The 55,590-nt window shown below is 67.0% G+C and carries 57 protein-coding genes and 1 tRNA gene; 39 read left to right on the forward strand and 19 right to left on the reverse strand.

Translation table 11 applies throughout. The features are described 5' to 3' along the window. Positions 1-182 precede the first annotated feature (182 nt). The 8 genes from ACK41U_RS09610 to doeB are packed head-to-tail and all read left to right on the forward strand — an operon-like array spanning position 183 to position 7,315. Positions 183-776, forward strand: a complete 594-nt coding sequence (locus ACK41U_RS09610) for a TRAP transporter small permease (RefSeq protein ID WP_409679157.1) — start codon at positions 183-185, stop codon at positions 774-776. Between the two features lie 3 nt (positions 777-779). Beyond that, positions 780-2,066, forward strand: coding sequence for a TRAP transporter large permease (locus ACK41U_RS09615; protein WP_409678989.1), 1,287 nt, complete (start codon positions 780-782; stop codon positions 2,064-2,066). Between the two features lie 4 nt (positions 2,067-2,070). After that, positions 2,071-2,511, forward strand: a complete 441-nt coding sequence (locus ACK41U_RS09620; protein ID WP_409678991.1) for a universal stress protein — start codon at positions 2,071-2,073, stop codon at positions 2,509-2,511. Positions 2,512-2,520: 9 nt separating this feature from the next. Beyond that, positions 2,521-3,228, forward strand: a complete 708-nt coding sequence (locus ACK41U_RS09625; protein WP_409678993.1) for an ectoine utilization protein EutA — start codon at positions 2,521-2,523, stop codon at positions 3,226-3,228. Next, on the forward strand, positions 3,222-4,169 hold the full coding sequence (eutB, locus tag ACK41U_RS09630; RefSeq protein ID WP_409678996.1) for a hydroxyectoine utilization dehydratase EutB: 948 nt from the start codon (positions 3,222-3,224) through the stop codon (positions 4,167-4,169). The genes ACK41U_RS09625 and eutB overlap by 7 nt, the downstream gene beginning before the upstream one ends. Then, positions 4,166-5,134 carry a cyclodeaminase gene (locus tag ACK41U_RS09635; RefSeq protein ID WP_409678999.1) on the forward strand — a complete coding sequence of 323 codons (969 nt, stop codon included), beginning with the start codon at positions 4,166-4,168 and terminating at the stop codon, positions 5,132-5,134. The genes eutB and ACK41U_RS09635 overlap by 4 nt, the downstream gene beginning before the upstream one ends. After that, positions 5,127-6,323: an ectoine hydrolase DoeA gene (gene doeA, locus ACK41U_RS09640; protein WP_409679002.1), complete on the forward strand. Its 1,197-nt coding sequence runs from the start codon at positions 5,127-5,129 to the stop codon at positions 6,321-6,323. The genes ACK41U_RS09635 and doeA overlap by 8 nt, the downstream gene beginning before the upstream one ends. Next, entirely contained in the window at positions 6,320-7,315 is a 996-nt protein-coding gene (gene doeB, locus ACK41U_RS09645) for a N(2)-acetyl-L-2,4-diaminobutanoate deacetylase DoeB (RefSeq protein WP_409679005.1), read from the forward strand. The genes doeA and doeB overlap by 4 nt, the downstream gene beginning before the upstream one ends. Here the strand turns inward: doeB and ACK41U_RS09650 are convergent. Continuing rightward, positions 7,312-7,968 carry an alpha/beta fold hydrolase gene (locus tag ACK41U_RS09650; RefSeq protein WP_409679007.1) on the reverse strand — a complete coding sequence of 219 codons (657 nt, stop codon included), beginning with the start codon at positions 7,966-7,968 and terminating at the stop codon, positions 7,312-7,314. The genes doeB and ACK41U_RS09650 overlap by 4 nt on opposite strands. A 75-nt stretch (positions 7,969-8,043) precedes the next feature. Between ACK41U_RS09650 and ACK41U_RS09655 the strand changes: the two genes are divergently transcribed. The 13 genes from ACK41U_RS09655 (at position 8,044) to ACK41U_RS09715 (ending at position 20,549) form a co-directional block, all read left to right on the forward strand. Continuing rightward, positions 8,044-8,931, forward strand: coding sequence for a LysR family transcriptional regulator (locus ACK41U_RS09655; RefSeq protein ID WP_409679010.1), 888 nt, complete (start codon positions 8,044-8,046; stop codon positions 8,929-8,931). A 79-nt stretch (positions 8,932-9,010) separates the two neighbouring features. Next, complete coding sequence (locus ACK41U_RS09660; RefSeq protein WP_409679013.1) at positions 9,011-9,481, forward strand: formate dehydrogenase subunit gamma; 471 nt, start codon at positions 9,011-9,013, stop codon at positions 9,479-9,481. After that, a complete protein-coding gene (locus tag ACK41U_RS09665; protein ID WP_409679016.1) occupies positions 9,478-10,995 on the forward strand; it encodes a formate dehydrogenase beta subunit in 1,518 nt (505 codons plus the stop codon). Before ACK41U_RS09660 ends, ACK41U_RS09665 begins: the two co-directional genes overlap by 4 nt. Beyond that, positions 10,992-11,219: a DUF4287 domain-containing protein gene (locus tag ACK41U_RS09670; protein WP_409679019.1), complete on the forward strand. Its 228-nt coding sequence runs from the start codon at positions 10,992-10,994 to the stop codon at positions 11,217-11,219. Before ACK41U_RS09665 ends, ACK41U_RS09670 begins: the two co-directional genes overlap by 4 nt. A 4-nt stretch (positions 11,220-11,223) precedes the next feature. After that, positions 11,224-14,178: a formate dehydrogenase subunit alpha gene (gene fdhF / locus ACK41U_RS09675; RefSeq protein ID WP_409679022.1), complete on the forward strand. Its 2,955-nt coding sequence runs from the start codon at positions 11,224-11,226 to the stop codon at positions 14,176-14,178. A gap of 21 nt (positions 14,179-14,199) precedes the next feature. Next, entirely contained in the window at positions 14,200-15,006 is an 807-nt protein-coding gene (fdhD, locus tag ACK41U_RS09680; protein ID WP_409679160.1) for a formate dehydrogenase accessory sulfurtransferase FdhD, read from the forward strand. Then, positions 14,996-15,196: a formate dehydrogenase subunit delta gene (locus ACK41U_RS09685; RefSeq protein WP_409679025.1), complete on the forward strand. Its 201-nt coding sequence runs from the start codon at positions 14,996-14,998 to the stop codon at positions 15,194-15,196. The genes fdhD and ACK41U_RS09685 overlap by 11 nt, the downstream gene beginning before the upstream one ends. A 91-nt stretch (positions 15,197-15,287) precedes the next feature. Further along, positions 15,288-16,232 carry a diacylglycerol/lipid kinase family protein gene (locus ACK41U_RS09690; protein WP_409679028.1) on the forward strand — a complete coding sequence of 315 codons (945 nt, stop codon included), beginning with the start codon at positions 15,288-15,290 and terminating at the stop codon, positions 16,230-16,232. Between the two features lie 2 nt (positions 16,233-16,234). After that, positions 16,235-17,029, forward strand: a complete 795-nt coding sequence (locus ACK41U_RS09695; protein WP_409679031.1) for a metallophosphoesterase family protein — start codon at positions 16,235-16,237, stop codon at positions 17,027-17,029. Between the two features lie 200 nt (positions 17,030-17,229). Next, a complete protein-coding gene (gene rpsA, locus ACK41U_RS09700; protein ID WP_409679034.1) occupies positions 17,230-18,909 on the forward strand; it encodes a 30S ribosomal protein S1 in 1,680 nt (559 codons plus the stop codon). 253 nt (positions 18,910-19,162) lie between these two features. Then, the gene (ihfB, locus tag ACK41U_RS09705) at positions 19,163-19,447 is read left to right on the forward strand and encodes an integration host factor subunit beta (protein WP_304615327.1); all 285 of its coding nucleotides are present in this window, start codon (positions 19,163-19,165) and stop codon (positions 19,445-19,447) included. Between the two features lie 60 nt (positions 19,448-19,507). Then, complete coding sequence (locus tag ACK41U_RS09710; protein WP_409679037.1) at positions 19,508-19,912, forward strand: lipopolysaccharide assembly LapA domain-containing protein; 405 nt, start codon at positions 19,508-19,510, stop codon at positions 19,910-19,912. 4 nt (positions 19,913-19,916) lie between these two features. Further along, a complete protein-coding gene (locus tag ACK41U_RS09715; RefSeq protein WP_409679040.1) occupies positions 19,917-20,549 on the forward strand; it encodes a phosphoribosylanthranilate isomerase in 633 nt (210 codons plus the stop codon). A gap of 6 nt (positions 20,550-20,555) precedes the next feature. Here ACK41U_RS09715 and ACK41U_RS09720 read toward each other — a convergent pair whose 3' ends face one another. Next, positions 20,556-21,992: a short-chain fatty acyl-CoA regulator family protein gene (locus tag ACK41U_RS09720; RefSeq protein WP_409679043.1), complete on the reverse strand. Its 1,437-nt coding sequence runs from the start codon at positions 21,990-21,992 to the stop codon at positions 20,556-20,558. 166 nt (positions 21,993-22,158) lie between these two features. Here ACK41U_RS09720 and ACK41U_RS09725 point away from each other — a divergent pair, with 166 nt between their 5' ends. Next, on the forward strand, positions 22,159-23,778 hold the full coding sequence (locus tag ACK41U_RS09725) for an isocitrate lyase (RefSeq protein WP_409679046.1): 1,620 nt from the start codon (positions 22,159-22,161) through the stop codon (positions 23,776-23,778). A gap of 72 nt (positions 23,779-23,850) precedes the next feature. Beyond that, entirely contained in the window at positions 23,851-24,081 is a 231-nt protein-coding gene (locus ACK41U_RS09730; RefSeq protein ID WP_409679048.1) for a hypothetical protein, read from the forward strand. An 83-nt stretch (positions 24,082-24,164) separates the two neighbouring features. Here the strand turns inward: ACK41U_RS09730 and ACK41U_RS09735 are convergent, their stop codons facing one another. From ACK41U_RS09735 to ACK41U_RS09750, 4 genes are all read right to left on the reverse strand, one after another. Next, positions 24,165-25,010, reverse strand: a complete 846-nt coding sequence (locus ACK41U_RS09735) for an SMP-30/gluconolactonase/LRE family protein (RefSeq protein WP_409679051.1) — start codon at positions 25,008-25,010, stop codon at positions 24,165-24,167. Then, entirely contained in the window at positions 25,007-25,624 is a 618-nt protein-coding gene (locus tag ACK41U_RS09740; RefSeq protein ID WP_409679054.1) for a 2-dehydro-3-deoxy-6-phosphogalactonate aldolase, read from the reverse strand. The genes ACK41U_RS09735 and ACK41U_RS09740 overlap by 4 nt, the downstream gene beginning before the upstream one ends. Continuing rightward, the gene (locus tag ACK41U_RS09745) at positions 25,621-26,505 is read right to left on the reverse strand and encodes a 2-dehydro-3-deoxygalactonokinase (protein WP_409679057.1); all 885 of its coding nucleotides are present in this window, start codon (positions 26,503-26,505) and stop codon (positions 25,621-25,623) included. The genes ACK41U_RS09740 and ACK41U_RS09745 overlap by 4 nt, the downstream gene beginning before the upstream one ends. 68 nt (positions 26,506-26,573) lie before the next feature. Next, the gene (locus ACK41U_RS09750) at positions 26,574-27,356 is read right to left on the reverse strand and encodes a carbohydrate ABC transporter permease (RefSeq protein ID WP_409679060.1); all 783 of its coding nucleotides are present in this window, start codon (positions 27,354-27,356) and stop codon (positions 26,574-26,576) included. Between the two features lie 249 nt (positions 27,357-27,605). Between ACK41U_RS09750 and ACK41U_RS09755 the strand changes: the two genes are divergently transcribed. The 9 genes from ACK41U_RS09755 (at position 27,606) to ACK41U_RS09795 (ending at position 39,194) form a co-directional block, all read left to right on the forward strand. Continuing rightward, the gene (locus tag ACK41U_RS09755; protein WP_409679063.1) at positions 27,606-28,400 is read left to right on the forward strand and encodes an IclR family transcriptional regulator; all 795 of its coding nucleotides are present in this window, start codon (positions 27,606-27,608) and stop codon (positions 28,398-28,400) included. Positions 28,401-28,549: 149 nt separating this feature from the next. Beyond that, positions 28,550-30,817 carry an FdhF/YdeP family oxidoreductase gene (locus tag ACK41U_RS09760; RefSeq protein WP_409679066.1) on the forward strand — a complete coding sequence of 756 codons (2,268 nt, stop codon included), beginning with the start codon at positions 28,550-28,552 and terminating at the stop codon, positions 30,815-30,817. A 175-nt stretch (positions 30,818-30,992) separates the two neighbouring features. Then, positions 30,993-32,801, forward strand: a complete 1,809-nt coding sequence (locus tag ACK41U_RS09765) for a DEAD/DEAH box helicase (RefSeq protein WP_409679068.1) — start codon at positions 30,993-30,995, stop codon at positions 32,799-32,801. 157 nt (positions 32,802-32,958) lie between these two features. Continuing rightward, positions 32,959-34,062 (forward strand): ABC transporter ATP-binding protein, encoded by a 1,104-nt coding sequence (locus ACK41U_RS09770; protein ID WP_409679071.1) that lies wholly within the window; start codon positions 32,959-32,961, stop codon positions 34,060-34,062. Between the two features lie 15 nt (positions 34,063-34,077). Next, positions 34,078-35,151 carry an ABC transporter substrate-binding protein gene (locus ACK41U_RS09775; RefSeq protein ID WP_409679074.1) on the forward strand — a complete coding sequence of 358 codons (1,074 nt, stop codon included), beginning with the start codon at positions 34,078-34,080 and terminating at the stop codon, positions 35,149-35,151. Between the two features lie 97 nt (positions 35,152-35,248). Then, positions 35,249-36,325 carry an ABC transporter substrate-binding protein gene (locus tag ACK41U_RS09780; protein ID WP_409679077.1) on the forward strand — a complete coding sequence of 359 codons (1,077 nt, stop codon included), beginning with the start codon at positions 35,249-35,251 and terminating at the stop codon, positions 36,323-36,325. 59 nt (positions 36,326-36,384) lie between these two features. Further along, the gene (locus ACK41U_RS09785; RefSeq protein WP_409679080.1) at positions 36,385-37,683 is read left to right on the forward strand and encodes an ABC transporter permease; all 1,299 of its coding nucleotides are present in this window, start codon (positions 36,385-36,387) and stop codon (positions 37,681-37,683) included. 3 nt (positions 37,684-37,686) lie between these two features. Then, entirely contained in the window at positions 37,687-38,637 is a 951-nt protein-coding gene (locus ACK41U_RS09790) for an ABC transporter permease (protein WP_409679082.1), read from the forward strand. Further along, positions 38,634-39,194 carry a hemerythrin domain-containing protein gene (locus ACK41U_RS09795; RefSeq protein ID WP_409679085.1) on the forward strand — a complete coding sequence of 187 codons (561 nt, stop codon included), beginning with the start codon at positions 38,634-38,636 and terminating at the stop codon, positions 39,192-39,194. Before ACK41U_RS09790 ends, ACK41U_RS09795 begins: the two co-directional genes overlap by 4 nt. Before the next feature lie 100 nt (positions 39,195-39,294). Here ACK41U_RS09795 and ACK41U_RS09800 read toward each other — a convergent pair whose 3' ends face one another. From ACK41U_RS09800 to ACK41U_RS09855, 12 genes are all read right to left on the reverse strand, one after another. Next, positions 39,295-40,239, reverse strand: coding sequence for an AEC family transporter (locus ACK41U_RS09800; protein ID WP_409679088.1), 945 nt, complete (start codon positions 40,237-40,239; stop codon positions 39,295-39,297). Further along, complete coding sequence (locus tag ACK41U_RS09805; RefSeq protein ID WP_409679091.1) at positions 40,236-41,063, reverse strand: MBL fold metallo-hydrolase; 828 nt, start codon at positions 41,061-41,063, stop codon at positions 40,236-40,238. The genes ACK41U_RS09800 and ACK41U_RS09805 overlap by 4 nt, the downstream gene beginning before the upstream one ends. Beyond that, on the reverse strand, positions 41,060-41,905 hold the full coding sequence (locus ACK41U_RS09810; RefSeq protein WP_409679094.1) for a TatD family hydrolase: 846 nt from the start codon (positions 41,903-41,905) through the stop codon (positions 41,060-41,062). Before ACK41U_RS09810 ends, ACK41U_RS09805 begins: the two co-directional genes overlap by 4 nt. 3 nt (positions 41,906-41,908) lie before the next feature. Beyond that, on the reverse strand, positions 41,909-43,012 hold the full coding sequence (locus ACK41U_RS09815; protein ID WP_409679097.1) for a DNA polymerase III subunit delta': 1,104 nt from the start codon (positions 43,010-43,012) through the stop codon (positions 41,909-41,911). Beyond that, entirely contained in the window at positions 43,009-43,605 is a 597-nt protein-coding gene (gene tmk / locus ACK41U_RS09820) for a dTMP kinase (protein ID WP_409679100.1), read from the reverse strand. Before tmk ends, ACK41U_RS09815 begins: the two co-directional genes overlap by 4 nt. After that, positions 43,605-44,747, reverse strand: a complete 1,143-nt coding sequence (locus ACK41U_RS09825; RefSeq protein WP_409679103.1) for a D-alanyl-D-alanine carboxypeptidase family protein — start codon at positions 44,745-44,747, stop codon at positions 43,605-43,607. The genes tmk and ACK41U_RS09825 overlap by 1 nt, the downstream gene beginning before the upstream one ends. 74 nt (positions 44,748-44,821) lie before the next feature. Then, positions 44,822-45,418: a thymidine kinase gene (locus ACK41U_RS09830; protein WP_409679106.1), complete on the reverse strand. Its 597-nt coding sequence runs from the start codon at positions 45,416-45,418 to the stop codon at positions 44,822-44,824. A gap of 112 nt (positions 45,419-45,530) precedes the next feature. Then, a complete protein-coding gene (locus ACK41U_RS09835) occupies positions 45,531-46,751 on the reverse strand; it encodes a DEAD/DEAH box helicase (RefSeq protein WP_409679163.1) in 1,221 nt (406 codons plus the stop codon). A gap of 363 nt (positions 46,752-47,114) precedes the next feature. Next, positions 47,115-47,564, reverse strand: coding sequence for a D-aminoacyl-tRNA deacylase (dtd, locus tag ACK41U_RS09840; protein ID WP_409679109.1), 450 nt, complete (start codon positions 47,562-47,564; stop codon positions 47,115-47,117). After that, a complete protein-coding gene (locus tag ACK41U_RS09845) occupies positions 47,561-47,977 on the reverse strand; it encodes a DUF6691 family protein (protein WP_409679166.1) in 417 nt (138 codons plus the stop codon). The genes dtd and ACK41U_RS09845 overlap by 4 nt, the downstream gene beginning before the upstream one ends. 2 nt (positions 47,978-47,979) lie before the next feature. Further along, entirely contained in the window at positions 47,980-48,402 is a 423-nt protein-coding gene (locus ACK41U_RS09850) for a YeeE/YedE family protein (protein ID WP_409679112.1), read from the reverse strand. Positions 48,403-48,481: 79 nt separating this feature from the next. Next, positions 48,482-48,709, reverse strand: coding sequence for a hypothetical protein (locus ACK41U_RS09855; protein WP_409679115.1), 228 nt, complete (start codon positions 48,707-48,709; stop codon positions 48,482-48,484). A gap of 110 nt (positions 48,710-48,819) precedes the next feature. Between ACK41U_RS09855 and ACK41U_RS09860 the strand changes: the two genes are divergently transcribed. After that, positions 48,820-49,071: a DUF2312 domain-containing protein gene (locus ACK41U_RS09860; RefSeq protein WP_409679118.1), complete on the forward strand. Its 252-nt coding sequence runs from the start codon at positions 48,820-48,822 to the stop codon at positions 49,069-49,071. Between the two features lie 52 nt (positions 49,072-49,123). Here ACK41U_RS09860 and ACK41U_RS09865 read toward each other — a convergent pair whose 3' ends face one another. After that, positions 49,124-49,999, reverse strand: coding sequence for a hypothetical protein (locus tag ACK41U_RS09865; RefSeq protein ID WP_409679121.1), 876 nt, complete (start codon positions 49,997-49,999; stop codon positions 49,124-49,126). A 125-nt stretch (positions 50,000-50,124) separates the two neighbouring features. Here ACK41U_RS09865 and ACK41U_RS09870 point away from each other — a divergent pair, with 125 nt between their 5' ends. The 6 genes from ACK41U_RS09870 to ACK41U_RS09895 all read left to right on the forward strand — a co-directional run bounded on the left by ACK41U_RS09870 (position 50,125) and on the right by ACK41U_RS09895 (position 55,516). Next, positions 50,125-51,837: an ABC transporter permease gene (locus ACK41U_RS09870; RefSeq protein ID WP_409679123.1), complete on the forward strand. Its 1,713-nt coding sequence runs from the start codon at positions 50,125-50,127 to the stop codon at positions 51,835-51,837. Position 51,838: 1 nt separating this feature from the next. Further along, positions 51,839-51,913: transfer RNA gene (locus ACK41U_RS09875), tRNA-Thr, on the forward strand. Between the two features lie 157 nt (positions 51,914-52,070). Further along, positions 52,071-52,277 (forward strand): cold-shock protein, encoded by a 207-nt coding sequence (locus ACK41U_RS09880; RefSeq protein WP_042248736.1) that lies wholly within the window; start codon positions 52,071-52,073, stop codon positions 52,275-52,277. 122 nt (positions 52,278-52,399) lie between these two features. Next, positions 52,400-53,215 (forward strand): YmdB family metallophosphoesterase, encoded by an 816-nt coding sequence (locus tag ACK41U_RS09885; protein WP_409679127.1) that lies wholly within the window; start codon positions 52,400-52,402, stop codon positions 53,213-53,215. 149 nt (positions 53,216-53,364) lie between these two features. Continuing rightward, complete coding sequence (locus ACK41U_RS09890; RefSeq protein WP_409679130.1) at positions 53,365-55,149, forward strand: SLC13 family permease; 1,785 nt, start codon at positions 53,365-53,367, stop codon at positions 55,147-55,149. Between the two features lie 139 nt (positions 55,150-55,288). Further along, a complete protein-coding gene (locus ACK41U_RS09895; RefSeq protein ID WP_409679133.1) occupies positions 55,289-55,516 on the forward strand; it encodes a hypothetical protein in 228 nt (75 codons plus the stop codon). Positions 55,517-55,590: the final 74 nt, after the last annotated feature.

The raw sequence follows: 55,590 nt of genomic DNA on the forward strand, positions 1-55,590 counted from the left end.
GGCGGGCCCAGTTGACGGCCTATCGTGCCCCCCCCCCCCTGTCACGGGCGGTGAGGGGCGCGACCGGCCCGCGCGGGCCGGTCGCATGACCCTTTTGCCGAAAGTCCCGCATGTCGCACCCCAAGTCGCCGTCAAAGGCCGATCCTCCGCCTGTTGATCCCGATGTGCTGGCCGCGGCCGAGATGCCCTCGGTCACCGCCGATGATATTGACGACAGCTCGTATCGCTCGGGTCTGCCGGGGCCGCTGGGGTGGCTGGACCAGATCATCGCCCGGCTGGAGGCAGTGTTGCTGGCGGCGGGCGTTCTGGCGATGGCGGCCAATACCTGCGCCAATGTCGTGGGGCGCTATGTCTTTGGCCAGTCGCTGTATTTTTCCGAAGAGGTCAATCAGGCGCTGATCATCCTGATCACCTTTGCGGGCATTTCCTATGCTGCGCGGCACGGGCGTCATATCCGCATGTCGGCCTTTTTCGACATGCTGCCCTTCAAGGCGCGCAAGGTGGCGATGATCCTGATCTCGGCCATCACGGCGGCGCTGCTGCTGATGTTGGCGTGGTATGCCTATCAGTATGTCGCCACGCAGGCAGCACGGGGCCGCACGATGCCCGCGCTGCGCATCCCGAACTGGTGGATTCTGGTCTGGGTGCCGCTGGGGTTCTTCCTGACCGGGCTGCAATACGCGCTGACGGCGGTCCGCAACCTGCTGGACCATGACATCTGGCTGTCGACCAGCACGCTGGAAGGCTATGACGACAACCGCGAAGAAGAGGTCTGAGCCATGACCGCAGCCATTCTGGGAACCATGGTCGTCCTGCTGCTGCTGGGCTTTCCGATGATGGTGCCGCTGATCATCGGGTCGATGGTGGGCTTTGTCGGCATCTTCGGCGGCATCGACCAGATGCCGACGCTGGTGCAACAGGTCATCGCGGGCATCCAGCCCGCCAGCCTGATCGCGGTGCCGATGTTCATCTTTGCCGCCGACATCATGACGCGCGGCCAGTCGGCGGGGCGGCTGATTGATCTGGTGATGGCGTTTCTGGGCCATATCAAGGGCGGGCTGGCGATTTCCACCGCCGGGGCCTGCACCATGTTCGGCGCGGTGTCCGGGTCCACGCAGGCGACCGTGGTGGCGGTGGGCGGGCCGCTGCGTCCGCGTCTGCTGAAGGCGGGATACAGCGACAAATTCACGCTGGCGCTGATCATCAACGCATCCGACATCGCATTCCTGATCCCGCCATCCATCGGCATGATCATCTACGGCGTCGTCTCGGGCACCTCGATTTCGGAACTGTTCATCGCCGGGCTGGGGCCGGGGCTGCTGATCCTGCTGCTGTTCTCGATCTATGCCTATATCTACGCCGTGCGCCACAATGTGCCGACCGAGCCGCCCGCGACATGGCGCGAACGGGCACGGGCGGCGCAGCGGGCGCTGTGGCCCCTGGGCTTTCCGGTGATCATCATCGGCGGCATCTATGGCGGCATCTTCTCGCCCACCGAGGCGGCGGCGGCCTGTGTCCTTTACGCGCTGATCCTCGAGATGGTCGTCTTCCGCGAAATGTCGGTCAAGCAGCTTTACGCCACTGCGAAATCGACCGGGCTGATCACGGCGGTCGTGTTCATTCTGGTCGGCGCGGGCGCGGCCTTCAGCTATATCATCAGCTTTGCACAGATCCCGCAGGCGGTGCTGGGCGGCATCGGCATCGACGAGATGGGGCCTTATGGCGTGCTGTTCACCATCTCGATCGCCTTTTTCATCGGCTGCATGTTCGTCGATCCGATCGTGGTGATCCTGATCCTTGTGCCGATCTTTGCGCCGGTGGTGCAGGCCACGGGCCTCGACCCGGTGCTGGTCGGCACCATCATCACCCTGCAGGTGGCCATCGGCAGCGCCACGCCCCCCTTTGGCTGCGACATCTTCACAGCCATTGCCGTCTTCAAGCGCCCCTATGCCGAGGTGGTCAAGGGCACGCCGCCCTTCATCTTTATCCTGCTGTCCGTCTCGGTCCTGCTGATCTTTTTCCCACAGATCGCGCTGTTCCTGCGTGATCTGGCGTTCAGGGACTGACCGCATGTTCAACCGTATCCTCATCCCCTATGACGGCTCGACCGGGGCCGAGCGCGCGCTGGTCAAGGCGGCCGAACTGGCCAAGCTGTGCGGCGGGCAGGCCATCGTGCTGACCGTCTATCGCCATCACGCCATGCTGGAGGCGTCGCTGTCGATGGTGCGCGGCGCGTCCGAGCCGGGGCATCTGGACGACGCCATGCGCGCCCATGCCCGCGACGCCGCCGATTACGCCAAAAGCCTTGTCCGCGATGCGGGCGTGGCGCAGGTCAGCGCCTTTATCCGCGCCGGTCAGCCCGCCCGCACCATCGTCGCCGTCGCGCGCGAGAAGCAATGCGATCTGATCGTGGTCGGCTCGCGCGGGCTGGGTGCAACCGAAGGCTATCTGCTGGGTTCCGTCAGTCACAAGGTGACGGGGCTGGCGCCCTGTCCCGTTCTTGTCGTCTGAGGACCTTTCATGTGGACAGATACCTTACGCCGCTTCGGGCTGGTGGCGCTGGCGACCGACCTGACGATCGAGGGCGATGCCGCCACCCTGATGCCGCCCGGCACAAGGCTGCATGTGACGCGCATCAGTTTTGACAACCCCACCACGCGCGAGAACCTGCTGGCGACCGGGCCCCGGCTGCGCGCGGCGGTCGATCTGCTGGTGCCCGGCGTGGCGCTGGAGGGGATCGGCTTTGGCTGTACCTCGGCCTCGGCAGTGCTGGGACCGCAGATCGACGCGCTGGCCTCGGATGGCCGTGCGCCGCTGACCACGCCTGCGGGCGCGGCGCTGCGGGGGTTTGCTGCGCTTGGCGTCCGCCGGGTGGCGCTGATGACGCCCTATCTGGCCGCGACCACCGATCTGGTGGGCGATTACTTCGAGGCGAACGGCATTCAGGTCGTGCGCCGTGCCTCGATGGGCCATGCCGATGACCGCGACATGGCAATGCTGCCGGCCCCCGAGATCATCGAGATGGCCTGCGCCTGTGATCACCCCGAGGCTGAGGCGCTGTTCATCTCCTGCACCGCACTGCCCGCGCTGGCTGTGATCGACACGCTTGAGGCGCGGCTGGGCAAGCCGGTCCTGACCGCGAACCAGTCGCTGTTCTGGGCGATGCTGGATCAGGCGCTGCTGCCCGCCGCCGGTCCGGGCGCGCTGTTCCGGTGCCGGACATGGTGACGCTGGACCAGATCCGGGCCGCGCGCGACCGCATCGCGGGACAGGTGGTCTGCACGCCGGTCGCGCAGTCGCCCACGCTGTCGGATCTGGCGGGCGGGCCGGTCTGGCTGAAGCTGGAGCATCTGCAGACCACCGGTGCCTTCAAGCTGCGCGGCGCCAGCAATGCGGTGGCGCGCTTGGGCGATGTGGCAGGGGTCACGACCGCCTCGACCGGCAATCATGGCCGCGCGCTGGCCCATGCCGCGCGGGCGCGGGGCCTGCCTGCGGTGATCTGCATGTCCTCGCTGGTGCCGGGCAACAAGCTGGCGGCGATCGAGGCGCTGGGTGCCGAGGCGCGCATCGCGGGCGCCAGCCAGGACGAGGCGTTTCTTGAGGCGCAGCGGCTGCAGGCCGAGCAGGGCTTTGCGCTGATCCCGCCCTTTGACCACCCGGATGTGATCGCGGGGCAGGGCACGCTGGGGCTGGAGATCCTGGACCAGATCCCCGATGCCGCTGCCATCGCCGTGCCCCTGTCGGGCGGCGGTCTGCTGGCGGGCGTGGCGGCAGCGGCCAAGGCGCTGCGTCCCGACATCCGCATCATCGGCATCAGCATGGAGCGCGGCGCCGCCATGGCCGCCAGCCTGCGCGCAGGCCATCCGGTCGCGGTGCGCGAGCTGCCGACGCTGGCCGACAGTCTGGGTGGCGGCATCGGCATGTCGAACCGCCATACCTTCACAATGGTGCGCGATCTGATGGACGAGGTGATCCTGCTGACCGAAGCCGAGATTGCCGCCGGTATCCGCCATCTGGCCGCCGAGGGCCATGTGGTCGAGGGCGCCGCCGCCGTCGGTGCGGGCGCGGTGCTGGCGGGCAAGCTGCGCGCATCTGGCCCGCTGATCCTGATCCTGTCGGGCGCCAATATCGACCCCGCCGCCCACGCCGCCATCCTGAGGACCGCATGACCCCGCTGATATTGACCGAGCCGGATTTGCGCGCCCGCGTGCCGCTGGACCTGACCGCCATCGACGTGATCGAGGCGGGCTTTGCCCGGCTGGCCGGAGGCGGTGTGGTCATGCCGCCGGTCCTGTCGATGCACCTGCCCGACGTGAATGGAGAGGTGGACATCAAGACGGCATATGTGCCGGGGTTTCAGGGCTTTGCGGTGAAAATCTCACCCGGTTTCTTTGACAATCCTGCACGCGGGTTGCCCTCGACCTCGGGGCTGATGGTGGTACTGGATGCACAGACGGGGCGGGTGCGGGCCGTGCTGCTGGACAATGGCTATCTGACCGATCTGCGCACGGCGGCGGCGGGCGGTGTGGCCGCGCGGCATCTGGCGCGCAAGGAGGCCTCGACCGCCGCGATCTTTGGCGCCGGGGTGCAGGCGCGGATGCAGCTGCAGGCGCTGTGCCTTGTGCGGCCGATCACCACGGCGCTGATCTGGGCGCGCGATCCGGCCCGCGCGCAGGCGCTGGCCGCTGATCTGGACCGCCCCGGCCTGACCGTCCGTGCGACCTCTGATGCCGCCGGGGCCGCCGCTGCGGCAGATATCATCGTCACAACCACCCCCGCCACGCAGCCCATTCTGCGCGCCGAATGGCTGCGCCCGGGCCAGCACATCACCGCCATGGGCAGCGACCAGCCCGGCAAGAACGAGTTGGACCCCGCCTGCCGGACGCGCGCCGATCTGTATGTCGCCGATCGTCTCAGCCAGACCCGCCTGATGGGCGAACTGCGCGCGGCTCTGGCCGCAGGGCAGCCCGACATCGACCATCCCGAACTGGGCCAGATCATCGCCGGGCAGCGCCCCGGCCGAACCCATCCCGATCAGATCACCATCTGCGATCTGACGGGGACCGGCGTGCAGGACACCGCCATTGCCACCCACGCGCTTGCCGCGTTTTCGAAAGACAATCCGAATGCCTGAACTGCAGAGGACACCCTATCGCTTTTCGACCGATGAATACGAAGAGCGCCTGAAAAAGACCCGCGCCAGCATGGAAAAGCTGGGGCTGGATCTGCTGATTGTCAGCGATCCCTCGAACATGGCCTGGCTGACCGGCTATGACGGCTGGTCCTTCTATGTGCATCAATGCGTGATCGTGGGTCCGACCGGGGCGCCGATCTGGTTCGGGCGCGGGCAGGATGCGCAGGGCGCGCTGCGCACGGTCTGGATGCCCGACGACCATATCATCGGCTATCCCGACCACTATGTGCAATCGACCGAGCGGCATCCGATGGATTACCTCTGGGCCACGCTGGCCGACAAGGGCTGGCATACCGGCTTTATCGGCGTCGAGATGGACAATTACTATTACTCGGCCAAGGCGCATGAGCGGCTGGTCCATGGCCTGCCCGAGGCGCAGATTCTGGACGCGACCGGGCTTGTCAGCTGGCAGCGCGCCGTCAAGACGCCCAAGGAACTGGAATACATGCGCAAGGCCGCCCGCATCGTCGAGCGGATGCACCGCCGCATCGCCGACAAGGTCGAGGTGGGGATGCGCAAATGCGATCTGGTGGCCGAGATCTATGACGCGGGCCTGCGCTTTGACGAATGGTCCCAGCATGGCGGCGATTACCCGGCCATCGTGCCGCTGCTGCCCTCGGGGCCGGATGCCGCAGCCCCGCATCTGACCTGGGACGACCAGCCGATGAAGCGCGATGAGGGCACCTTCTTCGAGATTGCGGGCTGCTATCAGCGCTATCACGTGCCGCTGTCGCGCACGATCTTTCTGGGCACGCCGCCGCAGGACATGCTGGACGCGGAAAAGGCCGTGCTGGAGGGGATGGAGGCGGGCCTTGGCGCCGCCCGCGCGGGCAATACCTGCGAGGATATTGCCAACGCCTTCTTCACGGTGCTGGACCGCTACGGGATCGTGAAGGACAACCGCACCGGCTATCCGATCGGCCTGTCCTATCCGCCCGACTGGGGCGAACGCACCATGTCGCTGCGCCGCGGCGACCGGACCGAGCTGAAACCGGGCATGACCTTCCATTTCATGACGGGTCTGTGGATGGAGGGCTGGGGCTATGAAACCACCGAATCCATCGTCATCACCGAACGCGAGCCGGAACTGTTCTGCAACATCCCCCGCCGGATGCTGGTGAAGGCATGAGCGCGAACCCGATCCGCCCCACCATCCCGCTGGATCGCCACGGCAAGCATCACGGCTTTCTGCGGCTGCCCTACAGCCGCAATGACAGCGCATGGGGCAGCGTGATGATCCCGCTGACGGTGATTGCGAACGGCGAGGGGCCGACCGCCCTGCTGACCGGCGGCAATCACGGCGATGAATACGAGGGGCCGATTGCGCTGCAGCAGCTGGCCTGGGAGGTGGCGCCCGAGGAGGTGACGGGCCGCCTCATCATCCTGCCCTATATGAACTATCCCGCCTTCCGGGCGGGCACGCGGGTCAGCCCGATAGATCAGGTCAACCTCAACCGCTGCTTTCCGGGCAGGCCGGACGGCACGGTGACGCAGAAGATCGCGAACTATATCCACGATGTGCTGGTGCCGCAGGCGGATCTGGTGCTGGACTATCACTCGGGCGGCAAGACGCTGGATTTCCTGCCCTATGCCGCCGCCCATTATCAGGATGACCCGGCGAAAGAGGCCGCCTGCCTCGCCGCCGTCCGGGCCTTTGGTGCGCCCTATACGATGATGATGCACGAGATCGACAATGTCGGCATGTTCGACACGGCGGTCGAAACGCAGGGCAAGATCTTTGTCACCACCGAGTTGGGCGGGGGCGGCACCGCCACGGCGGCCTCGGCCCGGATCGCCATCGAAGGCGTGCGCAACGTGCTGCGCCATGCGGGTATTCTGGCGGGGGCGGTCACGGCGCGGGAGGACAGCCCCATGCTGGATATGCCGGGCGATGACTGCTTCCATTTCGCCACAAGCGACGGGCTGATGCACCCGCTGGCCGATCTGGGCGATGCGGTCCGGGCGGGTCAGCCGATTGCGCAGATCTGGCCACCCGACCGGACCGGTGTGGCCCCGGTCGAGGTTCTGGCAAATATGGACGGCGTGATCGCGGCCCGGCATTTTCCGGGGCTGGTGCAGACCGGCGATTGTCTGGCGGTGATCGCGGTCCTGCGCGACTAGCGCGCGATCCGGTCCAGCAGGCGGGCCAGTTCCCCGGGCGCGGACAGGAACGGCGAATGCCCCCAGTCCCGCGCATGCACCTGATCGACGGGCGCGCGCGCCAGCATCGCCTGTTGCAGGCCTGGCGCAATCGCGCGGTCGTTGCGGCACAGGATATAATGGCGCGGCAGGGCGATGCGCGGGCCCGGCAGGGGCTCGCGCATCGGCCCGGTGGGCTGTGGCCGCAACCGGGCCAGCGCGCGGGCGACCTCGGGGGGCGGGCAGTCGTGATACAGCATCTCGCGCGCGGCCTCGGGCGGCATCAGCAGGCGGCCCTGATCGTCGCGCGGCCAGTTGCGCGGCCCGTTTCGGGGCATTCCGCCCATCCGGTCCAGCGCCGCCAGACTGTCGCCGGGCCGCGGCAGATAGGAACACAGATGCACCAGCGCGGTGGCGCGCGCCGCGAGCGCCTCGATCACCATGCCGCCAAGGGAATGCCCGACCAGCAGCGCCGGGCCTTCGCCCACAACCGCCCCGCAATCGGCCAGTGTCGCCGCACCCCCCGGCATATCGGGCGCATCGACCGCGTGGCCCATCGCGCGCAGCCGGTCGGCCACCGCGTCCCAGCACCAGCCGCCATGCCATGCTCCGTGTATCAGGACGATCCGTGCCATGCCCGCAGCCTTGCAGCCGCGGCCCGCCGGTGCAAGGCTGCGCAGGCAGGGGGGCTGCGCGGGCAGGGGGGCGCCATGATCGACAAACTGGAAATGTTTCTGGCCGTCACCAAAGAGGGCCATTTCGGCCGCGCCGCCCAGAGCCTTGGCATCACCCAGCCCAGCCTGTCGGCGGGGATCAAGCAGCTTGAGGAAAGCCTCGGCGTGCTGCTGATCTTTCGCGGCTCGCGCTATGGCGGCCTCACGCCCGAGGGGCAGTCGGCGCTGGTCTGGGCGCGCCGGATCGTGGGCGACAGCCGCCAGCTGCGCGAAGAGATGCGGGCCGTGCGCCACGGGCTGTCGGGGCGGCTGCGGATCGCGGTGATCCCGACCGCGCTGACATGGGCCGCCCGGATCAGCGCCCGCTTTGGCGCCGCCCATCCCAAGGTGGGCTTTACCATCCTGTCGCGCAGTTCGGTCGAGATCCTGCAGATGATCGAGGATCTCGATGTCGATGCGGGCATCAGCTATCTGGACAACGAACCGCTTGGCCGGGTCAGCAGCGTGCCGCTCTATGACGAACGCTATGTGCTGCTGGCGCATCGCGATCACCCGCTGGCGGGTGCGGGTCGTCTTCCATGGTCCGCGCTGGAGGGTCAGCGGCTGTGCCTGCTGAGTTCCGACATGCAGAACCGCCGCATCCTCGACCGCACACTGGGCGAGGCGGGCGTGGTGCCGCAGGCGGCTGTCGAGTCGAATTCGACCGTGGTTCTGGTCGCGCATGTGCTGGAGGGCGGCTGGCTGACCATCCTGCCCAAGGGCATCGCGGGGTTTCTGGCGCAGGGCAAGCCGCTGGTGACGATCGAGCTGTCGGACCACGGCCCCGGCCATGCGGTGGGCCTGATCGCGCCCTGGCGCGAGCCGCATACCCCGGTGCTGGAGGCGCTGCTGGCCGAGGCGCGGCGGATCGTGATTGATAGGTAATCCCTATCAATCAACGGAACTGCGATATTGATTTTGGATCACGGACGGGGTCTGCTGGGGGACCAATGAAAGGCCAGCCATGCACGATCCCGCGCCAGCCCCGACCGCAGACGAGATCCGCGATGTCGCCGCCCCCCTGATGGGGCTCGAGGGGCCCTTGCTGCCCATGCTGCACGCCATTCAGGCGGAATGGGGCCATGTGCCGCCCGCGGCGGTGCCGGTGCTGGCCGATCTGCTGAACCTTGGCCGGGCCGAGGTGCATGGGGTGATCAGCTTCTATCACGATTTCCGCGATCACCCGGCCGGGCGGCAGGTGCTGAAGATCTGCCGGGCCGAGGCCTGTCAGGCGATGGGTGCCACCGGCATGGCCGCCGAGACGCTGGCGCGGCTGGGCGTGGACTGGCACGGCACCACCCCCGACGGCGCGGTGACGGTCGAGCCGGTCTATTGTCTGGGCCTGTGCGCCTGCGCGCCCGCCGCCATGATCGGGGACCGGGTGCTGGGCCGGGTCGATGCCGACCGACTGGTCTCTGAATTGGGTGTCGCATGAAGATCTGGGTGCCGATGGACAGCGCCGCCCGCGCGCTTGGGGCCGATGCGGTGGCCGACGCGGTGGCGCGCGAGGCTCAGGCGCGCGGGCTGGAGGTCCAGATCATCCGCAACGGATCGCGCGGGATGGTCTGGCTGGAACCGCTGGTCGAGGTCGACGACGGCACCGGCCGTATTGCCTATGGTCCGGTGACGGCTGCGGACGTGCCTGCGCTGCTGGACGGGCAACTGAACAGCCATGGTCCGGTGGAAACCATCCCGTTCTTTGCCCGCCAGACGCGGCTGACCTTCGCCCGTTGCGGGGTGATCGACCCGCTGGATCCGGACGATTACGCCGCCCATGGCGGGCTGGCGGGCCTGCGCCGCGCCATCGGCATGACGCCTGCGCAGATCGTGACCGAGGTGACCGACAGCGGGTTGCGCGGGCGCGGCGGGGCGGGCTTTCCGACCGGCATCAAGTGGAAGACCGTGGCCGGGGCGGTCTCGGACCAGAAATACATCGTCTGCAATGCCGATGAGGGCGACAGCGGCACCTTCGCCGACCGCATGATCATGGAGGGCGATCCGTTCACCCTGATCGAGGGCATGGCGATTGCGGGCCTCGGCGTCGGCGCCACGCGCGGTTATGTCTATCTGCGCAGCGAATATCCCGATGCGATCCGCATCATGCAGGCGGCGGTGCGCATCGCCCGCCAGCGGGGCATGCTGGGGCCGGATGTGCTGGGCTCGGGGCGGGCCTTCGACATGGAGATCCGCGTGGGCGCGGGCGCCTATGTCTGCGGCGAGGAGACCAGCCTGCTCAACAGTCTTGAGGGCAAGCGCGGCACGGTGCGCGCCAAGCCGCCGCTGCCCGCTTTGGAGGGGTTTCTGGGCAAGCCCACGGTCGTGAACAATGTCATCTCGCTGGCCACGGTGCCGGTGATTTTTGAGAAGGGCGCGCAGCATTACGCCGATTTCGGGCTGGGCCGGTCGCGCGGCACGGTCACCTTGCAGATCGCGGGCAATGTCGCGCGCGGCGGGCTGTTCGAGACGGCGTTCGGCATGTCCTTGGGCGAGGTGGTCAATGACATCGGCGGCGGCACGGCCTCGGGGCGGCCGGTCAAGGCGGTGCAGGTGGGTGGCCCCTTGGGCGCCTATATGCCGGTCGCGAAATTCGACACACCGATGGGATATGAAGAATTCGACGGTGCGGGCGGGCTGATCGGCCATGCCGGGCTGGTCGTGTTCGACGACAGTGCCGACATGCTGCAACTGGCGCGTTTCGCGATGGAGTTCTGCGCGGTCGAAAGCTGCGGCAAATGCACGCCCTGCCGCATCGGCGCGGTGCGCGGGGTCGAGACCATCGACCGCATCGCCGCCGGTGATCCGGGGGCGGCCGCCCTGCTGACCGACCTGTGTGAGACCATGAAAGATGGCTCGCTCTGCGCGCTTGGCGGCTTCACCCCCTATCCGGTCATGTCCGCGCTGACCCAGTTCCCCGACGATTTTGCCACCCAGAGGGAGGCCGCCGAATGACGGATGCCGCGAAGATCAAAGGCCCGGCCAGCTATTTCCCCTCGATCGAGGCGAAATATGGCCAGCCCGTCGCCCATTGGCAGGACCTGATCCGCGCGCAGCCGGGCATGACACATATGCAACTGGTGGCTTGGCTGAAACAGACGCAGGGCATGGGCCACGGCCATGCCAACGCACTGGTGGCGGCAACTTTGGGCCGGGCCGACGGAAAGGATGCAAAGTAACGCCATGAAAGACTTCATCATCCCCGCATTCGCCCCGGGCGAGGACATCACCGATGACCGCGATCTGGGCACCCCGGCCCGCCACGGCGCGCCGGTCAGCCTGACCGTCGACGGCCACGAGGTGACGGTGCCCGAGGGCACATCGGTCATGCGCGCGGCCTTTCTGGCGGGCATCAGCGTGCCCAAGCTGTGCGCGACCGACAGTGTCGAGGCCTTCGGGTCGTGCCGCCTCTGTGTCGTGGAAATCGAGGGGCGGCGCGGCACGCCCGCCAGCTGCACGACGCCGGTGGCGCCGGGCATGGTCGTGCGCACCCAGTCCGACAAGGTACGCCGCATCCGTCGCGGCGTGATGGAGCTGTATATCAGCGACCACCCGCTGGATTGCCTGACCTGTGCCGCGAATGGCGATTGCCAGTTGCAGGATGCGGCGGGGCAGGTGGGTCTGCGCGATGTCCGCTATACGCCCGGCGCGAACCATTTCGACCCCAAGGGCATCGGCGCCCGCAGCCAGTCCGAGGCGCGTCTGCGCGAGGGGCCGGGCAATCCGCAGTTCATTCCGAAAGACGACAGCAACCCCTATTTCAGCTATGACCCCAGCAAATGCATTGTCTGCTCGCGCTGCGTGCGCGCCTGCGAAGAGGTGCAGGGCACATTCGCGCTGACCATCGAGGGGCGGGGCTTTGACAGCCGCGTCAAGGCGGGCGCGGGTTCGGATGATTTTCTGGCCAGCGATTGCGTCAGCTGCGGTGCCTGCGTGCAGGCCTGCCCGACCGCGACCCTTCAGGAAAAATCGGTGGCCGAGCTGGGCACGCCCACACGCTCGGTCATCACCACCTGTGCCTATTGCGGCGTGGGCTGCAGCTTCAAGGCCGAGATGAACGGCGACCGGCTGGTGCGGATGACGCCCTGGAAACACGGCAAGGCCAATCGCGGCCATAGCTGCATCAAGGGCCGGTTCGCCTATGGCTATGCCGCCCACAAGGACCGCATCCTCAAGCCGATGATCCGCGAGACGATCGACCAGCCCTGGCGCGAAGTGTCCTGGGACGAGGCGCTTGGCTTTGCCGCCGACCGGATGCGCGGCATTCAGGAACGGCACGGGCGACGCTCGGTCGGGGTGATCACCTCGTCGCGCTGCACGAATGAGGAAACCTATCTGGTCCAGAAGCTGACGCGGGCGGTGTTCGGCAACAACAACACCGATACCTGCGCGCGGGTCTGCCATTCGCCCACGGGCTATGGCTTGGGCAAGACCTTCGGCACCTCGGCGGGCACGCAGGATTTTGACAGCGTGGAACAGACCGATGTGGTGCTGATTATCGGCGCCAATCCAACCGACGGGCACCCGGTCTTTGCCAGCCGGTTGAAGAAACGCCTGCGGCAGGGCGCGAAGCTGATCGTGGTCGATCCCCGCCGCACCGATATTGTCCGCAGCGCCCATGTCGAGGCGCAGTATCACCTGCCTCTGCGCCCCGGCACCAATGTCGCCGTGGTCAGCGCCATGGCGCATGTGATCGTCACCGAAGGGCTGATGGACGAGGCCTATATCCGCGAGCGCTGCGACTGGGACGAGTTCCAGCACTATGCCGAATTCATCAGCGACCCGCGCCATGCGCCCGAGGCGACCGGGATGCTGACCGGCGTGCCTGCCGCCGATCTGCGCGCGGCGGCGCGGATGTTTGCCACCGGCGGCAATGGCGCGATCTATTACGGGCTGGGTGTGACCGAACATTCACAGGGCTCGACCACGGTGATGGCGATTGCGAACCTTGCGATGCTGACCGGCAATATCGGGCGGCCCGGCGTGGGCGTGAACCCCTTGCGCGGTCAGAACAATGTGCAGGGCGCCTGTGATATGGGGTCATTCCCGCACGAGCTGCCGGGCTACCGGCATGTGAAGCTGCCCGATGTGCGCGCGATCTTTGAAAACGCCTGGGGCGTGCAGATCGACCCCGAGCCGGGGCTGCGCATCCCCAATATGCTGGACGCCGCCGTCGAAGGGACGTTCAGGGGGCTGTACTGTCAGGGCGAGGATATTCTGCAATCGGACCCCGACACGCATCATGTCGCGGCGGGCCTGCGCGCGATGGACTGCGTCATCGTGCATGACCTGTTTCTCAATGAGACGGCGAATTACGCGCATGTGTTCCTGCCCGGCTCCAGCTTTCTGGAAAAGGACGGCACCTTCACCAATGCCGAACGGCGCATCAACCGCGTGCGCCGCGTGATGGCGCCCCGCAATGGCTATGAGGACTGGGAGGTCACGCAGCTTCTGGCCAATGCGCTGCTGAAAGGCACGGGGCGGGCGGGCTGGCACTATACCCATGCCAGCCAGATCATGGACGAGATCGCGGCCACCACGCCCAGCTTTGCAGGCGTGAGTTACGAGCGGCTGGAGGTGCTGGGCTCGGTGCAATGGCCCTGCAACGAGGCCGCGCCCGAGGGCACGCCGCTGATGCATGTCGATGGCTTCATGGCGGGCCGGGGGCATTTCATCGTCACCGAATATGTCGCCACCGATGAACGCACCGGCCCGCGCTTTCCGCTGCTGCTGACCACCGGGCGGATCCTGTCGCAATATAACGTCGGCGCGCAGACGCGGCGGACCGAGAACAGCCTCTGGCATCAGGAGGATGTGCTGGAGGTTCACCCCCATGACGCCGAGACGCGCGGCATCAATCAGGGCGACTGGGTGCGTCTGGCCAGCCGTGCGGGCGAGACGACGCTGCGGGCGGTGCTGACCGACCGCGTCGCGCCCGGCGTGGTCTATACGACCTTTCACCACCCGACGACGCAGGCCAATGTGGTCACCACCGATTTCTCGGACTGGGCGACGAACTGCCCGGAATACAAGGTGACGGCGGTGCAGATCAGCCCCTCGAACGGGCCATCGGACTGGCAGCAGGACTATGCCGCGCAGGCCGAACGTGCGCGCCGCGTCCTGCCGGCGGCGGAATAGCCGGTGGCGCTGCCGCCCCCCATGACCTCGGCGCGGGCCACGCATCACCGGCAGGGCAGCCACCGGGCGGTGACCCGGACGCTGCCCGAGGAAACTCCGGTCGCGATGGTCTATGGCGGCAGCACGCAGGCGGTGATGATGGCGACCCCCTCGGATCTGGAGGATTTCGCCCTGGGTTTTTCGCTGACCGAGGGGATCGTGACCGCGCCCGGCCAGATCGCGCGGCTGGAGGTGATCCCCCATCCCAAGGGCGTCGAGGCGCAGATGTGGCTGACCGGGGACCGCGCCGATGCGCTGGCCGCGCGGCGCCGCTTCATGGCCGGGCCGGTCGGCTGCGGGCTGTGCGGCATCGACAGTCTGGACGAGGCCACGCGCGCCTTGCCCGATCTGCGCGGGCAGGGGCCGGTGCTGGACCGGGGCCAGATCGCGGCGGCCTCGGACGATCTGCGCGCCTTCCAGCCGCTGCATGACGCCAGCCGCGCGGTCCATGCGGCTGGGTTTCTGCAGCCGGGTCAGGGCATCGTTCTGGCGCGCGAGGATGTGGGCCGCCACAATGCGCTGGACAAGCTGATCGGCGCCATGGCGCGGCAGGGGATGGATGCGGGGCAGGGCGCCTTTGTCCTGACCAGCCGCGTCTCGGTCGAGATGGTGCAGAAATGCGCCATGGCGGGCTGCGCCATCCTGATCGCCGTCTCGGCGCCGACCGCCCATGCGCTGCGGCTGGCGGATGCGGCGGGCATCACGCTGGCGGCTTTTGCCCGGTCCGAGGGCTTCGATCTGTTCTGTCACCCCCAACGCCTGTGCGCCGAGGTCTCTGATGTCGCCTGAAAAAATGGTCATGATGGCCAACCAGATCGCCACCTTCTTTGACAGCCAGCCCGGCAATCCCGCCGAAAAGGTCGCGGCCCATCTGCGCGATTACTGGGAGCCGCGGATGCGCGCGCAGCTGCTGGCCTATCTGGATCAGGGCGGCGCCGGGCTGAAACCCTCGGTCGAGGGCGCCGTGCGGCTGCTGTAGCGGCGATTTTTGCCACCTTGTGCAACTCTGCGACCGGCTGGCGCGTTTTATCGTCAACGATTGATGTGACCGGGCCGGGGACAGCGACCAGATGCACGAGAATGCCGAGCAATTCGACCTTGGCGGCGCCAGGGTCTGCGTCGTGATGAACCGTGGCTCTGGCCGCAAGAAACACCGCGAACTGACCGATCTGCTGCGCGACCGCCTTGCCCCGGCCTGCGGCAGCTTTACGCTGCGCGAAAGCGCCAAGGGCCGCGATCTGCCCGCGCTGGCCCGGCAGGTCGCGGGCGAAGGGTTCGATCTGGTGATCGCGGCGGGCGGCGACGGCACGCAATCGGCGGTGGCCGGGGCGCTGGCGGGCAGCAGATCGGTCATGGGCGTGCTGCCGGGCGGCACCTTCAACTATTTTGCCCGCGATCTGGGCGTGGGCGAAACCCTCGAAGAGGGGCTGGAGACGATCCTGTCGGCGCGGGTCGAAGCTGTCGATGTCGGGCAGATCAACGATCTGGTCTTTCTGAACAATGTCAGTTTCGGCGCCTATCCGCAGATCCTGAAAACGCGAGAGGGGATCTATCGCCGCTGGGGCCGCTCGCGGATCGCGGCCTATTGGTCGGTGCTGGTCGCGCTGCGCCGTCTGCGCCGCCCGATGAGCCTGACGGCGAGGGTCGGGGGCGAGACGCAGCGCTTTTCCAGCGCGCTGCTGTTTGTCGCGCGCAGTGCCTATCAGCTGGACAATTTCGATCTGGACGGCGCCGATGCGGTGCGCGACGGGCAGATGTCGGTGCTGATCGCCAAGGCGAAGCGGCCTTTGCCGCTGATGCGCTCGGCTTTCCGGCTTGCCTTCGGGCTGGGCGCGCTGAACGATGATTTCGACCTGATCACCGCCGAGGAAATGCAGATCGAGACACCCGCCAGACGCCAGCTTGTCGCCCATGACGGCGAAAAGACGGTTCTGACCAGCCCCTTCCGGCTGGATGTCCGCCGCGAGGCGCTGCGCCTGCTGGTCCCGCTGACCCCTCGGGAGGGCCGGGGCTGAGCATGGTGCGGCTGATCCACCTGACCGACCTGCATTTCGGCTTTCACCGCGATGAGCTGGTGGCGCCGCTGCTGGCGCGGATTGCCGATGCGCGGCCCGATCTGGTCGTGGTGACGGGTGATCTGACCCATCGCGCGCTGGGTGGCCAGATGGCGCAGGCGCGCGCCTTTCTGGACCGGATCGCGGCGCCGCTGCTGCTGGTTCCGGGCAATCACGACCTGCCGGTCTGGAACCCTCTGGCGCGGATCTTCTGGCCCTTTTCCGGCTGGCGGCGACATTTCGGCCCCGACCTGACCCCGGTGGCGCGGGTGGGCGAGGTGCGTGTGCTGGGGATCAACAGCGCCGATCCCTATGTCTGGCAGCGCGGCAAGATCCGCAAGGGCGAGGTCGGGCGGGTGCTGGGCGGGCTGGACCCTCTGGGCACGAATGTCGTGGCCCTGCACCACCCGCTGCAGCATCTGTCCCGCGTGGACAAGCTGCTGGCCCGGCGCGCCCGTCAGGCGCTGTCGCGGCTGGAGGGCGGCGGCGTGCATCTGGTCCTGTCGGGCCATCTGCACCGGACGGCGGCGGCGGAACTGCTGGTGACCGGGCGCCACCCGCGCGTGTTGCAGATCCAGTCGGGCACGGCGCTGTGTGCACGCGTGACCGACATGCACAACGAAATGGCGGTGATCGACCTGGACGGGTCCCGGCTGACACTGACCCGGCATCTGGCACCGATGGGCACGCCGGACTTCACCGGTCTGGACCGCCAGCAGTTCTCGCGCGCGGACGGGATCTGGCGCGCGGTGCCGTGAAACACGCAGTTTGCCGTTGAGTTTCACGTCAAACGTGACTATATGCGGCGCAGTCACACGGGCGACATGGTCAGAACAGACCGCTTTCCAACGGGTCGGGCATCATGCCGCGACCCTTTGGCGTTGCCCCAAAGGCATCATAAAGACCGGCGGAGCCAACCGTCAGGCCGGAAAACAGACACAAAGGAAACTGCATACGCATGTGCGCTAAAGCGACTATGGAGGAGTTCGAGGCCCTTCTGAATGAAAGCCTCGAAATTGACACCCCCGATGAGGGCAGCGTTGTCAAAGGCCGTGTGATCGCCATCGAGGCAGGTCAGGCCATCATCGACGTCGGCTACAAGATGGAAGGCCGCGTCGATCTCAAAGAATTTGCAAATCCCGGCGAAGAGCCCAGCATCAAGGTCGGCGACGAAGTCGAGGTCTATCTGGACCGCGTCGAGAACGCCCGTGGTGAAGCGAGCATCAGCCGCGAGAAAGCCCGCCGCGAAGAAGCCTGGGACCGCCTTGAGCGCGCCTATGGCGACGAAGAGCGTGTCGAAGGCGCGATCTTTGGCCGCGTCAAAGGCGGCTTTACCGTTGATCTGGGCGGCGCAGTTGCGTTCCTGCCCGGTTCGCAGGTCGATGTCCGCCCCGTGCGTGATGCCGGCCCGCTGATGGGTCTGAAGCAGCCGTTCCAGATCCTGAAGATGGACCGTCGCCGCGGCAATATCGTCGTGTCGCGTCGCGCCATTCTGGAAGAGAGCCGCGCCGAACAGCGCGCCGAGGTCATCGCCAACCTGACCGAAGGTCAGGCGATCGACGGCGTCGTGAAGAACATCACCGAATACGGTGCGTTCGTTGATCTGGGCGGCGTCGACGGTCTGCTGCATGTCACCGACATGGCATGGCGTCGCGTCAACCACCCGTCCGAGATCCTGGCGATCGGCGAGACCGTCAAGGTCCAGGTCATCAAGATCAACAAGGACAGCCACCGCATCAGCCTGGGGATGAAGCAGCTGCAGGCCGATCCGTGGGATACCGTCGCCGACAAGTTCCCGATCGAATCGGTCCATCAGGGCCGCGTCACCAACATCACCGATTACGGCGCATTCGTTGAGCTGGAAGCCGGTGTTGAAGGTCTGGTCCATGTCAGCGAAATGAGCTGGACCAAAAAGAACGTGCATCCGGGCAAGATCGTCTCGACCTCGCAGGAAGTCGAAGTGATGGTTCTGGAAATCGACGAGGCCAAGCGCCGCGTGTCGCTGGGTCTGAAACAGACCATGCGCAACCCGTGGGAAGTGTTCGCCGAAACCCATCCGACCGGCACCGTCATCGAAGGCGAAGTCAAGAACATCACCGAATTCGGTCTGTTCGTGGGTCTGGACGGCGACATCGACGGCATGGTTCACCTGTCGGACATCTCGTGGGATGCCCGTGGCGAAGACGCGATTCAGGACTACCGCAAGGGCGACACCGTCAAGGCCGTCGTTCAGGACGTGGATGTCGAGAAAGAGCGGATCAGCCTGTCGATCAAGTCGCTTGAAAACGAGCACATGGCCGAAGCGGTTGACGGCGTGAAGCGCGGCTCGATCGTCACCGTCGAAGTGACGGCGATCGAAGAGGGCGGCGTCGAGGTCGAATTCAACGGCGTCAAATCCTTCATCCGTCGCAGCGATCTGGCCCGCGACCGTGCCGACCAGCGCCCCGAGCGTTTCCAGGTCGGTGACAAGGTCGATGCCCGCGTGACCAATGTCGACACCAAGACCCGCCGTCTGGGCCTGTCGATCAAGGCCCGCGAGATCGCCGAAGAAAAAGAAGCGATCGACACCTATGGCAGCTCGGATTCGGGCGCGTCGCTTGGCGACATCCTGGGTGCGGCACTGAACCGCAACGGCTGATCCGGTCACCCGGACGGCATGAATCAGGCCCGTCCCGCAATGCGGGGCGGGTCTTTTTTCGCCCGCGATGCCTAACCGCGCAGCACGGCCCTTGCGCGGTTGCATCAAAGCTGGCAACTCTATGAAACCAGTAGCTTGTGCGGTGCGTTAACTGTTTGCGATGCAGGGGGCCGGCAGTCGGCTTTCGCTTGGAATCGCGCGCAGGCTCGCCCGCAACCAGAGAATGTGTGGGGCCGATGATTTGGGGGATAGCATGATCCGATCCGAGTTGATCCAGAAGATCGCCGACGAAAACCCGCACCTGTTCCGGCGCGATGTCGAGCGGATCGTCAACACGGTGTTCGAAGAGATCATCGACGCCATGGCGCGCGGCGACCGGGTCGAGTTGCGCGGTTTCGGCGCATTCTCGGTCAAGAAACGCGATGCCCGCACAGGCCGCAATCCCCGCACCGGCGACTCGGTCGAGGTCGAGGAAAAGCATGTTCCGTTCTTCAAGACCGGAAAACTGCTGCGTGACCGGTTGAACGGCGAAGCCTGAGCGTCGTAGAACGCGAACGGGGGCGGGTGCCGCCCCTGCCGTCAGTCCCGGGGGAATCCGATGCGCTATCTTCGTCTGCTTTTTGTGGTGCTTCTGGCACTGATCCTTGTGGCTGTGGCGCTGGCCAATCGCGGCATGGTCACGCTGTCGCTGTTTCCGGCGAATTTCGGGCAGTATCTGGGCGGCCAGTGGTCGCTGGAGCTGCCGCTGTTTCTGGTCATCCTGCTGACCTTCGCGCTTGGCATGCTGGCCGGGCTGGTCTGGGAATGGCTGCGCGAGGCCCATATCCGCCGCGAGGCCCGCGCCCGTCAGGCCGAGGTGGCGCGCCTTGAGACCGAGCTGGGCCATGTGCGCAAACAACATGCCGCCCCGCGCGATGAGGTTCTGGCCATCCTCGATGCTCCGGCAGGGGCGGCGGCGGTGACGAACACGCCCGCAGCGCCGGGCCTTACGGCCACGCGCTGACATCATGGCACAGGTCAAGATCTGCGGGCTGCGCGAGGTGGCGCATGTCCGCGCCGCGTCCGATGCGGGCGCCCGCTATCTGGGCTTTGTGTTCTTTCCCAGATCCCCCCGCGCGGTGACGCCGGATCAGGCCGCCTTGCTGAGCGCCGAAGTGCCGGTGGGCGTCGCCCGTGTCGGGCTGTTCGTCGATCCCGACGACGCCCTGCTGGAGACGGTGCTGGAGCGCGCGCCGCTGGATATCGTGCAGCTTCACGGCGATGAGACCGCTGACCGGGTGGCGGCGGTGCGCGCGCTGACAGGCCTGCCGGTGATGAAGGCCGTGGGCATTGCCGGGCCGCAGGATCTGGCGCAGCTGACCGATTACGGGCTGGTGGCCGATATGCTGCTGGTCGATGCCAAGCCCGCGCCGGGCAGCGCCTTGCCGGGTGGCAACGGGCTGGCCTTTGACTGGCGGTTGCTGCAAGGCCGCCGCTGGCTGCGCCCCTGGCTGCTGGCCGGTGGGCTGACCCCGGCCAATGTGGCCGAGGCGGTGCGCCTGACCGGGGCGCCGGGCGTCGATGTCAGCTCGGGCGTCGAGACTGCGCCGGGGATCAAGGATGCGGGTCTGATCCGCGATTTCATTGCGGCGGCTGGCTAGGGCCGCCTATTCCCCCTCGAACCGGAACAGCGCCAGGCTGCGTTCGCGCTCATTGATCGCAAGGCGGCGGTTGATCGGTGGTTGCGCGCGCGATCCGCAATTCTGCCGCTCGCACAGATAGCAGTTCAGGCCAATATCCGTGGGCTCGGTCCGGTCCAGATTGATCCGGTCGGCATAGACCAGCCTTGCGGCATAGGACACGTCGCAGCCCAGCCCGATCGCCAGCCGCTGTGCGGGGGCGCTGTGGGTGCCCTCGGCCCGCGTCACCGTGCGCGCGATCGAGAAATAGCTGGCGCCCTCGGGCATGCGGATGATCTGGGTCTGCACCTGTCCCGGCGCCTCGAAGGCGGCGTGGATGTTCCACAGCGGGCAGGTGCCGCCAAAGCGCGAAAACGGAAACCGCCCGGCGCTGAACCGTTTCGAGACATTGCCCGCCCGGTCGATGCGCACGAAAAAGAACGGGATGCCGCGCGCATCCGGGCGCTGCAGCGTCGCCATCCGGTGGGCGGTCTGCTCGTAGCTGGCGCCAAAGCGGTGGGTGATCAGTTCGACATCATAGCGTTCCTGCTCGCAGGCGGCCAGAAAGCGCGTATAGGGCATCTGCAGCGCGGCAGAGAAGTAATTGGCCAGACTGACCCGCGCCAGGCTGCGGGTGTCGGCCTCGGTAAAGCCGGCCGCGTCGATGGCGCCCTCGATCAGATCCTCGTATTCCAGCCGTGCGATCAGCACGCCGATCTGGAACCGGCGGCTGGCCTGCCCCAGCAGTTCCGACAGCATCAGCTCCTTGCGGTGCGGATCATAGCGGCGCAGCGCGCCCCCCATCACCTCGGCGGGCAGGATGCGGACGCGGATGCCGTGCCGCGTCATCCGCTCGGTCAGGGCCAGATGCGGTTCCTCGCGGTGCAGCGCCATGTCGACGGCCAGCTGTTCGGCGGCGCGGTCGACCACGTCCATGTAGTTGTCGGTCTCATACAGCCAGTCGCGCACGCGTTCGTCGGGGCGGCTGACCTGTCCCAGCGCCTCGACCTTGGCGCGGTCGGTAAAGGGGTTCTCGTCCACCTGATCGCGCATCCGCTGTTCGGTCAGCTTGCCATGCATGCGCACGATCCCCGCCGCGATCCGGGGGGATGCCTGCAGCACGGCCTCGATCTCGCTATGGGGCAGGCGGGGCAGCTCCACCGCCGGATCCTTCAGCGCCGCCTCGAAATCGGATGCCAGCTGCGCATCCACCTCGGGCGCCAGTTCCGAGATGTTCATGTCATAGGCCTGCGCCAGCCGCAGCAGCAGGTTGGCCGAGGCGGGCCGCTGATCGGCCTCGATCAGGGTGATGTAGCTGGCCGAGACGTCCAGCTGATCGGCCAGCTGCGCCTGCGTCAGCCCCAGCGATTTGCGCAGCACCCTCAGCCTGCGCCCGATCATCAGCTTCGCGCTGCGCTTGGTCATCTTCACCCCCGGCCTGCCATCTTCATCCTGTGACAGTCCCTACATTACACGCTGTCACTACATGACAAAACTGACAAACGCACCCATTCATTTCAAAGAGATAATGCATTCGCAGCATAACATTACTAACCTGACATCAGGGAATACGACTCAGTGAGGAATGATCATGGCCAACCGCAAGACCTATGCAGAACTGCGCGCTGACGCCGAGGCGCGCTATCCGTCGGGCCAGACGCCGGGCGGCGTCAGCGTGGACGACATCGTCCAGCTGAAGCTGCAGAACACCTTTGACACGCATCTGGACATCGCCCGCGCCATGGCGGTTGTCATGCGCGAGGATATGGCGGCCTATGACGCCGATGCCAACCTGTCGACGCAATCGCTTGGCTGCTGGTCGGGCTTTCACGCGCAGCAGATGATCAAATCGGTCAAGCGCCTGCGCGGCACCACCAAACGCGCCTATGTCTATCTGTCGGGCTGGATGGTTGCCGGTCTGCGCAACCGCTGGGGCCATCTGCCCGACCAGTCCATGCACGAGAAAACCGCCGTCGCGGACCTGATCCAGGAAATCTACACCTCGCTGCGTCAGGCCGATGAGGTCGCCATCAACGACCTGTTCAAGGATCTGAAAGCCGCCCGCAAGGCCGGTGATGCCGCAGCCGAGAAAGCCGCCATCGAGGCCATCGACAATTTCGAGACGCATGTCGTGCCGATCATCGCCGACATCGACGCCGGTTTCGGCAACGAGCACGCGACCTATCTGCTGGCGAAAGAGCTGATCAAGGCGGGCGCCTGCTGCCTGCAGATCGAGAATCAAGTGTCCGACGCCAAGCAATGCGGCCATCAGGACGGCAAGGTCACCGTGCCGCGCGAAGATTTCATCGAGAAACTGCGCGCCTGCCGTCTGGCGTTTGAGGAACTGGGCGTGGATGAGGGCGTCATCGTGGCCCGCACCGACAGCCTTGGTGCCGGTCTGACCCAGAAGGTGCCGGTCAGCAAGGAACCGGGCGATCTGGCTTCGGACTACATCAAATGGCTGAAGACCGAGCCGATCACCGATGAAAACCCGATCCATGACGGCGAGCTTGCGCTGTATCGTGACGGGCAGTTCGTGCGCCCGGCGCGTCTGGCCAATGGCCTGTTCCCCTTCCAGGACGGCTCGGGCCGCGCCCGCGTGGTCGAGGATTGCATTGCCGTGCTGACGCAGGGCGGCGCCGATCTGCTGTGGATCGAAACCGACACGCCGAATGTGGACGAGATCGCCGGTATGGTGAACGAGATCCGTCAGGTCGTGCCGAACGCGAAACTGACCTATAACAACTCGCCCAGCTTCAACTGGACGCTGAACCTGCGCAAACAGGTGCGTGACCAGTGGATCGCGGACGGCAAGATCACCGAGGCCGACTATCCGGGCGGCAACGAACTGATGAAGGCCGATTTTGACGAGACCGATCTGGGCCGCGAGGCCGATGACCGTCTGCGCCGCTTCCAGCACGACATCTCGACCAAGGCGGGCGTGTTCCACAACCTGATCACGCTGCCGACCTTCCACCTGACCGCGAAATCGGTGGACGAGCTGTCGCACGGCTATTTCGGCGAGGACAAGATGCTGGCCTATGTCGCCACCGTGCAGCGGCAGGAAATCCGTCGCGGCATCTCGGCGGTCAAGCACCAGCACGAGGTCGGCTCGGATCTGGGCGACACGTTCAAGGAAATGGTCGCAGGCGAGCGTGCGCTGAAAGCGGGCGGCCATGCCAACACCATGAACCAGTTCGCCGCGGAATAGTCGCGTAACACCGCCCCTGCCGCGCGTAGCGGCCGGGGCCCCCCGGCAGATTTTCACCTTTGGGAGGATACCATGAACGAGAATTCCGACTTCCAGCGTGTCGAGCGCCCCGAGACCGACGCCCAGACCCGTGCGATCCACCGCGTGGCCGATGCGGTTCACCGCGTCAACGAGGCGGTCCAGCGCGCCGTCGCCGATGGCATCTCGGTCGAGCTGGTCCGCGTCTCGCGCCACCACAATGGCGCCGGTGCCTGGGGCGACCAGATCGTTCCGACGATCCGCGACGTGTCGCAGGACAAGTAACCCCGTGCCCGGCGCGGTAAACCGCCCGGTCCCCACATGCCAGTGATGGCAGCGGGGGCCGGGCTTTCTTGTGCCGTGTTCCGTTAAGAAAGAATGACGCGATGCTCGGGCTGGCCGGTAAACGCCGTCTCGATGGCGAAGGTGCAGCCGTCCTCTGCGCCCGGCGCCGTCAGATCGACGCGGGCCGAGGTGGCGAACAGCGTCGAACGTTCGGCCCCGCCAAAGGCCGGGCACGAGATCTGGCTGGCCGGAAAGCTGATCGCCTGATCGAAGCGGCCCTGCCGGTCATAGCGCGCGATGCGCCCCGCCCCCCATTGCGCCGACCACAGGCAGCCCTCGGTGTCGATCACGGCGCCATCGGGGTTCAGCCCCTCGGCGGCCATGTCGATGAAGGGCTGCGGGTCCGATGCGGGCCAGCCCTCGGCGTCCAGCGCCACGCGCCAGATCATCTGCCGGTCGGTATCGGCAAAATGCGCGACATCGCCTGCGGGCGAAAAGCAGATCGCGTTGGGGATGGTGATGCCGGGGAACATCCGTCGCAGCGCGCCCTTGTGGAACCGCCAGACCGATCCCGCGCCCGGTTCGGCCTTCAGCCCCATCGTGCCGATCCAGAACCCGCCCTGCGGATCGGCGCGCCCGTCATTGGATCGCGTCGCCGGGTTGTCGGCCTCCAGCGGCGCCAGTTCCCGTGCGGTGCCGTCGCGCAGATCGAACAGCGACAGCGCGCGGCTTGAGGCGACGATGATCCGGTCGGCATCGACAATCCCCGCCGCCGAGACGTGATCGGGGAAATCCCAGTGCTGGCGGGGGCCGCCGGGCGCCTTCATGAACATGCGGCGCGACAGGATGTCGAACCAGATCAGCGCGCCGCGGCCCGGATGCCACAGCGCGCCTTCGCCTAGGGTGCAGGTTGTGTCGTCAAAGATCATGTCGCCTCCTTGTCGAATGCGGCGTCATATGCCGCCACGAGGGCGCGGGCCTTTTCGGCCACCTGCGCCGCATCATCGCCCGGACGATAGATCGAGGTGCCGATGCCAAAGCCCGCAGCCCCCGCCTGCAGCCAGTCGCCCATATTGCTGGCCGAGACGCCGCCCACAGCCCACAGCCCGGTGCCCTGCGGCAGCACCGCCCGCATCGCGCGCAGACCGGCGGCGCCGATCAGATCGCCCGGAAACAGTTTCAGCGCGGTCGCACCCGCGTCCAGCGCGGCAAAGGCCTCGGTCGGGGTCATCACGCCGGGATAGCTGTCCAGCCCCGCGGAAATGGTGGCGCGGATCACGTCGGGGTTGCAGTTGGGCGAGACGATCATCCGGCCGCCGATGTCTGCGACGGCTGTGACCTGATCGGTGGTCAGCACCGTGCCCGCGCCGATCTGCGCCTGCGTGCCGAAGTCGCGCAGCATCGCCGCGATGCTGGTCAGCGCGTCGGGAGAGTTCAGCGGCACCTCAAGCCGGGTGATGCCTGCGCCGATCAGCGCATGCGCGACGGGGATGGCCTCGGGCGGGGTCAGCCCGCGCAGGATGGCGATGACGGGGCGGCTCATGTCCGGTCCTTTATGTTGCGGCGGGCGGCGTCCAGCCCGGCCAGAGTGGCGTCCTCGGCGGACATCTGCGCGACCGGCGCGCCCTGCGCCTCCAGCGCCTGCGCGTACAGCGCCGACAGGGCGGGCGCACCGATGATGGTGATCTGATGGCCCAGCCACCAGGGTTTCGCGGCAGCCAGTTCCCAGCCGATCAGCGTGCCGGACAGCCGCGCGCGCGCCCTGGCAGGCGGCAGTTCTGCCAGCAACGTTTCCGCCCGGATCTGGAACAGCCCGGCATAGCCCTGCGCGGGGCGGTCCATCGCCAGCGACAGCGCCGTGCGGAAGGTGTCGGGGTCATGCGCCTCGGTACCGACCGAATGGCGCAGCACCGACTGCCCTGCCAGCAGGGCAAACAGCTCTCCGGTCATGAAGCTTTTGAAATTGCAGACTTCCCCGGCCGAGATGCGGACCCATTTCGTATGGGTGCCGGGCAGGCAGGCAATCCCGTCGAATTCGGGCGACAGCGCCAGCAGCCCCGCGATCTGGGTTTCCTCGCCGCGCATCACATCGGCGGGGCTGTCCTGCCGCAACCCGCAGACCACATGCACCGGGCGCCCGGCATCGGGCACGCGGACCGTGCGTGGTGTGGCCGGGCAGGGGACGGCGGTATAGGGCGCCTCGGTCCAGCCCTGACGCGAACCGACCATGCCGCAGGCGATCACCGGCACCATCGGCCAGCCTTCGGTCGCCTGCGCCAGAACCGGCGCGAACTGATCGGGGGCCAGCCCGCCCATGCCATCGGCGGTGGTGCGGCGCGCGATCACGCGCCGCCCCGCCATCGCCCAGATCCGCAGGTTTGTCGTGCCCCAATCGGCAGCGATCCAGTCAATTTCGGCGGTCAAGAGGCTCTCCTTCGGGGACGGGGACGGGTTGAGACGGTCCGGAACTTTGTCCGGCGCAGACATATCGGCTATGATCCTTTTTCGCGGCACCATGTCCGCCAGATCGTGCCGGAGATGCAGACCAATATCAGACCTGACAGGACCACGGCGATGGCGGCGCCGTATCCCATCCAGTTGGCATGGTCGGCCAGCGCCTGTTCATACGCGGCGGGCTGCAACGTCCCGGTCAGAGCCATGATCGACACCAGCCCGAGGCTTCGCAGCGCGGCGAGGACCGCGATGATCACGGCGATCAGGATCGCGGTCCGCAGCTGCGGCAGCACCACATGCCACAGCATCCGCCAGCCGCTGGCGCCGTCCAGTCGTGCGGCGTTGACCTGCGGGGCGGCCCCCGCGTTCAGCCCGGCCCGGCACAGGATCACCGCGCTGGCGATCTGCGGCCACAGGCCAGCGGCAAAGACGCGGCATGCGACAAACGGCTCTGTCGCCATCAGGGCGGCGCTGGTGCCGGTGGCCCAGCCCGTGACGGAATACACGGCGCCTGCGCCGGGCGCGTGAAACCCCGAGGACATCAGGCCCACCGCCATCTGGGCGGCGACGACAGGAAAAATGAAGACGGACCTGCCAAGATGCGGGCGGCGCAGGCTCGGGTGGATCATCAGCGCAAGCGTCAGCCCCGCGGGCAGTGCCAGCATATACAGAACAAACCAGCTGAGCCTGCTTCTCAGCCCGTCACAGAGGACACCCTCGCGCCAGAGTTCGGGACGCTTTGCCAGCTCTTGCCACAGCTGAAAGGATGCGCCGCCGGGTTGCGACATCAGACCCAGTGTCGATACGGCAAGAATCGTCATGCCGGGGGCGACAAAGACCCAGGGCGTGATGACGCGCCCATGCAAAGTTCTGCCGCCCCGGACAGGCAGGCAGGTGCAAGGGCGGGCGGTCGCCATGCATCCGAGGGGGGGCACGAATGCGGTGCCGGATAGACCTTTATTCATCGTGACTTTTACAACAGGTTCCATTTAACGAAACTAGGTTTTGAATATTGGAACTATGCGAAGGCTTGGCTAAGATGTCAACATTCAGTGAAGGGACGAACTGCCGTGACCGAGGCGCGCGAAACATCGGATGGCACTGTCGGCCGTGCGCTGGCGGTTCTGGATCTGGTGGCCGAATTCGGCCGCCCGGTCCGCTTTGCCGAGATGCTGCCCCGCAGCGGGCTGCCCAAGGCGACACTGTACCGGTTTTTGCAGGCGCTGAGCCATCAGGATATGCTGGCCTATGATGCGGCGCACCAGACCTATGCGCCCGGCATGCGGCTGGTGCGGCTGGCACATGCGGCCTGGGCGCAATCCAGCCTCGCGCCGCTTGCGCGCGACGTGCTGGACGATCTGGCCGAGACGCTTGGTCAGACGGTGCATCTGGCGCAACTGGACAACGGCGCGGTGCTTTACGTGGACAAGCGCAATGCCCGCCAGCCGGTCGAGATGTTCTCGCATTCGGGCAAGGTCGGTCCGGCCTATTGCACCGGGGTCGGCAAGGCGATGCTGGCCCATCTGCCCGAGGACAAGCTGTCGGTCGCGTTGGCCCGCCAGTCCTTTCACGCGCATACGCCGAACACGCTGACCACCCCCGAGGCGCTGCGCGCCGAACTCGCCCGTATCCGCGCACAGGGCTATGCGCTGGACGATGAGGAACACGAGGCGGGGATCGCCTGCATCGCGGCGCCGATCCTGTCGGGGTCGGGCCGGCTGATGGGGGCGCTGTCGGTGACGACGACCACCGCGACGACCAGCCGCGCGCACCTGCTGGTGCTGGCGGGTCCCGTCATCGAGGCCGCCGCCCGCATCGCCGCAACGGCCGGGACGTGGCGGTTCCCCGAGCCTCCGCAGACCTAGGATCGCGCCGCGTTTGTCCGCGCGCCGGGCCCGTTCCCGCATGGCGCAGGGGCGGTCGATGGGAACAACCGCGCGTGCTGCCGGTTGGGCTGGGTCAACATCGCCGGATCCGGGTCTTTTCCCCGGACTGGTTCCCGGAAAGGTCCGCCATGCCCGATGATTCTGATCTGCCGACCGCCGGATATGACGGCCCTGTCGGAGGCTGGGGTTCCCTGCGCGGCATCGCGCAGGTGGCCCGCACCGCGCGGCCCGGCCCCGGCGTCGTCGAGACGCTGGCGCAGCAGAACAAGCCCGGCGGCTATATGTGTTCGTCCTGTGCATGGGCCAAGCCGCCGCAGCCCCACCGGGTCGAGTTCTGCGAGAACGGCGCCAAGGCGACGCTGTGGGATCTGACCCGCGACCGCTGCGGCCCCGAGGTCTTTGCCCGCCACAGCGTCACCGAACTGGCGGGCTGGTCGGACCATGATCTTGAGGCGCTTGGCCGGCTGACCCATCCGCTGCGCTATGACGCCGCCAGCGACCACTATGTCGAGACAAGCTGGGATGCGGCGCTGTCTGCCATCGGCACCCATCTGCGCGCCACGGACCCCGGAAGCACCTGTTTCTACCTGTCCGGCAAGGCGGGGCTGGAGGCGTCCTATCTGTATGGCCTGTTCGCGCGCGCCTATGGCCATCTCAATCTGCCCGACAGTTCCAACATGTGCCACGAGACCACCTCGGTCGGGCTGAAACAGGTGATCGGCTCGCCGGTGGGCACCTGCACTCTGGATGATTTCGAGGATTGCGACGCGATCTTTTATCTGGGCCAGAACCCCGGCACCAACAGCCCACGCATCCTGCATCCGCTGCAAAAGGCGGTCGAACGCGGCTGCGCCATCGTGGCCTTCAACCCGTTGCGCGAAAAGGGGCTGCTGGAATTCACCAACCCGCAGCGGCCATGGCAGATGACCCTTGGCGATCCGACGCCGATCGCCGATCTGTATTTTCAGCTGCGTCCCGGCGGCGACATTGCGGCCCTGACCGGCGTGGCCCGCCATGTGCTGGACCTCGAGGCGCAGGAGGGCGGCATTCTGGACCACGATTTCCTTGGCGCCCATTGTCACGGGCTCAAGGACTGGATGGGCTGGGTTGCGCGCCAGTCATGGCCTGATCTGGAACGCGTCAGCGGGCTGTCGCGGGCGCAGATGCAGGCGGCAGCCGAGGTCTATGCCCGCGCCGGTGCGGTCATGGGCATCTATGGCATGGGGCTGACCCAGCATGTCCACGGCTCGGACGCGATCGGGGCGCTGGTCAATCTGCTGCTGCTGCGCGGCAATATCGGACGCAGGGGCGCGGGCATCTCGCCGGTGCGCGGCCATTCCAATGTGCAGGGCCAGCGCACCGTCGGCATCACCGAAAAGCCAGAGCTGTTCCCCCATGACCGCCTGCGCGCGCTCTATGGGATCACTCCGCCCGAGGAGGAGGGCTGGAACACCCACGCCTTCTGCGAGGCGCTGCTGGAGGGCAGGGCGCATGCCTTTATCGGGCTGGGGGGCAATCTGGCCCGCGCGGTGCCCGATCAGGACCGGATCGCCGCCGCATGGCGCGGGCTGCCGCTGACCGCGCATGTCCTGACCCGTCTGAACCGCACCGCGCTGATGCCCGGCGCATCGTCGTGGATCCTGCCCTGTCTGGTCCGCGCCGAAGAGGATGTGCAGGCCAGCGGGCCACAGCAGGTCTCGGTCGAGGACAGTTTCAGCCATATCTATGGCTCGGTCGGGCGGCGCGCGCCCGCCAGCCCGCATCTGCGATCCGAGGTGGCGATCGTGGCCGGGCTGGCGCGTGCCACGCTGGGCCCCGATCCGCGCCTGCCATGGGAGGACTGGACAGGCGACTACGCCCTGATCCGCGCCCAGATCGAGGCGGTGCTGCCGGAGGATTTCGCCGGTTACGAACAGCGCATGAACCAGCCCGGCGGCTTTTACCGGGGCAACTCCGCCCGCGAACGCCGGTGGGAGACCGACAGCGGCAGGGCCGGGTTCACCGTGCCGCGCGCGCTGGACGCGACCGGGCTGGCGGAACGTGCGGGCGAATACCGTTTGATGACGCTGCGCTCGAACGATCAGTTCAACACCACGATCTATGGCATGTCCGACCGTCTGCGCGGGATCGAGGGCGACCGCATGCTGGTGATGATGGCGCCCGCCGACATGCGCGCCGAGGGGCTGGACCCCGATCAGCGGATCACCCTGCACAGCGTCTGCGATGATGGTCATGATCGGGCCGTCGCCGGGCTGCGGGTCGTGCCCTATGATCTGCCGCCGGGATGTCTGGCCGGATATTTTCCCGAACTGAACCCGCTGGCGCCGATGGGGCGCTTTGATCTGGCCTCGCAAACCCCGGCATACAAGGGAATTCCGGTCCGTATCGCGCCCTGATGCGGTCTTTGTTGCGCAGCGCCATCCGGGGGGCTGGACTTTTGCCGACGGGGCCACTAGGCGTGCCTCTTTGGCTCCGCAGCTTCGGGGTGCCCGGCGTGGGGAGTGCCGGTCGCCAACCGCGAAGAGGGGTGCCGCTCATCGGGTGATACGCACCCCCTCATTGGCGAAGACCATGACAAATCTGAATATTCCTGCACCGCTGCAAGCGGCGCTGGCGGGCAAGGGTTATGACGACCTGACCGCAGTCCAATCCGCCGTCCTCAAGCCCGAGGCGGCCGGACGCGACCTTCTGGTGTCGGCACAGACCGGCTCGGGCAAGACGGTCGCCTTCGGGCTGGCCATCGGCGCCGATCTGCTGGACGGCGACCGCATGCCGCAGGGCGAGCTGCCGCTGGCGCTGGCCATTGCACCGACGCGCGAGCTGGCGCTGCAGGTGGCGCGCGAGCTGGCCTGGCTTTACGAAAGCACCGGCGCGCAGATCGCGACCTGCGTCGGCGGCATGGATTACCGCAACGAACGCCGTGCCCTGCAACGCGGCGCACAGATCGTTGTCGGCACGCCCGGCCGTCTGCGCGACCATATCGAGCGTGGCAGTCTGGACCTTACCGCGCTGCGCGCCGCCGTGCTGGACGAGGCCGACGAGATGCTGGATCTGGGCTTCCGCGAGGATCTGGAATTCATCCTGGCCGCCGCCCCCGAGGAACGCCGCACGCTGATGTTCTCGGCCACGGTGCCGCCTGCGATCGAAAAGCTGGCCCGCGATTTCCAGAAGGGCGCCCTGCGCATCGCCGCCATGGGCGAGGCACGTCAGCATGTCGACATCGCCTATCGCGCCTATAGCGTCGCCGCGCGCGACCGTGAACCGGCGATCTTCAACCTGCTGCGGCTGCACGAGGCGCAGACCTCGATCATCTTCTGCAAGACGCGGGCCAATGTGAACCACTTGCTGGCGCGCATGTCGAACCGTGGCTTCAAGGTCGTGGCGATGTCGGGCGAATTGTCCCAGCAGGAACGCAACCACGCGCTGCAAGCGCTGCGCGACGGGCGTGCGCGGGTCTGTATCGCCACCGATGTTGCCGCGCGCGGCATCGACCTGCCGGGGCTGGAACTGGTGATCCATGCCGATCTGCCGACCAATCCCGACACGCTGCTGCACCGTTCGGGCCGGACGGGCCGGGCAGGCTCCAAGGGGGTCTCGGCGCTGATCGTGCCGCAGGCCGATTACAAGCGCGCGCAGCGCCTGTTGCAGAACGCCAAGGTCGTGGCCGAATGGGCCAGCGCCCCCACCGCCGACGAGGTGCTGGCCGAGGATGACCGGCGCATGCTGGACCACCCGGCACTGAAAGCCACCCCGGACGAGGATCTGGCCGCGCAGGCGAAAGCCGTGCTGGACCGTTTCGGTCCCGAACAGGTCGCCGCCGCCTTTGTCGGCCTGTGGCGCGAAGGCCGCCCCGCGCCCGAGGAACTGATGGACGCCAGCGCCGCACCCATGGCCCGCGAAACCGCACCGCGCGATCTGCGCGAATTCGGCGATGCGGTCTGGTTCAGCCTGTCGGTCGGCCATACCGGCCGGGCCGAGCCGCGCTGGCTGCTGCCCAAGATCTGTGATGCGGGCGGGATCGGGCGCGAGGCCATCGGTGCCATCCGCATCCGCACCGATGTCAGCTATGTCCAGATCGCCGCCGCCGAGGCGCATCGCTTTGGCGCCGAGACGCAGATCTCGGACGAGGTCAGCATGAGCCGCATGGCCGAGGCCCCCGATCTTGAGGCGGGCGGCCCGGCCCGGCCCCCGCGCCCGGCATTCGACCGTTCGCGCGGCGACAAGCCCGCCGGTGCCGGCAAGCCGCGCCCCGCGCGTGCGGCGGGTGGTGACGATGGCGCGCCGCGGGGCGCCAAGCCCCGTGGTGCGGCGCCGAAACCGGCATGGGCCAAGCCCGGCGGCGCCAAGCCGCATCGCAAGGGGCCGCGCCGCCCCGACTGACCTGCCTGATTTTCAGGCAAACGGCCCCGCCCCTTGCTGCGTTGCAGTTGGGGCGGGTTACGACACTCAAATGTCGTAAATGGTGTTGCCAGCCATGTGATCCCCTGTCTAACCTGACCCTGCGCTGAAGAACCATATAATCGCAGGGAGAGCGCTTTTGCTGGACAACCGCCACGGCGACGCATTCGTCGCCTTTGAGCATGTGCAAAAAAGCTATGACGGACAAACGCTTGTCGTCAAAGACCTGAACCTTTCGATCGGCAAGGGTGAGTTTCTGACCATGCTGGGGCCGTCAGGCTCGGGCAAGACCACCTGCCTGATGATGCTGGCGGGCTTCGAGACGGCGACCCATGGCGAGATCCGTCTGGACGGGCGCCCGATCAATCAGGTGCCGCCGCACAAGCGCGGCATCGGCATGGTGTTTCAGAACTATGCGCTGTTTCCGCATATGACCGTGGGCGAGAACCTCGCCTTTCCGCTGGAAGTGCGCGGCATGAGCAAGGCAGAACGCGAGACGCGCATCAAGCGGGCGCTGGACATGGTGCAGATGGGCGCCTTTGCCAATCGCCGCCCCGCGCAACTGTCGGGCGGCCAGCAACAGCGGATCGCGCTGGCCCGCGCGCTGGTCTTTGACCCGGAACTGGTGCTGATGGACGAGCCGCTCGGCGCGCTGGACAAGCAGCTGCGCGAGCATATGCAGTTCGAAATCAAGCACCTGCACGAGAAACTTGGAATCACCGTCGTCTATGTGACGCATGATCAGGGCGAGGCGCTGACCATGTCCGACCGGATCGCCGTCTTCAATGACGGGCGCATTCAGCAGCTTGCCTCGCCCTCGGGGCTGTATGAGCAGCCCGAAAACAGCTTTGTCGCGGGGTTCATCGGCGAGAACAACGCCCTGCCCGGCGTGATCGAGCAGCTGGACGGCGACAAGGCGCTGGTGCGGCTGGACGATGGCGGCGTGATCGACGCCACGGCGGTCAATATCCGCGAAAAGGGGCAGCGCACCATGGTCTCGATCCGGCCCGAACGGGTCGAGTTCAAGCCCGAGATGATGTCGGAAGGCGCCCATACGATCGAGGCCCGCGTGGTCGAGGTGGTCTATATGGGCGACATTCTGCGGACCCGTCTGAAGGTCGCGGGCAGCGATAATTTCGTGATGAAATGCCGCAATACCATCGACCAGACCCGGCTGACGCCGGGCCAGTCGATCCGCATCGGCTGGCATCCTCAGGATGCCCGCGCACTGGACCCTGTCTGAATGGAAAGGAATACCATGCTGCGATTTCTTCTTGTCGGAACCGTGCTGGGCGCACCCTCGATGGCGCTGGCCCAGGGCACGGTCGAGGTGATGTCCTGGGGCGGCGCCTATTCCGAATCCCAGGTCGAGGCCTATAACCGGCCCTTCACCGAAGAGACCGGCATCCGCGTCAACATGATCGACGTGGACAACCCCGCCACGCCGATTCTGGCGCAGGTGCAGGCGGGCAATGTGACCATCGACGTGGCCAGCGTCGGTTACGCCGATGCGACCCGGCTGTGCGATGAGGGCGCAGTGATCGAGCTGGATCACGCGATGCTGCTGCCCGCCGCCGACGGCACCCCCGCGACCGAGGATTTCCTCGAAGGCGGGCTGTCGGATTGCTTCGTCGCCACCGATGTCTATGCCACGATCATCGCCTTTGACGCCGCGCGGTTCGAGGGGGACGTTCCCGAAACCGTGGCCGATCTGTTCGATCTGGACAAGTTTCCGGGCCAGCGCGGGCTGCTGAACGGGCCGCGCTTCAATCTGGAAATGGCGCTGATGGCCGATGGCGTCCCGGCGGATGAGGTCTATGACCTGATGCTGACCGACGCGGGGCTGGACCGCGCCTTCGCCAAGCTGGACACGATCAAGGACAGCGTCGTCTGGTGGGATACCGGCGCGCAGCCGCCGCAGTTGCTGGCCGATGGCGAAGTGGTGATGAGCCAAGCCTATAACGGCCGCATCTTCAACGCGACCGTGGATGAGGGCCGCGATTTCCGGATCATCTGGGACGGCCAGATCTATGAGATGGAGGGCTGGGTCATCCCCGATGGCGCGCCCAATATGGAAAACGCGCTGGAATATGTGAAATTCTCGACCAGCGCCGAATCGCTGGCCCGCGCGTCCATGCAGATCAGCTATGGCCCGCCGCGTGAAAGCGCCGCGCCGCTGGTGGGCAACTACAAGGACACCGACATTGCGATGTCGCCGAACCTGCCCACCTCGCCCGAGAACATGGACAATGCGCTGGCCTATGACAATGATTTCTGGGTCGATCACATGTCCGAACTGACCGAGCGTTTCCGCGCCTGGCTGGCCTCGTAAGACCTTCCCGGCGCGGTCCGCCGCGCCGGGCTGCCCCCTTTTGGGGGCCAACAGACAGGGCAAAATGCCCGGCACCCATCCAACATGGAGCACCACCTTGAAAACCACACTGATCCTCTCGACCGCCCTGACCGGGATGGCCTTCGCGGCCCATGCGCAAGAGGTGAACGTCGTCTCGTGGGGCGGCGCCTACGAGGTCAGCCAGGTCGAGGCCTATAACAAGCCCTTTACCGAGGCGACCGGCATCCGCGTCAACATGATCGCCGCCGACAACCCCGCCACGCCCCTGCGCGCGCAGGTCGAGGCGAACAATGTCACCGGCGACATCTTCGACATCGAGGTCAGTGACGCGATCCGCCTGTGTGACGAGGGCGCGCTGGTCGAGATCGACCCCGCCATGCTGCCCGACGCGCCCGATGGCACGCCCGCCGTCGATGATTTCGTGCCGGGCGCGCTGCAGGACTGCGCCGTGGCCAATATCGTCTGGGGCACGGTGATTTCCTACAACACCACCAAGTTCGAGGGCGAGGCCCCCGACAGCGCCGCCGATTTCTTCGACACCGAGACCTTCCCCGGCAAGCGCGGCCTGCCGCGCAACCCCAAGCGCACCCTGTATCTGGCGCTGATCGCCGATGGCGTTCCGGCGGCCGAGATCTATGACGTGCTGGGCACCGATGAGGGCGTCGACCGCGCCTTTGCGAAACTGGACACGATCAAATCCGAGGTCGTCTGGTGGGAGGCGGGCGCCCAGCCCGTGCAGCTGCTGGCCGATGGCGAGGTCAGCATGACCACGGTTTACAATGGCCGGGTCTTTGACGCGATGGTGGCCGAGAACCAGCCCTTCGAGATCATCTGGGACGGGCAATACATGGACATGGACATGTTCGTGATCCCGAAAGCCGCGCCCAATCCCGAAGCCGCGATGGAATATCTGAAATTCGCCACCGACACGCAGCGGCTGGCCGATCAGGCGCGCTATATCGCCTATGGCCCGGCGCGGAAATCCTCGGCTGATCTGGTGGGGCTGTATCAGGACGGCGTGACCGAGATGGCGCCGCATATGCCGACCAGCCCGGCCGCGCTGGAAAACGCGGTGCTGGATGACCCGGAATTCTGGGCCGACCACGATGCCGAACTGGCCGAGCGTTTCAACGCCTGGCTCGCTTCGTCCTGATCCACGACCGCCGCCGCGCGCCCTGACCGGGCGCGGCGGCCCGCATTTCCGGGGACTCCATGGCGAACGCCGCACTTGATCCACATGCCGCCATCGCCACGACCGCGTCGGGCACAGCGCCGCTGCTGACCACCGCCGATGGCAAGCCGCTGGCCCGCGCGCTGGTCCGCAGCCAGCGCCGCGCGCGCAGGCGGGCCTTTCTGCTGGTGCTGCCGCTGCTGGCCTTCATTCTGGTGACCTTCGTGGTGCCCATCGGGCAGATGCTGCAGCGATCCTTCTACAATGACGGCTTCTCGCGCCACATGCCCGAAGTCTCGGCGTGGTTCGCCCAGACCGAGCGCGGCACCCCGCCGGACGAGGCCGCATGGGCGGCGCTGGCCGCCGATCTGGCGGCCTCGGCCGAGGTGCGCAGCATCGGCGTGGTCGGCACCCGGATCAATTACGACATGTCGGGATCACGCTCGCTGTTCACCTCGACCGGGCGGGCGGTGCGCGGCGGGATCGAGCCGCCCTATCAGCAGACCCTGCTGGAGATCGACCAGAAATGGGGCGATCCGCAGCTTTGGGCGGTGATGCGCGAGGCGTCCTCGCCCTATACGGCGAATTTCTATCTGTCGGCGGTGGACCGCACCCGCGATGAGACCGGCGCCATCCAGCAGGTCGAGGAACGCCAGCGCGTCTATCTGATGCTGTTCGGGCGCACCTTCTGGCTGTCGCTGGTGATCACGGCGCTGACCTTTGTGCTGGGCTTTCCGATCGCGCATCTGCTGGCGACCTTGCCGATGCGAAAGGCCAATCTGCTGATGATCCTGGTGCTGCTGCCCTTCTGGACCTCGTTGCTGGTGCGCACGACCAGCTGGATGGTGCTGTTGCAACAGCAGGGCGTGGTGAACGACCTGCTGGTCTGGCTGGGCGTGATCGGCGGCGGGCAGCGGTTGCAGATGATCTATAACCAGACCGGCACGATCATCGCGATGACGCATATCCTGCTGCCCTTCATGATCCTGCCGCTCTATTCGGTGATGAAGACGATCAACCCGACCTATGTCCGGGCCGCGCGCTCGCTTGGCGCGACCAGCTGGACGGCGTTCCGGCGGATCTATTTCCCGCAGACCCTGCCGGGGCTGGGGGCGGGGGCGCTGCTGGTGTTCATTCTGGCGGTCGGCTATTACATCACGCCGGCGCTGGTCGGCGGCTCGTCGGGACAGCTGATTTCCAACATGATCGCGATGCACATGACCAGCACGCTGAACTGGTCAATGGCCGCCGCGCTGGCCGCGCTGCTGCTGGCCTCGGTCCTTGTGCTTTACTGGCTGTATGACCGGCTGGTGGGCGTCGACAATCTCAAACTGGGGTAGACCATGGCGCTTCCGTCTTACGCATCGCCGCTGGAGCGGGTCTGGCATTACACCTATCTGGTGATCTGCGGGCTGATCTTTTTCTTTCTGATCGCGCCCATCGTGATCATCATCCCGCTGAGCTTCAACGCCGAGCCGTTCTTTACCTTTACCCCGGCCATGCGGTCGCTGGACCCGGACGGGTTCAGCCTGCGCTGGTATGAGAGCCTGCTGACCTTCGGGATGCAGAACCCGGGCAGTGAGGGATGGGCCTTCTGGTCGGATGCCTGGGCCAATGCCAACTGGATCCGGGCCGCGAAGAACTCGCTCATCATCGGGTTTTTCGCGACGCTGGTGGCGACCTCTCTGGGCACGCTGGCGGCCCTTGGCCTGTCGCGCCCCGAGATGCCCTACCGGCGCGCGATCATGGCGATCCTGATCTCGCCCATGATCGTGCCGCTGATCATCACCGCGACGGGGATGTTCTTCTTCTACTCGAACCCCTGCGAGCTGCTGGTGCTGATCGGGCTGGAGCCGCAATGCGGGCGGCTGGCGGGCACCTATCTGGGGGTGATCCTGGCCCATGCGACGCTGGGGATACCCTTTGTCATCATCACCGTGACCGCGACGCTGGTGGGGTTCGATCAGTCGCTGAACCGGGCTGCGGCCAGTCTGGGCGCCAATCCACGGACAACGTTCTTCAAGGTGACCATGCCGCTGATTCTGCCCGGCGTGATCGCGGGGGCGCTGTTCGCCTTTGTCACCTCGTTCGATGAGGTTGTGGCGGTGCTGTTCATCGCAGCCCCCGAGCAGCAGACCATCCCGCGCCAGATGTGGAACGGCATCCGCGAGCAGATCAGCCCCGCGATCCTTGCGGTGGCGACACTGCTGGTCGGGTTCTCGATCGCGCTGCTGACCACGGTTGAACTGCTGCGCCGCCGGTCCGAGCGGATCCGGGGTGTGACGCCGCGATGACACCCGAGGAGCTGGAAGACGAGGCCGCGCGCCCGGCCGCGCCGGCCTATCCCGGCATGACGCGCGCCAAACGCGCGCATGGCAGGCGGCTGGCCCTGATCCACGACATGTATCGCGCCGAGATGGAGGCGGTCGCCGCGCTGCTGACCGAAATCCGGGCCAAGACCGCGGATGCGCGGGCGCTGCCGCGGGCGGTGTCGGCGATGGGGCTTGCGCGCAATTTCGCGCTGTTCGGCACCGCCTGCGGGCGCGACTGCGCGCTGTTGCAGAACCACCATGACATCGAGGAACAGTGGATGTTTCCGGCACTGGCCAGGCGCGGCGGGGGGCCTCTGGCGCCGGTGATCGCGCGGCTGAAGGCCGAGCACAAGGTGATCCACCGGCTGATCGACGAGCTGGATATGGCCGCGCACGCGCTGGTCTCGGACCAGAGCCCGGCGCGGTTCGATGACTGTGCAGCGCGGTTCGCGGCGCTGGACCGGGCGATCCGGTCGCATTTCGGCTATGAAGAGCGGGTGCTGGAAGAGCCGTTGGGGGCGCTTGGGGTGCCGGTCTGAGGTGCTGTTTGCGTCCCGCGATGGCCGGGGGCGCTTCGCCCCCCGGACCCCCCGAGGATATTTACGGACCGCTGCAGGGGGGGGCAGTGTCATGGCGTGTTCAAGGCAGGATTTCGAGCCACATCCAGACGCTGAGGATCGAGAGGGCGGTGGCGATCAGCACGCTGGAGGCGGCGACGCGGCGGGCTGAGCCGTAGATATTGGCGAAGAGATAGGCGTTGACGCCCGGCGCCATGGCGGCGGTCAGCACCGCCGAGCGGGTGCCGGTGATGTCCAGCCCTGCCAGATGGGCTGTGCCGAACGTGATCGCCGGGTGCAGGATGAGGGCAATGGCGCAGCACATGGCGATGGCGCCCATATCGCCCTCGGGGCGGTAGCGGTAGAGCACGCCGCCCAGCCCGAAGAGGGCGGCGGGCAGGGCGGCGCGGGCCAGCATGTCGACCGCGTCCCAGAATCCTTGCGGCATGATCAGCCCGGCCTGCATCAGCAGGTTCATCGCAAATCCGGCCATGATGCCGATGACCAGCGAGGTGCGCAGCACGCCGGTCAGCGCGCGCAGCGCCACGCGCCCGACCGAAAGGCCCGAGCCCTTGGCGCGGGTGAACTCCATCACCGTGATGCCGAAGGTGTAGAGCAGCGGCGAGTGGATCGAGATGATCGCCCAGTTGCCCGCCAGCGCCTGCGCGCCATAGGCGCGTTCGGTGATCGGCACGCCCAGCAACAGCGTGTTCGAGAACAGGCAGACAAACCCGATGGCCACGCAATCCATCGGCGGGCGCGCGAACAGATAGCGCGCCCCCGCCCATCCCGCCGCATAGCTGGCGAAGGCGCCCAGATAGAAGGGGATCAGCAGGGCGGCGCGGAACTCTCCGCCCAGATCCAGCCGGGCGATGGAGGCGAAGAGCAATGTGGGCACGGCGAAGTTCTGCGCAAAGCTCATCACCCCGTCGACGGCGCTGTCGCGGAACCAGCCGCGCCAGGTGACCAGATAGCCGAAGCCCACCACCAGAAAGACCGGCAGGATGATGGTGAAGAGCGCCGTCACAGGGCGGCGGGCAGGGAGGGCGTGCCGGCGGGCGCGGTGATCTGCATGCCGTCATGGGCCGGGGTGACATGGGGCGGTGTCTCGCGTGCCACGGTCGCGTAATCCATGTCGATATGCATGTTCGTAAGCACCGCCTGCGGATTGCCCGCGCGGGCGATCCAGTCCAGCGCCTGTGCCAGATGAGCATGGCTGGGATGGGGCTCGGGGCGCAGCGCGTCGCAGATGAAGACCGGGGCGCCCGCGATCAGCGGCCAGGCGGCATCGGGGATGGAGGAGACATCGGGCAGATAGACCAGCCCGCCGATGCGGAAGCCGAGCGAGGTGATCTCTCCGTGCTGCACGCGGAAGGGGATCAGCGTGATCGCGCCGCCGGGGCCGTCGATGGTGATCTCGCCCTCGATCAGGTTCAGCGAGCAGATGGGGGGATACTGGCTGCCCTCGGGTGTTTCAAAGACGTAGCCAAAGCGGGTCAGCAGCGCATCCGCCGTGGCCCGGTCGGCCCAGAGCGGCAGGATGCGGCGGGCGTTGAACACAAGCTGGCGCAGATCGTCGATGCCATGGACATGATCGGCATGGGCATGGGTGTAGACGACCGCATCAAGGCTTTCGACGCCCGCATCCAGCATTTGCGGCACCAGATCGGGGCCGGTGTCGATCAGCACGCGGGTCGTGCCCTGATGGCCGTCGCGTTCCAGCAGCAGCGCGCAGCGGCGGCGGCGGTTTCTGGGCTCGGACGGGTCGCAGGCGCCCCAGCGCCCGCCAAGACGCGGCACGCCGCCCGACGACCCGCAGCCCAGGATCGTGGCGCGGATCACGGCGCTCATCGTGCGGCCTTCCAGAACAGGCGGTCGAAATTCGCCGTGCTGCGGGCGGCGAAATCGGCATAGCCGAGGCCGAAGATCCCGGCAGCCTTGGCGGCGGTATGGGCCACATAGGCGGGCTCGTTGCGCCGCCCGCGATGGGGGGGCGGGGCCAGATAGGGGCTGTCGGTCTCGATCAGGATGCGATCGAGGGGGGCTGCGGCAAAGATCTCGCGCAGTTCGGTTGATCGGGGGAAGGCGGCGATGCCCGACATCGACAGGTAGAAATCCAGATCCAGCGCGGCACGGGCCAGTGCGGCGGTCGAGCTGAAGCAATGCATGACGCAGCTAAAGGCGCCCGCGCGATGTTCCTGCGTCAGGATGCGGGCCATGTCGTCATCGGCATCGCGGGCATGGATGATCAGGGGCAGGCGGGTCCGGCGCGCGGCCTCGATATGGATGCGCAGGCTGTCCTGCTGGGCGCCCGCGCTTTCGGCGGTGTAGTGATAGTCCAGCCCGGTCTCGCCAATGGCCACGAATTTGGGGTGACCGGCCAGCGCGACCAGCTGATCGACGGTGGCCATGGGCTCATCAGCCACGCTCATCGGGTGGGTGCCTGCGGCGTAAAAGACGCCCTCATGCGCCTCGGCCAGGGCGCGGACCGTGGGCTCAAGGCGCAGTCTGGTGCAGATGGTGACCATGCGGCTGACGCCTGCGGCGCGGGCGCGGGCCAGCAGGGCCTCGTGTTCGCCGTCGAAATCCGGAAAGTCCAGATGGCAGTGGCTGTCAACGATTTCGGGCGCAGTCTGGGGCGCAGTCTGGGTTGCGGTCTCGGTTGCGATCTCGGCGGGGGGGGTGTCGTGCATGGGTCAACCTTGTGCCGGGCGCGCGGGCGACAGCTGCGCCAGTTCGAGGACCATATCCATCACCAGCGCGGCAGGGTCAATATTGACCGCCCGGCCCGCCCGCGCGCGCGCCGACAGATCGGCCTGTGCCCCGGCCCAGAGGCGGGCCGCGTGATCGTCGGGCGACAGCCGCGCCATCAGCGCCGCCTCGCCCCGCGCGGCCTGCACCAGCGGCGCCCCCAGCAGCCCGGCCCGCGCCATCCGCGCCAGAAAGCGGTCCAGCACGGTGATGGTCAGATCGAACGGATCGCCATCGGCGCCCGCGCGCCCCGCCGCGCCATCGGCAAATTTCGCGGCCATCAGCCGGTCGAACCGGGGCAGGGTGGCGAACAGATCGACCAGCGCCTGATAGCGGTCGAGGCCGTCCTGCCCGGCCAGCCGCAACGCCTCGCCCACCGAGCCACCGGACAATTCCGCCAGCGCCTCGGCATCGTCGTGAATGCCCAGATCGCCCAGAATCCCGCCCATCTGCGGGGCGGACAGCGGCGTCAGACGCAAGGTCCGGCAGCGGGACCGGATCGTGGGCAGCAACCCCGCAGGCTGATGCGCGATCAGCAGGATGACGGCCCCGGCGGGCGGTTCCTCCAGCACTTTCAGCAGGGCGTTGGCGGCGGCAGGGTTCATGTCGTCGGCGGCGTCGATGATGGCGATGCGGTGGCCACCCTCGGCTGCGGACATGTGGAAGAACGACAGCAGGCGGCGGATCTCGTCCACGGTGATCTGCGCCGACAGTCGCCCGGCCTTGTCATCCCAGGGGCGGCGGATCAGCTGCAGGCGTGGTTCCGACAGGGCGGTGACGCGGCGGGCCTCGGGCGCATCGGGATCGACGCGCAGATCGTCCGAGGGCATGCCCGCCAGCAGCCAGCGCGCAATCGCCCAGGCCAGCGTGGCCTTGCCGACGCCGCGCGGGCCGGTCAGCAGCCAGGCATGGTGCAGCCGCCCGCCGCGCGCGGCCTCGGCAAAGGCCGACACGGCCGCGTCCTGCCCGATCACACGGGCGGCGTGGCGCGGATGGGGGGCACCGGGCACGCGGTCGGGTTCGGGAATATCCTCGGGGGCGGTCTTCACAGCGCCGCCCTGACGCGGGCGGCGACCTCGGTCTGCGTGCCGCGCCCGTCGATCAGCCGCACGCGGGCGGGATATTCAGCGGCCAGCGCGCGGAAACCCGCAGCCAGACGTTCCTGAAAGCCAAGGCCCAGACTTTCGAACCGGTCCTCGACCCCGCCCCGCGCGGCGCCACGGGCAAGGCCGGTGGCCGGGTCGATGTCGATGACAAAGGTCCGGTCGGGCTCGACCCCGATCATCAGCGCGTGCAGCCGGTCGACCATGGCGCGCAGATCGCCGCGCGCCGCACCCTGATAGACGCGGGTGCTGTCGGCAAAGCGGTCGGTGATGACAGTGGCCCCGGCGGCCAGCGCCGGGCGGATGGTGCGTTCCAGATGGTCGCGCCGCGCGGCGGTGAACAGCAGGCATTCGGTCTCGGGCGACCAGCGCTCGCCCGCGCCCTCGACCAGCAGGCGGCGGATCTCCTCGGCGCCGGGGCTGCCGCCGGGCTCGCGCGTCAGCCGTGCGTCGCGGCCCTCGGTGGCCAGCGCCCCGGCCAGCAGCCGGGCCTGCGTGGATTTGCCACAGCCGTCAATGCCTTCAAAGCTGATCAGCATCAGATGCCGGTCGCGGCGATCGCGCGCTGGCCCAGCTGCATCACGGCGCCCTTCACGCGGCCCATGAACCCGGCTTCGGGGACATCGGCGGTGGCGATCAGCGGCGTGACGGTGTCGCGCGCGCCGGGGATGGTGACGACCAGCCGCCCCACCGGATCGCCCTTGGCGATGGGCGCGGGGATGGGGCTGTCATAGACCACCTCGACCCGGACCTGATCGCGCGCGCCCGCAGGCACCAGCACATTCACCCCGTTTTCGGTCGTCAGCCCGACGCGGCTGGCCGTGCCCAGCCAGACCGGCGCATCCATGACCGTCTCGCCCGCGGGCACCAGCGTCTGCATGGTGAACTGCCGGAAGGCCCAGTTCACGATCCGCTCGGATTCCTCGGCCCGCGCGCGGTCGGATTGCAGCCCCGAGACGACAAAGATGATCCGCCGCCCGTCCTGCTCGGCCGAGCCCACCAGCCCATAGCCCGCCTCTTGCGTGTGGCCCGTCTTCAGCCCGTCGCCGATGCCCTGCCGCAGGATCGGATTGCGGTTGAAGCGGTTTGCGGGTGCGCGGTCGTCGAACCGGAATTCGGTCAGCGCGAAATCAGGATAGTGCTGCGGGAAATCCTCGATGATGCGCAGCGCCACGATGCCCATATCCTCGGCCGACATGCGGTGCCCGTCCTGCGGCCAGCCGGTCGAGTTCCTGAATGTCGAATGCGTCAGCCCGATCTGCGGGCCCCGTTCGGTCATCTGGCGGGCGAAGGCCTCTTCGGTCCCGGCCAGCCCCTCGGCCACGACGACGCAGGCGTCATTGCCCGACAGCACGATGATGCCCTTGATCAGCTCATCCACCGTGGGGCGGTCCATTTCGTTCAGGAACATGGTCGAGCCGCCCATCTGCCGCGCCTTGGTCGAGACGGGCAGGCGCGTGTCGGGCTGCACCCGGCCATCCTCCAGCGCCTCGAACAGCATATACAGCGTCATCAGCTTGGACATCGAGGCGGGCGGAATCGCCGTATCGGCATTCTTTTCCATCAACACCGTGCCGCTGGTCACATCATAGACCCAGGCCGAAGTTGCGGTGGTGTCAAAGGCCCGCGCAGGGGCGGCCAGCGACAATGCGGCGGCGAACCACAGCAGGAATGCGCGCATGGGATTGGTTCCTTTGCCTGTTTGCGCGGAATGGTTACATCAAGCCCCGGCCCCCCGCAACGGAAGTCGCGGGATTAGTGATCGCCCTTGCCGGCCCGAGGTGCCGCCACCGCCGCGCGCCAGTGGCGGCGGCACAGCGAGACATAGGTCTCGTTGCCGCCCACCTGCACCTGCGCCCCTTCGGTGATGACGCGGCCCTGCGCATCCTGCCGCACGACCATGGTGGCCTTGCGCCCGCAATGGCAGATGGTGCGCACCTCGCGCAGATCGTCGGCCAGCGCCAGCAGCGCCGCCGAGCCGGGGAACAGCTCGCCCCGGAAATCGACGCGCAGGCCATAGCACATGACGGGAATGCCCAGATCATCGGCCACGCGCGCCAGTTGCCAGACCTGATCGCGGGTCAGAAACTGCGCCTCGTCGATGAACACGCAGGCACAGTCGCGGCCCTGATCGCCGATCAGCGCGAACAGATCGCTGGCCTGCGAAAACACGGTGGCTGCGGCATCAATGCCGATGCGGCTGGCGATCCGCCCCGCGCCCGCCCGGTCATCCAGCGCCGCCGTCAGCAACAGCACCGCCATTCCACGCTCGCGGTAATTATAGGACGCCGCCAGCAGCAAGGTGCTCTTGCCCGCATTCATGGTTGAATAATGGAAATACAGCTTGGCCATGGCGACAGCAGATAGCCGCGCCCGCCCGACCCCTCAAGCAAAAGCCGCAAGGAATGATCCCTGCGGCTTCTTCTTCACTCAAATATCCATATCGCTGTGGCCGCGGCCCGGATCAGCCCCGGCGCTGCGCGCCACCCATCGGCTTGCGCGCGGGCTTGGCACCACCGCCCATCGGCTTGCCCCGGCCCCGCGGCTGAGGACGCGGCGCGGCGCCGGCATAGGCCCAGGGGTCACCACCGATCACCGGGATCGGGGCTTTCATGGCCTTTTCGATGGCGCGCAATTCGCCCATCTCGGCGGGGGCGGCAAAGGCCACCGCACGCCCGTCGCGCCCGGCGCGCGCGGTGCGGCCGATGCGGTGGACATAGTTCTCGGGCACGTTGGGCAGGTCATAGTTGTAGATATGCGCCACATCGGGAATATCCAGACCGCGCGCCGCCACATCGGTGGCGACCAGAACCTGGGTCTTGCCGTTGCGGAACGCCTCCAGCGCCCGCTCGCGCTGGCCTTGCGACTTGTTGCCGTGGATGGCGGCGACGTCAAAGCCCCATTTCTCCAGCAGCTTGGACAGCTTGTCGCAGCCATGCTTGGTGCGGCCAAAGACCATCGCCAGCTCGCCCGGATGCTTGGCCAGATATTCGGCCAGCAGCGTCGCCTTGTCGCCCTGACCCACGAAATGCACGCCCTGTTCGATCTTCTTGGCGGCCTGACCCGGAGGGTTCACGGCAACCTTGACCGGATCGGTCAGATAGGTGTCCGACAGTTCCGACATCAGTTTCGGCATGGTGGCCGAGAACATCAGCGTCTGACGGTCCTTGGGCAGCATTCTGGCGATCTTGCGCAGGGTGTGGATGAAACCGATGTCCAGCATCTGATCGGCCTCGTCCAGCACCAGATAGGTGGTGGCGGACAGGTCGATGGCGCGACGCTCGATCAGGTCCATGAGGCGGCCCGGCGTGGCGATCAGCACATCGACGCCCTTCGACATCCGCTCGGTCTGGACATTGATCGAGGCGCCGCCGACGACGCGGAACGACCGGATCGGCGTGCCCTCGGCATAGGCGTCGATATTGGCGGCGATCTGGGTGGCCAGTTCGCGCGTCGGGGCAAGGATCAGCGCGCGGCAGGTGCGCGGATCGGGTTTCTTGCCGTATTTGATCAGGCGGGTCAGCATCGGCAGGCCGAAGGCCGCCGTCTTGCCGGTGCCGGTCTGGGCCAGACCCAGCACGTCACGGCCCGCGACCACGGCGGGGATGCCCTGTTCCTGAATCGGCGTGGGCGTCGTCAGCCCCAGCGCCGCGATATTGGCGTTGATGCGGTGGTCGATGCCCATATCCGCAAAGGGACCGGTGGGCAGGGGATCACGGGCGACGACGCTGCGCCCTGCGTTGCTGGCCGCAGCGCCGGGCGCCGGGCGGGTATTGGAATGGGCGCCCCGTGCAGGGCGGCGGCGGGAAGTGGTCTGTTCCATCAAATATTCTTTCGTCCCCGCATCCCCCGTATCGGACGCAAGGGCAGGGGCCGCGCATCGGGGCGCGGCGTATTGCAAGGGGTGCAGGCGCGATACGAGGATGCCTGCTGCCTCCCCGCGTGAATGGGAAACTGGAATGTCTCGCGCCCGGTCAGGCCGTGCCTGAGGCTGCTCACGCGGCAGCAGGGTGCGATGGGGCTCACCTAGGACAGCAGGCGCGAAAAGTCAAGCCCGGTCCGCGCTGTCCAGCCAGATGGTCACCGGCCCGTCATTGATCAGCCGCACCTTCATATCGGCGCCGAAGATGCCGGTTTCGGTCGGGACGCCCAGATCGCGTAGGGCGGCCGCGAAATGCTCGTACAGGCGGCGGCCGTCCTCGGGCGCGGCAGCCGCCGAAAATCCGGGGCGGTTGCCGCTGCGTGTGTCGGCAGCCAGTGTGAACTGGCTGACCACCAGCGCGCCTCCGCCTGTGTCCAGCAGCGCGCGGTTCATCCGCCCCTGATCGTCGCGAAAGATCCGCAGCCGGGCGATCCGCGCGGCCAGCTTGTCCGCCACGGCCTCGTCATCGGCCTGCATGGCACAGACCAGCACCAGCAGACCCGGCCCGGTCTGGCCCGCAATGCGGCCCTCGACCTCGACCGAGGCTTCGGTGACGCGCTGCACCAGCGCCCTCATGCGCGGCGGTTCCACAGGCCGAACAGAACCATCCCCGCGACCATCGCGGCGAAGAACACCAGAAACGGCGCCCCGCCGATCCCGACCGAGGCCATTGCGGGGCCGGGGCACAGCCCGGCAAAGCCCCAGCCCAGCCCGAACAGCGCCGCCCCCGCGATCAGCCGCCGGTCCAGCCTCTGCGGCGGCATCTGCGGCATGGGCGCGCCGGTCAGCGCGCGGGGGCGCCGCGCCGCGATGCGCCATGCGAAAAACATCGGCACCACCGCGCCGCCCAGCACAAAGGCCAGCGTCGGGTCCCATGCGCCGAAAATATCCAGCCATCCCCGCACCTTGGCCGGGTCGGTCATGCCCGAGATCAGCAGCCCGGCCCCGAACAGCCCGCCCGACAGCGCGGCAATCACCAGTCGCATCATGCTCATGCCCACCCGATCATGCGCGCCAGCAGAACGCCCAGCACGCCCGTCACCAGAAAGACCCCCGTGGCGGCGATGCCGCGCCATGACAGCCTTGAGATCCCGCAGACGCCGTGCCCCGAGGTGCAGCCATTGCCAAGCCGCGTGCCAAAGCCCACCAGCAGCCCCGCGAGGATCATGACCCCCGTGCCCGCGACCGGCGCCGAAGCCGCGCCCAGCCCGGCGCCGACCAGCAGCATCGGCACCAGCGCCAGCGCTGCGATGAACACCGCGCGTTCGACCCAATTGGCGCGCCCGCTGCCGTCGATCAGCCCGCCCAGCAGGCCGCTGGCCCCCATGATGCGGCCATTGCCCAGCAGATACAGCGCCGCCGCGGCCCCGATCATCAGCCCGCCGATCAGTCCAAGTGTCCAGTCGGGTTCCATCTCGCGCTCCTGTGCCGGTTGCGCCAGATATATTCCTGAATGAGAATGTGTCAAGACCCGCGCAAAGGGGGGGGCAGGGTCAGGGTTTCAGCATGATCGCGATCACGACCATCATCAGCCCGATCACCGACGCCGCCAGCGCGCCCATGTTCACCGCCAGCACGCCGCGCATCCGCGCGCGCAGGGCCTCGTCGTCCAGACCCTGCCGCCGGGCGCGGGTGACGGTCACGATGCACCAGACGATGCCGCCAACGCCGAGCAGCGTCAGGGCGGCGCCGGTCCAGATGATCCAGTCGTACAGGCTCATGGCCAGGGCTCCTTCCGCGTGGACAGTTTTGCGGGTCATGGCCTAGCGGCGATTGCGCCGCGCGGCAAGACGGCCTAACAGGTCGGGCAAAAGCCGGAAGGGACATACCGATGCAGGACGATCAGGCCTATGGCGTCGCAGCCGACGAGCTGCGCCAGTTCATCGAGCAATTCGAGCAGCTGGAAGCCGAAAAGAAAGACATCGCCGAGCGCCAGAAAGAGATCATGTCCGAGGCCAAGGCCCGCGGCTATGACACCAAGGTGATGAAAAAGATCATCGCCTTGCGCAAACGCGACCGCGATGACATTGCCGAGGAAGAGGCCATTCTGGAAATGTACAAGACCGCGCTTGGCATGGTCTGAACGGAGATGCCCCGCCCGCCATGGCCGCCTGCCATGACCGGCGGACGGGGTGTCAGGGCAGCACGAACTCGACGCCCGGCAGTGCCGCGATTTCGGCCACATCGGCACGATAGGTCCGGGTGACCTGATCGACGGTCTCCTGCGTCCAGCCGGGCAGGTCGATCACCTGATCCAGCGTGCCGGGCAGGGCGTGCTGTTCCAGCATCCGGCCGTGCAATTCGCGGCGGCGCGCGATGGTCAGCCGGTCCTGACCGGCCATGGCATCGCGCAGCCGCGAAATGCCCACATCGCCCATCAGTTCGTGCATATACAGCAGCCCGCCCGACAGCGGCACATCCGGCGGCATATGGCCGACGAGGCGCACGACCTCGGGCCAGATCAGCGGCACATCCTCGTGGCACCACAGCACGACGCGGCAGCCCGGCACGGCCTCCACCAGCCGGTGCACCGGCTCGCGCCAGCGCAGATCCCCGGGCGCACAGCCCTGCAGCAGTTCGGAATAGCCGCCGCCCGCGAATTGCGGCAGCACCTCGGTCAACAGCGTGGCGGGGTTGCGGATCGCCACAAAGAACTCGCACGCGAGCGAGGGAAAGAGGTTGCGCAACGCCGCCGCCCGCTGACCCATCTGGGGATAGAGCCCGTCCTGCCCGCAGGCCCGCCCCGGCGCGCCCATGAAGCCGGGCGTCGACATCACCACGCGCGAGGGCGTGTCGCTTTCCAGCATCGCATCCAGCATGATCTGTTCGATGTCAGGCGTCGCGGCCCGGCCGTTCAGCGAGGCCAGCGCCTCGTCAAACAGGCCGCGATGGCGGTTCGGCGTGACGACCTCGGTGCCGTTGCGCAGCAGCCAGTTGCGGTTGTTCAACAGGGTTTTCAGCATCCGGTCGCCGTCGGTGCCATGCACACCCATATGAAAGACCATCTGCATCGTGCTGTCCCGCCCCGTCGCTCGTCTGCCGTTTCTCATTGGCCGCGCAGGATCTCTGGCGCGGCAGGCGCACATTAGCGGTCCTTCGTGGACAGTCAAACGGCTTTGCGCTAACCCGTTGTCCCATGACGGAAAGCGCGACAGAACTGCCGCCGGTGCGCGGTACGGATCAGGATCTGCGGCAGGGCGGGGGCCGGGCGTGGTCGGTCGCGGCCACGCTGATCGCGGCACTGGTGCTGATGCCGGTGATCGCCGTCATCTGGATGGCCGCCAACCCGACCGACAATATCTGGCCGCATCTGCTGTCGACGGTGATGCCGCGCTATTTCACCAATACCGTCATGCTGGCCGTGGGGACCGGCGCGCTGGCGGCGGCGATGGGGGCGGGGGCGGCCTGGCTGGTCAGCATGTACGATTTTCCGGGGCGGCGCTGGCTGCAATGGCTGCTGCTGCTGCCGCTGGCGGTGCCCGCCTATATCGGCGCCTATGCGCTGGCCGATTTTCTGGATTACTCGGGCCCGGTCCAGACCGCCCTGCGCGCATGGTTCGGGTGGGAGAATTCGCGCGACTACTGGTTCCCGCGCATCCGCTCGATCGAGGCGGCGATCGTGGTGCTGGCGGCGGCGCTGTATCCTTACGTCTATCTGCTGACCCGCGCCGCGCTGCATGAACAATCGGGCAGCGCCTACGAGGTCGCCCGCGCGCTTGGCACCGGGCCGTGGGGGCTGTTTGCCCGCGTGGGCCTGCCGCTGGCCCGGCCCGCCATCGTCGCAGGCTCGGCGATTGCGATGATGGAGGCCGTGGCCGATTACGGCGTGGTCAGCTATTTCGGCGTGCAGACCCTGAACACCGGCATTTTCACCACATGGCTGGAGCGGCGCAACGCGGGGGGCGCGGCCCAGATCGCCTGCGTGATCCTGCTGATCGTGGTGATTCTGGCGCTGTGGGAACGGTTTGGCCGCCGCCGCGCCCGCTATCACCAAAGCGCGCGCCAGCCGCGCCCGATCCAGCCGCAGCGGTTGCGCGGTCCGCTGGCATGGGCCGCCACCGGCGCCTGCCTGTTCCCGTTTCTGCTGGGCTTCGTGCTGCCGGTGGGGGTGATTCTGACCTATGCGCTGGCCTATCCGCAGGGCTGGGTGACGCCGGGTCTGGCGCGCGCGACGCTGAACACGGTCAGCCTTAGCGGGATCGCGGCGCTGCTGGTCGTGGGGCTGGCGATGGTCATGGTCTACGGCGTGCGCCTGTCGGGGCGGCGGCTGCCGCGCCTGCTGCTGCCGGTGACGACGGTGGGCTATGCCGCGCCCGGCGCGGTGCTGGCCGTGGGCATCCTGATCCCGCTGGCGGCGCTGGATCACCGCGTGGCGGATGGCTGGCTGGCGCTGACCGGCCATGACCCCGGCCTGATGCTGACCGGCACCGGCGCGGCCATCGTCTTTGCCTATATCGTGCGCTTTTTCGCCATCGGGCAGGGGGCGCTGGATGCGGCCTTTACCCGCGTGCCGCCGTCGCTGCCGATGGCCGCGCGGTCGCTGGGGCGCAACCATGCGGGCGTGCTGCGCGACGTGTTCATGCCGCTGATGCGCGGCTCGGTCGGCTCGGCCCTGCTGCTGGTCTTTGTCGATTGCGTCAAGGAACTGCCCGCGACCCTGCTGCTGCGGCCCTTCAACTTCGAGACGCTGGCCACCCGCACCCACCAGCGCGCCAGCGTCGAGGATCTGGGCAACGCAGCCCCCGCCGCGCTGCTGGTGATGATGGTCGGAATTCTGGCCGTGATCCTGCTGGCGCGCACCAACCTTGGCTTGCAGAAAAGCACGCCCCGCGCTATCGGAACCGCATAGCGCCGGCTTAGCTCAGTGGTAGAGCGTCTGATTTGTAATCAGGGGGTCGGGGGTTCAAATCCCTCAGCCGGCACCAGATAGTCCTTGCATTCATCCTGCCGTTCGGGTAATCAGAACGGGCTTTGTTAGATAACTGCATCCTGTCTGCTTCTGCCTTCAGTCTGCTTCGTTACTTCTTGACTGGGCCGGGCCACTGCACTCTGCGGGTGGTATAATAGACAGGAGACATCACGATGGCCAACGGCACCGTGAAATGGTTCAACAGCACCAAAGGTTTTGGTTTCATTCAGCCCGAAGGCGGCCGCCAGGACGTGTTCCTGCACATCTCGGCGCTTGAGCGCGCTGGTCTGTCGGCTCCGGCCGATGGTCAGAAGGTGACCTTTGAGCTGGAGCGCGGCCGCGACGGTCGCGAATCGGCAACGAACGTTCAGTTCGTCTGAGACAACGCGCAGCGCCTTTGCGGCGCGCGCATCGTCTGAAAAGGTCGCCCCAAGGGGCGGCCTTTTTTCATTGCCGTGCCTCGGGGCTTGAGGGTCGGGCTGCTTTGCCGTAACGGGTTAATATGCGTATTCTTTTTCTTGGCGATGTCATGGGTCGTGCGGGCCGTCGGGCAATCACAGAGCGGTTGGCCGCTTTGCGCGCGACGCTCAAGGCCGATCTGGTGGTGGTGAACGGCGAAAACGCCAGCGGCGGGCGCGGCCTGACCGCGGGGCATGCGCAATTGCTGCTGGAGGCCGGGGCCGATTGTCTGACGCTTGGCGACCATGCCTTTGATCAAAAGGACATGCTGGCCTATATCGACCGCGAGCCGCGCATCGTCCGGCCGCTGAATGTCGCGCGCGAGGCGCCGGGGCGCGGTCACACGATCATCAGCGATGCGCGGGGCCGCAAGGCGCTGATCACGCAGGCGCTGGGTCAGGTGTTCATGTCGCGGCCCTATGACGATCCGTTCTCGGCGCTGGACGCGGTGCTGCGCGCGCATCCGCCGGGCGGGATGGTGCAGGCGGCGCTGGTCGATATTCATGCCGAGGCCACCAGCGAAAAGATGGCCGTGGGGCATTTCTGCGATGGCCGCGCCAGCCTTGTCGTGGGCACCCACACCCATGTGCCGACCGCCGATGCGCAGGTTCTGCCGCGCGGCACCGCCTATCTGACCGATGCGGGCATGTGCGGCGATTACGACAGCGTCATCGGCATGGACAAGGCCGAGCCCCTGCGCCGCTTCATCACCGGCATGGTCCGCGACCGCTTTACCCCGGCCGAGGGCGAGGCGACCCTGTCGGGCGTGCTGGTCGAGACCGATGACCGCAGCGGGCTGGCGCGCAGCGTCCGTCCGGTCCGCGATGGCGGGCGGCTGTCCCAGACCGAGGCCACCTGACCAGTCCACCTGCTGTGCCACCCGCTGTGCCACCCGCTGTGCCACGTGCGGCCGGCGCGAAGCCTGCTTGCGGCGCCTGCGCGATCTGGCGCAATATACACGCCAACAGGTCGGGATTTGGCTGACCCGGTGAACGAGGCGAGTGGTGCATGTTCGGATTTGAATTGGCCGGGATGACCGGCGCCGTGGTGACGATCTTCATCATCATCGGCATGCTGACCCTGTTCATCCGCGAGACCTATCCGCCCGAAGTCACCGCCATCATCGGCGCCGTCGTGCTGCTGTCGCTTGGCATTCTGGACCCCTCCCATATCGCGGGGGTGCTTTCGAACTCGGCGCCCTGGACGATTGCGTTCATGTTCATCATTGTCGGCGGTCTGGTGCGCACCGGCGCGCTGGACTGGATCGGCCAGCACGCGGCTGCCCATGCGGGCGAACATCCGGTCCTGACGCTTGGCCTCGTGTCGGTCGTGGTCTGCGTGATGTCGGCCTTCGTGAACAACACGCCGCTGGTCGTGGTGATGATGCCGATCTTCATGCAGCTGGCCAAAGAGATGGGGAAATCCCCCTCCAAGCTGCTGATCCCGCTGTCTTATCTGTCGATTCTGGGCGGCACGATGACGCTGATCGGCACCTCGACCAACCTGCTGGTCGACGGCGTGGCCCGCGCCGCAGGGATGGAGCATTTCAGCATCTTCGAGATCACCTGGGTCGGCCTGCCCATGGCGGTTGTCGGCGTGATCTATCTGATGATCTTTGCGCCCCGCCTGCTGCCCGACCGCGATTCCATGTCGCAGCTTCTGTCGGGCCGGACCAAGATGAAATTCTTCACCGAGGTCGCCATCCCCGAAGGTTCCAGCCTGATCGGCAAGGGGCTGGATGACGTGGACATCTTCGCCCGCGACAGCGCGCGGGTGATCGACGTGCTGCGCGGCGACGCCTCGCTGCGCCGCGATCTGGCCGCCGTGCAACTGGCCGAGGGCGACCGCGTCGTGCTGCGCACCCCCATGTCCGAGGTTCTGGGCCTGCAAAGCCACAAGGAGCTGCGGATGGTGGACAAGCTCAGCTCGGTCCAGACCTCGACGGTCGAGGTGCTGATCACGCCGGGCTGCCGCATGGTCGGACGCTCGCTTGGCTCGATGCGTCTGCGCCGCCGCTATGGCGTCTATGTGCTGGCCGCCCATCGCAAGAACCAGAATATCGGCCGCCAGCTGGACGATCTGGTCGTGCGCGTGGGCGACACGCTGCTGCTGGAGGGCGCGTCCGCCGATATTCAGCGTCTGGCCGCCGATATGGATATGGTCGAGGTCAACGCCCCCTCGGACCGGGCCTTCCGCCGCAAGCATGCGCCGATCGTGGTGGCGGTGCTGGCGGGCGTCGTGATCCTGTCGTCGCTGGAGGTCGCGCCGATCCTGCTGCTGGCCTTCATCGGGGTGGCGGTGGTTCTGGGCACCCGCTGTATTGACGCCGACGAGGCGCTGTCTTTCGTCGACGGGCGGCTGATGGCGCTGATCTTTGCCATGCTGGCCGTCGGCGCGGGGCTGGAAAACAGCGGCGCGGTGCAGCTGATCGTGGATCAGGTCGCGCCCTGGCTGGCGACCCTGCCGCATTGGGCGCTGGTGCTGGCGGTCTATCTGCTGGCCACGACGCTGACCGAAACGGTCACGAACAATGCGGTGGCGGTGATCGTGACGCCGCTGGCGATCAGCCTTGGCATCTCGCTGGGGGTCGATCCGCGCCCGCTGGTGGTGGCGGTGATGATGGGGGCCAGCGCCAGCTTTGCCACGCCCATCGGCTATCAGACCAACACGCTGGTCTATGGCCCCGGCGGCTATCGGTTCACCGATTTCATCAAGGTCGGCCTGCCGCTGAACCTGCTGATGGCGCTGGTCGCCTCGACCCTGATCCCGCTGATCTGGCCGCTGGATGGTTAACCAATTGCGTCAGGGTCGCTGACCGACCTGTCCTGACCGCAATGCTGCCATGCAGCATCGTCGGTTGTGATTCGGCGCCGGAAAGACGATCTAGTGTGCAGGGGAGGAAACGACTTTGTACGATGCAAGGAGTTTCCAAATGGCAACCATCATCTCTGCCGGCCACAAAGGTCAAGGCTTCTCGGCTGCCGCACTGCTGGCTCCGTTCCGCGCCATCGGGCGTTTCATGATCATGCTGGCAGAAGCCAGCCCGCAGATGCGCGCCCTGAGCCGCCTCAGCGAGATTTCGGACGAAGAGCTGGCTGCAAAAGGTCTGACCCGCGACGGCGAAGTGCGTCGCATTCTGGGCGGTGCCTCGGCGATCTGATCTGCAAGACATCTGGTCTTGCTGCGCATCCGCGGTCCGTTCAAGGGCCGCGTTTTGCGTTTCAGGCGTATGCG

The sequence above is a fragment of the Paracoccus sp. (in: a-proteobacteria) genome (assembly GCF_046289755.1).
Lineage (GTDB): Bacteria > Pseudomonadota > Alphaproteobacteria > Rhodobacterales > Rhodobacteraceae > Paracoccus.

Excerpts from the sequence above, each read along its gene's own strand:
- ACK41U_RS09610 (WP_409679157.1), top strand. The coding sequence starts at position 183 with ATGCCCTCGGTCACCGCCGATGATATTGACGACAGCTCGTATCGCTCG.
- ACK41U_RS09615 (WP_409678989.1), top strand. The coding sequence starts at position 780 with ATGACCGCAGCCATTCTGGGAACCATGGTCGTCCTGCTGCTGCTGGGC.
- ACK41U_RS09620 (WP_409678991.1), top strand. The coding sequence starts at position 2,071 with ATGTTCAACCGTATCCTCATCCCCTATGACGGCTCGACCGGGGCCGAG.
- ACK41U_RS09625 (WP_409678993.1), top strand. The coding sequence starts at position 2,521 with ATGTGGACAGATACCTTACGCCGCTTCGGGCTGGTGGCGCTGGCGACC.
- eutB (WP_409678996.1), top strand. The coding sequence starts at position 3,222 with ATGGTGACGCTGGACCAGATCCGGGCCGCGCGCGACCGCATCGCGGGA.
- ACK41U_RS09635 (WP_409678999.1), top strand. The coding sequence starts at position 4,166 with ATGACCCCGCTGATATTGACCGAGCCGGATTTGCGCGCCCGCGTGCCG.
- doeA (WP_409679002.1), top strand. The coding sequence starts at position 5,127 with ATGCCTGAACTGCAGAGGACACCCTATCGCTTTTCGACCGATGAATAC.
- doeB (WP_409679005.1), top strand. The coding sequence starts at position 6,320 with ATGAGCGCGAACCCGATCCGCCCCACCATCCCGCTGGATCGCCACGGC.
- ACK41U_RS09650 (WP_409679007.1), bottom strand. The coding sequence starts at position 7,968 with ATGGCACGGATCGTCCTGATACACGGAGCATGGCATGGCGGCTGGTGC.
- ACK41U_RS09655 (WP_409679010.1), top strand. The coding sequence starts at position 8,044 with ATGATCGACAAACTGGAAATGTTTCTGGCCGTCACCAAAGAGGGCCAT.
- ACK41U_RS09660 (WP_409679013.1), top strand. The coding sequence starts at position 9,011 with ATGCACGATCCCGCGCCAGCCCCGACCGCAGACGAGATCCGCGATGTC.
- ACK41U_RS09665 (WP_409679016.1), top strand. The coding sequence starts at position 9,478 with ATGAAGATCTGGGTGCCGATGGACAGCGCCGCCCGCGCGCTTGGGGCC.
- ACK41U_RS09670 (WP_409679019.1), top strand. The coding sequence starts at position 10,992 with ATGACGGATGCCGCGAAGATCAAAGGCCCGGCCAGCTATTTCCCCTCG.
- fdhF (WP_409679022.1), top strand. The coding sequence starts at position 11,224 with ATGAAAGACTTCATCATCCCCGCATTCGCCCCGGGCGAGGACATCACC.
- fdhD (WP_409679160.1), top strand. The coding sequence starts at position 14,200 with ATGACCTCGGCGCGGGCCACGCATCACCGGCAGGGCAGCCACCGGGCG.
- ACK41U_RS09685 (WP_409679025.1), top strand. The coding sequence starts at position 14,996 with ATGTCGCCTGAAAAAATGGTCATGATGGCCAACCAGATCGCCACCTTC.
- ACK41U_RS09690 (WP_409679028.1), top strand. The coding sequence starts at position 15,288 with ATGCACGAGAATGCCGAGCAATTCGACCTTGGCGGCGCCAGGGTCTGC.
- ACK41U_RS09695 (WP_409679031.1), top strand. The coding sequence starts at position 16,235 with ATGGTGCGGCTGATCCACCTGACCGACCTGCATTTCGGCTTTCACCGC.
- rpsA (WP_409679034.1), top strand. The coding sequence starts at position 17,230 with ATGTGCGCTAAAGCGACTATGGAGGAGTTCGAGGCCCTTCTGAATGAA.
- ihfB (WP_304615327.1), top strand. The coding sequence starts at position 19,163 with ATGATCCGATCCGAGTTGATCCAGAAGATCGCCGACGAAAACCCGCAC.
- ACK41U_RS09710 (WP_409679037.1), top strand. The coding sequence starts at position 19,508 with ATGCGCTATCTTCGTCTGCTTTTTGTGGTGCTTCTGGCACTGATCCTT.
- ACK41U_RS09715 (WP_409679040.1), top strand. The coding sequence starts at position 19,917 with ATGGCACAGGTCAAGATCTGCGGGCTGCGCGAGGTGGCGCATGTCCGC.
- ACK41U_RS09720 (WP_409679043.1), bottom strand. The coding sequence starts at position 21,992 with ATGACCAAGCGCAGCGCGAAGCTGATGATCGGGCGCAGGCTGAGGGTG.
- ACK41U_RS09725 (WP_409679046.1), top strand. The coding sequence starts at position 22,159 with ATGGCCAACCGCAAGACCTATGCAGAACTGCGCGCTGACGCCGAGGCG.
- ACK41U_RS09730 (WP_409679048.1), top strand. The coding sequence starts at position 23,851 with ATGAACGAGAATTCCGACTTCCAGCGTGTCGAGCGCCCCGAGACCGAC.
- ACK41U_RS09735 (WP_409679051.1), bottom strand. The coding sequence starts at position 25,010 with ATGATCTTTGACGACACAACCTGCACCCTAGGCGAAGGCGCGCTGTGG.
- ACK41U_RS09740 (WP_409679054.1), bottom strand. The coding sequence starts at position 25,624 with ATGAGCCGCCCCGTCATCGCCATCCTGCGCGGGCTGACCCCGCCCGAG.
- ACK41U_RS09750 (WP_409679060.1), bottom strand. The coding sequence starts at position 27,356 with ATGACGATTCTTGCCGTATCGACACTGGGTCTGATGTCGCAACCCGGC.
- ACK41U_RS09760 (WP_409679066.1), top strand. The coding sequence starts at position 28,550 with ATGCCCGATGATTCTGATCTGCCGACCGCCGGATATGACGGCCCTGTC.
- ACK41U_RS09765 (WP_409679068.1), top strand. The coding sequence starts at position 30,993 with ATGACAAATCTGAATATTCCTGCACCGCTGCAAGCGGCGCTGGCGGGC.
- ACK41U_RS09775 (WP_409679074.1), top strand. The coding sequence starts at position 34,078 with ATGCTGCGATTTCTTCTTGTCGGAACCGTGCTGGGCGCACCCTCGATG.
- ACK41U_RS09785 (WP_409679080.1), top strand. The coding sequence starts at position 36,385 with ATGGCGAACGCCGCACTTGATCCACATGCCGCCATCGCCACGACCGCG.
- ACK41U_RS09790 (WP_409679082.1), top strand. The coding sequence starts at position 37,687 with ATGGCGCTTCCGTCTTACGCATCGCCGCTGGAGCGGGTCTGGCATTAC.
- ACK41U_RS09795 (WP_409679085.1), top strand. The coding sequence starts at position 38,634 with ATGACACCCGAGGAGCTGGAAGACGAGGCCGCGCGCCCGGCCGCGCCG.
- ACK41U_RS09805 (WP_409679091.1), bottom strand. The coding sequence starts at position 41,063 with ATGAGCGCCGTGATCCGCGCCACGATCCTGGGCTGCGGGTCGTCGGGC.
- ACK41U_RS09810 (WP_409679094.1), bottom strand. The coding sequence starts at position 41,905 with ATGCACGACACCCCCCCCGCCGAGATCGCAACCGAGACCGCAACCCAG.
- tmk (WP_409679100.1), bottom strand. The coding sequence starts at position 43,605 with ATGCTGATCAGCTTTGAAGGCATTGACGGCTGTGGCAAATCCACGCAG.
- ACK41U_RS09825 (WP_409679103.1), bottom strand. The coding sequence starts at position 44,747 with ATGCGCGCATTCCTGCTGTGGTTCGCCGCCGCATTGTCGCTGGCCGCC.
- ACK41U_RS09830 (WP_409679106.1), bottom strand. The coding sequence starts at position 45,418 with ATGGCCAAGCTGTATTTCCATTATTCAACCATGAATGCGGGCAAGAGC.
- ACK41U_RS09835 (WP_409679163.1), bottom strand. The coding sequence starts at position 46,751 with ATGGGCATCGACCACCGCATCAACGCCAATATCGCGGCGCTGGGGCTG.
- dtd (WP_409679109.1), bottom strand. The coding sequence starts at position 47,564 with ATGAGGGCGCTGGTGCAGCGCGTCACCGAAGCCTCGGTCGAGGTCGAG.
- ACK41U_RS09845 (WP_409679166.1), bottom strand. The coding sequence starts at position 47,977 with ATGATGCGACTGGTGATTGCCGCGCTGTCGGGCGGGCTGTTCGGGGCC.
- ACK41U_RS09850 (WP_409679112.1), bottom strand. The coding sequence starts at position 48,402 with ATGGAACCCGACTGGACACTTGGACTGATCGGCGGGCTGATGATCGGG.
- ACK41U_RS09855 (WP_409679115.1), bottom strand. The coding sequence starts at position 48,709 with ATGAGCCTGTACGACTGGATCATCTGGACCGGCGCCGCCCTGACGCTG.
- ACK41U_RS09860 (WP_409679118.1), top strand. The coding sequence starts at position 48,820 with ATGCAGGACGATCAGGCCTATGGCGTCGCAGCCGACGAGCTGCGCCAG.
- ACK41U_RS09865 (WP_409679121.1), bottom strand. The coding sequence starts at position 49,999 with ATGCAGATGGTCTTTCATATGGGTGTGCATGGCACCGACGGCGACCGG.
- ACK41U_RS09870 (WP_409679123.1), top strand. The coding sequence starts at position 50,125 with ATGACGGAAAGCGCGACAGAACTGCCGCCGGTGCGCGGTACGGATCAG.
- ACK41U_RS09880 (WP_042248736.1), top strand. The coding sequence starts at position 52,071 with ATGGCCAACGGCACCGTGAAATGGTTCAACAGCACCAAAGGTTTTGGT.
- ACK41U_RS09885 (WP_409679127.1), top strand. The coding sequence starts at position 52,400 with ATGCGTATTCTTTTTCTTGGCGATGTCATGGGTCGTGCGGGCCGTCGG.
- ACK41U_RS09890 (WP_409679130.1), top strand. The coding sequence starts at position 53,365 with ATGTTCGGATTTGAATTGGCCGGGATGACCGGCGCCGTGGTGACGATC.
- ACK41U_RS09895 (WP_409679133.1), top strand. The coding sequence starts at position 55,289 with ATGGCAACCATCATCTCTGCCGGCCACAAAGGTCAAGGCTTCTCGGCT.